A 57,671-nucleotide genomic window follows, 5' to 3' on the forward strand; every position below is an offset into this window, starting at 1 on the left:
CCAAATTAGAAATTTACCTAATTGGAAAGAACTTTCTAGAAGAATTCACTATTCAATAAGACAAGAAAAAATTAATGGCCCTTGGAAAATTCAAAACCCCTCAAATACAAATAGATATTAAATTTTAAAATAGCTAAGAAAACTTTCTTAGCTATTTTTATTTAAAATTCATAATCTACCACAACTCTTGAGTCTGCTACCTTACCTATGAATCCTGCTACTTTTAAATGCTCTGGATTTTTTTGGTATTTATCTAACTCTTCTAAATTATTAAACTCAGAATTTAAAACCACATCATAAGCTTGTTCTCCTTCTTTTATATTAATACCTACTTCAATAAATTTTATTTCAGATATTACACCTCTTAAAGCTTCTAGAGAATCTTTTATTTTATTAGAGTTTATAAATTTATCATTTCCTTCTGCATTATCTTTTAATTTCCACATTACAATATGTTTAATCATAAAACACACCTCACCCTTAAATATAATTTTAATTACATTTTATTACAATCTATTATAACTTTAAAGTCTCTATTTTAATTTTATACTTTGTGGAAAATTAAATACATTTTCTGGATCATATTTGCTTTTTATACACTTTAATTTTGATAAATTTTCCCCGTAATATTCTTTTTCGTAATCATTAAGTTCTACAAAAGGAAAATTAATAAATGTACCTTTTGTAATTGTCTTTATATACTCTACCTTACCCTTAACCCATTCTCTATTTTTAGGTGCATATATCGCTTCTTCCCATACTGATTGTATCCCCATAATAAATTTAGCATCTCTATAATAAAAAGCTGTACTTTTATTGTCTATATCAGCAATTGCTCCACCTAATCCATAAAATGAAACTGCCGTATATATAGAACCATCCTCTCTATTCTCTACTAAGTCTATTAAATTCTTTATTTCATCTCTAGTGTAATCTTTATATACAAATCTACCTGTTGATTTATAACTTTCATATGGTGGATGACTATCTTGAATTTTTCTATTTGCTTCTAATACAGACATATATTCTAAATCAAAGTCCATATTATCTGAAAGATTTTTAAAAGGCTTTAAAATTTCATTTGCTTCATTTTTATCACCATAGAATAATCCTGTAATTTTCACACCTCTTCCTTTTTCTTTAGAGTTATATATAGCCATTTTAAAATTAACTCTTCTATCTAAACTTTTAAATTCATCTTGAAAAATCTCAACTATATTTATATTTTCTTCAATGTTTATATGTTTATAATCAATATTTATTAAAGTTGCCATCTTTATCTTTTTAGGTAGTTTAAATTTCATAGAGGTTACTATACCAAAATTTCCTCCACCTCCACCTAACGATGCCCAAAATAAATCATCATTTTTTTCCTTATTAGCTATTATTTTTTCTCCTTTATAGTTTATAAGTTTTATTTCTTGCAAGCTATCTGCAGCTAGTCCTAGTAATCTAGCAGAATACCCCCATCCTCCACCTAGAGTTAATCCAATAATACCAACAGTTGGACATCCTCCTCCTGGAAAAGGAATTAATCGCTTTCCTAAAAATTCATATAACTCTCTATTTCTAACCCCACCTTGTATTTTGACTGTATTATTTTCCTCATCTATTTCAATATAATTCATATTACTTACATCAATTACTACTACATCATTACCAGTTGAATATCCTTCATAATTATGAGCGCCTGATCTTATTCTTATTGGTAAAGAATTATTTCTTGCCCAATTAATTGAGTTAATAACATCTTCTTCTGTGTAGCAATATATAATCACTAAAGGGTATTTTTCAATAGCTCTGTTCCAACTCTTTCTATCTTCTTCATAACTAAAATCCTCTCTAGTAACTACTTTACCTGTTAAATCATAATAATTTAAGTCTTTCATTTATCTCACCTTCTCATTGTATTAGTTTTTACTTGTTACACTAATATAATACCATTAATAACTGAAAAGACAAAAAGTAGTAGGTAATAAAATCTATCTATTACCTACTACTTCTCTATTCTATTTACTCTGATATATTTTCTTGTGCTTTTTTTCTTGTATATCTAATAAATATTACAAATAAAACTAATGCAAATAATATTCCAATTGTATTTGATATACCAGCTGCTAGTCTAAATCCTTCAGGAGCTTGAAGTATATATGCACTAGTTACAGCAGACATAAATACTGCTGGTATTGTACAAATCCAATAATTCTTCTTAGCTTGTACCATATATGCTGATGCTGCCCATAACATAATCATTGCTAAGGTTTGATTAGCCCAAGAGAAATATCTCCATATTATTGCAAAATCAATAAATGTTAATGCAATTCCTACTATAAATAGAGGTATTGCTATTTTAAATCTATTTGCAAACTTGTCTTGCTTCATTCCTATAGTATCTGCAATAGTTAATCTAGCACTTCTAAATGCTGTATCTCCAGAAGTTATAGGACAAGCAACAACCCCTAATACGGCTAGTACAGCTCCAACTTTTCCCATCAAAGTGTTTGATATTGTATTTACTATAGTTGAAGGTCCACCATTTGCTAAAGCTTCACTTAAACCAGGTGTTCCACCAAAGAAACTCATGGCTGCAGCTGCCCAGATTAGTGCAATTACACCTTCTGCAATCATTGCTCCATAAAATACTTTTCTAGCCTCTGACTCTTTTCTAACACATCTTGCCATTATTGGTGATTGAGTTGCATGGAATCCTGAAATAGCTCCACATGCTATTGTTATAAATAAATATGGGAATATTGGTGTTCCCTTTGGATGGAAATTAATAAATTGAATTTCTGGAATTGTGTATCCTTCTATTAAAATTCCAGCCCCTATTCCCACTGCCATAATTAAAAGACAAGCTCCAAAAAGAGGATAAATTTTACCTATTATTTTATCAACAGGTAATACTGTAGCTGCAATATAGTAAATTATGATTATTACAATAAATATATTTCTATCTATTCCTGTTAAAGTTTTTAATAAATCTGCAGGTCCTGTTAAGAATACAACACCTACTAATACTAATAAAACTACTGAAAATACAACCATTACCTTTCTTGGTATATCTCCTAGATATTTACCAACCAAATCTGCTACAGATGCGCCTTTATTTCTCATAGATAGTACTCCAGTAAAGAAATCATGAACTGCACCTGCAAATATACATCCAAATACTATCCATAAAAATGCGGCTGGTCCCCATAAAGCCCCTGCTATAGCACCAAAGATTGGTCCTAATCCTGCAATATTTAAAAATTGAATAAGAAATATCCTTGGCCAACTCATTGGCACAAAATCAACTCCATCTTGCATAGTTTCTGATGGTGCCTTGTTTAAATCGTTAGTTCCAAAGGTCTTCTCCACAAATTTACCATAAGTGAAGTATCCAACTACTAATAATACTAATGAAATTAAAAATGATATCATAACTCTCATCTCCTTAATTAGGATTTATTTGTTAATACCAGTATATATCTTAAATTTTTGAAAAGGTATTCATTAGGTATGAAATACATTATTTATACATGAGATGCAATATACTGTTATGAAATTCAATTTTTACTTAACATTATAAAGTTAATATTTTCTTAAAGTCCTTTACTTTATTCCTACTAACAGGTATTTCTTTTTCTATATTCTTTATCTTTAAAACATATGTGCCGTTAAACCATGGTTTTATCTCTTCTACTTTGTCTAAATTTACTATATATGATCTATGAGACTTATAAAATTCTTTACTTGAAAGTTTATTTTCTAATTCTGAAATCTTATGTTTAGATAAATATTCTTCCCCATTAATAAAGACTTTAACAGTTCTTCCTGCTGCCTCTAAATAATATATATCCTTAGTATTAACTACATATATTTTCCCATTTTTAATAACAGATAGTTTATCACTTTTAGAATCTATTTCTTTACATTCTATATTTAATTTTTCTAATCTTTCTAAAGATGAAATAATTCTTTCCTCTGAAAACGGCTTTAATAAATAATCGAAGGCATGAATATCAAAGGCATCTAAAGCATAGTCCTTATACGCTGTTATAAATACTATCTTCCCTATAAAATTAAGTTTATTTAATATTTTAGCTAAATTAATACCGTCTATTCCTGGTATATTTATATCTAAAAATAATACATCAACATTATTATCTTGTAAAAACTTTAATGCATCTGCTCCATCTTCAAACTCTCCTAAAATATCTATATCACTAAAATTTTTAACAAAATACTTAAGCTCTTCTCTTGCTGGTAATTCATCATCTACTATAATACAATTCATTTAATTCACTCCCTATTATATTTCAAAGGAAATTCTTGTTCCTTTATCTAGCCTTTCTATTTTCAATCCTCTTCCATATATAAGCTTCATCCTGCAATGAACATTATATAGTCCTATTCTATTTTCCTCAGCTTGTCCATTATAAACTTTATCTATTATGTTTTTATCTATTCCGCATCCATCATCTTCTATGACTATTATATGACCGTTTTTGTATTTCTCACATCTTATCCATATATTTTCACCAGTTCTCTTTTTTAAAATTCCATGCTTTATTGCATTTTCTATGAGTGGCTCTATTGTTAATGGAGGAATTTTAATATCCATATCTTCCTCAGATATTTCATAATGTGCTTTAATTTTATCTCCAAATCTAGCTTCTACTATAGAAACATATGCTTTAACTTGTTCAATTTCTTTTTTTAAGGAAATCATATCACCATTTACTTCTAAATTATATCTTAAATAATCCGATAAATTTACAATTAACTCTCTAGCTCTATCTGGATTTATTCTTACAAAAGAAGTAATAGTATGAAGAGAGTTAAATAAAAAATGAGGATTTATTTGAGTTTGCAATGCTTTAATTTCTGCTTTATCTGCCATCTCTTTGTATTTTTTAATTTTTCCAATCTGTATTTGATAAGAAATTAATTTAGCTAATCCTATAACTAAATGCTTATTTTTTCTGTAATATGGTTTTCTTTATTAAAATATACTTTTAAAGTTCCTATAACTTGACTATCATAAATTAAAGGAGTTATTATAGCTGCTTTAGATTCCTTTCCTTCTATACAACTAAATAATTGTATTCCTTCACCTTTTTTTAATATAGCTGTCTCTCCATTTTTCAAAACTTTCTTAGTATAATCACTAACTATTTTTCTATTATTAAGCTTTAACTGACTATTTTGTGATGAATAAGCTAAAATATCTTCTTTGTCAGTTAATATAACTATTTGAGCATCTATACTAGATCTAATTATTTCACAAACCTTTTTCAAAGATTCTTCTGTAACTTCTTTAAAATAAGGTAAGGTCTTATTTGTTATCTCTAAGGTTTTTCTTGCCTGCTCCCCCTCTAACCTTTCCTTTTCATCAAATATACTTTTTATAATAGTCATAACTAATAAAATTCCTAATGAATTAATTATAACCATAGGTACATATATACCATTAATTATTTCTCTTCCATTCTCAACCATGATAGCTATTAAAAACATACTAATACTTTCTACAAAAATTGTACTAAAAATTCCATAAGCATATTCCTTTTTTATATCGTATTTTTATATAATAAACCTGGTAAAATCCCTGCTAATAGTGTTCCAATAGCGCAGGGAATTGTTGTGCCAATTAATGGTCCATAGCATAATCTATGCAAGCTAGCAATAGCTCCTGCTATCCCTCCAACTATTGGCCCACAGGTTATTGATGCTGCTACAATACTTACATTTCTTATATTAACTATTGCTCCATTATAGTTTATTCCTAAGTATGTTCCTATCATTCCTAATAAAGAAAATAATATAGAAACTATTAATATATCCTTTTTAGTCTGTATTTTATGTTGTATTGCTCTTTGAATTATTTTGCTTCTAGACATTGTAAATGCAATAAGTACTACATATCCTAAATTACTTGCTAATTGACTTAATAATCTCCACATCTCTATCACATCCTAAGCTGATTTTCTCAACTTAATTATACTATATAAGGGATAATTTGTTATAAATTAAAGGTTAGCTAAAACAAAAAATCTTTATAAACTTAAGTCTATAAAGATTTTTTATTTTAATTTATTCAATACCACTATATTGTTTATATAATTTCCAATCTCCACTATTAACTAATATAGCTTCTTTATCGAAATTTATATCTTTTTCTTTGTTATATATATAAGAATAACATAATTCCTTAGTTCCATCTTCATATAATACTTCTACTAAATCCTTATTATATTCATTACTTGGATTTCCTTTAGAAATAAAACCTTCCATTTCATCTACTGCACTCATGACTTCATTATAATCTGATAATGTCATAACTTCTCCATAAACTTCACCATGACCTTTTAGTACTGCTGGATATCCTTTATATGGCATATGATATAGAATAAAATCCTTTACTTTAGCTGGTCTATTTTTAATTACTTTACCCTTTAAATACTTATTATAATTAAAGAAGCCTTCTCTTAAACTACCATATGTAAATACTTTAATTTGGTCTTTTTCTAGCAAATAGTTCCACCTACAGCCTTTACATCTTTATCATTTTCAACGGCTGCTTTAATACATAATTCTAAACCTTTAGTTATATCCTCTAATGACATATATGGAGTATTAGCTTTTGAAAGTACTTGTGATGAAATATAAGGTACATGGATAAAGCCACCTTTTTTATTTGGATATTTTTTATTTATCAAATATAATATTCCATACATAACATGATTACAGACAAAAGTTCCTGCTGTATTAGATAAACTAGCTGGTAAACCACCTTCTATAACTTCTTTAACCATAGCTTTAACTGGCAAATTAGAAAAATATGCATTTTCCCCATCTTCAAATATATTTATATCTAAAGGTTGATTTCCTTCATTATCTTTTATTCTTGCATCATCTATATTAATAGCAACTCTTTCTGGTGTTATTCCAAATCTTCCTCCTGCTTGACCAACAGAAATTATAATATCAGGATTTTCTTTTATTATTGTTTCTTCAATCTTTTCAAGAGATTTTTTAAAGACTGTTGGAATTTCTAATTTTATTATTTCTGCTCCTGCTATTATCTCTGGAAGCTTCTTAACAGCTTCTAAAGCTGGATTTATTGCTTCTCCTCCAAAAGGATCAAACCCTGTTATTAATACTTTCATTCTCTCATCTCTCCTATTCATATATTAATTTTTAAAAAGCTAAAAAATACATTAATGGTATATGTATTAGTAATAAAACTATTGCATAAACAGCTTGTGCCTTTATTACTCCATTATTATCTTCAATATCTAATAAAACTACAGGAAGTATATTGAAATTAGCCGCCATAGGTGTTAATAATGTTCCACAGAATCCTGCTGTCATAGCTATAGCTGATGCTACTATAGGATCTCCTCCTTGTGCAAAAACAAACGGTACTCCTATACCAGCTGTAATAACAGTAAAAGCTGCAAAGGCATTTCCCATTATTGCCGTAAATAAAGCCATTCCTATACAATAAGCAGTTATTCCAATCCATACATTTCCTTCTGGTATTACACCTGAAATCATATTTGAAATAACATCGCCAACTCCTGCTGCTGTAAATAAAGCTCCTAAAGATGCTAACAATTGTGGTAATATTGCTGTTGATCCTATTGCTTGTAACATTCTATCACTGTCTACTATAGCTTCCTGTGGCTTTGCTCCTGTAATAATAAACGTTATAACTATAGCTACTATTGCTGATATTCCTATAGCTGTAACACCTGATAATTGAGTAAATTGTGCTATTGCAAGTGCTACAAAAGCTATTATTAAAGAAGGAAAAAATATCTTAATTCCAATTTTTTCGGCTTTTATTCTCGCAAAAGATTCATCTAATTGCTTTATTGTTCCTACATTTATTTGATTAAATGCGCCTAAAATTCCGATAACTACTATTAATCCTCCAACAATAACTGAAGGAATAAATTCTCCAAATATAAATATTGCTGCTAATATACCCCAAAATGAAGCTGTACCTAATCTTGTTTTATGATTTTTATCTTTCAATGTATATATCATTGTGATAAGCATCATAATTCCAACCATAATATAAAATGTATTTAACAAAATGTTTGAAAGTTGCTCTATATTCATTTATTTATCTCCCTCTTTATTATTTTTAATTCCATATTTTTTAGATAATTTTACATCTAAATAAATATTTTGAATTACACCTAATAAAAATGCGATTATAGCTACTGGTATAGAAGCCTTTGCTACTGCTAAAGTATCAACATTTTGTCCTATTCCTGGTAAGTTTAAAGTTGCAAGAGTACTTGCGATTAAAAGAACTCCTGAATTAGCCATAAAAACATTTTGTCCAAAGAAATTACCATAATTATCTGTTGCTGCTGCATAAGCTTTTATCATATCTTCATCTTTTTTATCGATTTCACCATACTTTGCAATAGCTGCTCCTTGAGCCATAGGATTAATTAATGGTCGAACAAATTGAGGATGTCCTCCAAGTTTTACTGATAAAGTACTTGCTAATTCTCTAATAAATAAATAACCTGAAAGTAATTTTCCTGTAGAAAGACCCTTTACTTTTTCTATAAGTATAATGGCCATTTGCTTTAATCCATACCTCTCACATAAACCTATAACAGGTAAAGTTAATAAAAATAAACACATTTCTCTTTTTGCAACAAAAGTTTCTCCTAAAGTACTTAGAATTTCTACAAAACTCATATCTGCAATAAGCCCAGTTACAATTCCTGCTGATATAATAACTGCAATGGTATTTAACTTTAATGCAAATCCAATTATTATAATCAAAATCCCTATTAATGCCATACTCATTTCCCTTTCCTTTTATATATTTTATTTTTTGTATATTTATAAATTATATAGGTTTATTCTGAAAATTTCTACAGAAAAATTTACCATTATACATTTTTCTTCCGTATTTACAGTTAAATTATTAAAAATCTAATTTTATTTTTAATAATTATGTATTTTTTAAAAACAATATGTTCTTACTATCATAATCAAATATCTTAGTTTTAAGCTTTAATAATACTATTTAGAACCATTCCAATTACCACCAAAGTTATTCCAACTATCCCAATAGTTGTTGGAATTTTATCATTTAATATAAAAATCCCTCCTAAAAGTGTAAATATTACTTCACCAGCTTGAGTTGATTCTATTATTGCTAGTTTATGTACATTATTACTTACCATTTCCGTAGCTTTGAAAAATAATATAGTTGCAATAACCCCAGAAAATATAGCAACTATAAAAGATTGAACTACTTGTCCCTTGCTTGGAAGCCCTACAGTTATTGTGCCCCAAATTGATATAAATAACCAAAAAGGTATACTACATAAAGTCATTCCAAATACTCTTTGAAATGTAGTAAATTCATTTTTACAAATTTCCATCATCTTACGATTACCAAGTGGATAAGCAAATGCCGCTATAATTACAGGTATAATTACTAAAAATGTTTTGCTTCCTGAAATATCTTTTGCTTCTTCAAACATCATAAGAAATATTCCTAATAATATTATTGATGACATCATTAAGGATTTTTTAGGAATACTATTTCTTACATATACTGTACTTTCTCCAACTTTTACTTTTTCCATAAACAATGGTGACATAAGAGCTCCTGCTACTATAGTTATTTGCCAAGTTCCTGCAACTAACCATGAAGCACCATATTCTGATGCAAAACTAAGTGGTGCATAAAATAATCCAAATCCTACTGTACTCCAGATAATCCATTGAATAGGTCTTTTTAAAATATCCCTTATCACTACTTTTAATTGATTGTTTAAAATCATAATAATAAATAAAATTGGTAACATGAAAATATATCTAAGAGATGAACTCCATAGCCAACTTCCTCCATCAATATTCATTTGCCTATTTAATATAAATGTTAATGAAAAAAATAAAGATGACCCAATTCCAAATATAACTGCTTTCTTCAAATTTATTCCCCCCTTGTTTTATATACAATATTCCGTATGTCATATTATATTATATATGTTATATTGTACAACCTATGTTTTACAATATCAATCTAATATTATAAAATAATATATGTTAAAACATACAAATTCTAATAGGAGATTAAAATGAAAAATTTAAATTTAATTATAGGCAATAAACTTAAAAATATAAGAAACAATCGTAATTTAAGCTTAGATGAGTTATCCAAAATAACAGGCGTAAGTAAGGCTATGCTTGGTCAAATAGAGCGTGGTCAATCAAATCCTACAGTTTCTACTCTATGGAAGATTGCAAATGGTTTAAAAGTATCTTTTTCTTTGTTTATTGAAGAGAGTCAAAATGACCTTCAAATTATACATCAAAATGAAATAACTCCAATAATCGAAGATAATGAAAAAATGAGTTTATACCCAATATTTCCTTTTGATGTTAATAAAGGCTTTGAAATTTTTACAATAGAACTAAACCCTGGCTGTAATCATATATCTCCACCTCACAATGATGGTGTAGAAGAATATATAATAGTTACTGAAGGTGAAGTTATTATTGATATAGATTCAGAATCCTTTGAACTTAAAAAAGGATCTTCAATTAGATTTAAAGCTAATAAAACTCATACATATAAAAATATAAAAGAAAATAAAGCAGTATTTCAAAATATAATAAACTATTCTAAAATATAACTTTTTATTTTAGGGTTACTTAAAATAAATAGCACCTAGTAAAATTAAAATTTCTTACTAAGTGCTATTGCTATATCCTCTTTGTAAAGTAATATATTATTCCTTAAATACCTTTTCATAAAATTTATTTAATAATTCATCTTCACTTAAAATTTCATTCCAATCATTAATCTCAATAATTTTATTATCTGAAATCATTAAATAAGTATTTCTATTTTCTTGTTTATAAACTTGTATTTCTGATGGAAGATTTGTTTCCTTTTTTATATATTTTATATTAATTTCTTTTAACCACTTCATTTTCTTATTAATAGCGTATTCTACAGTCCATTTATAATTACTTTCAAATAAATCATAACTTAAATCAATCTTTTCTCCTTTAACACTATAATATAATCTAGATGCTAAAACCCCATTTTTTTCATCAATATATTTACCCTCATCATTTATACTCTTATCATTAAAATCATTTAAAACTATTGGATAATTTTCTTCTTCAATTTTACTATCCCTTGAATTAATTTTTGAAAAAACTTCACTAAAAATTAATGTGTTAAGCCCAATAAAAATAACTACTGTAAAAATAACATAAACTAATATGTTTAAAGTTTTTTTATCTTTACAATTGCTTCTACTTATAAAATTCATTATTATAGATAATAAACCTGTTGCTAATAAAGTTACTACTAACACTTTTAACATATACGCTTCTCCAATTATACCCATGTATATAATTAACGATAGCATTAATAGTATACTTATATTATTAAGAACTAATCTAATCTTCATTGCTTTAAAGCAGTTATAAGACACAACTTCTCCTTTTTTTAAAGCACTTTTCCCCTTAACACCCCAAATAACAAAGTTAACTACTCCTATTATTCCATGTATTATAAATATAGATAAAATAAATAATAAAAATATTTGCATATCATTTGCTAAGAAGTTTGCTTCATAACTTCCAAATGTGCTTATATATTGAGTAAATCCAACTGATAATATAATAATTAAACTTGATAAAACATACTTTAAAGATGCTTTAAAAATACAATTAAACTTTTCCTCTTCATCAGTATGTATGGGATTATTGCTTAAGTCACTTTCACTACAATAAATTTGTATTTTTTCTCTTTCGCAAACAAATTCCCATCCTGCTGCTTTACAATATTCTCTGTATTCTAATGCACTCTCACTATTTTTCCCATCAAAAAATGATATCTTATCCATTATATCTACTGAATATTTTATTTTCTTAGGCTCTATCCTCTTAAATTTCAATAGATATCCTCTCATATTTTTTAACTTCCATCCCTTTAAAGCCATTTCTTCTAAATAATTTTCTAAAGCTTTATATTCATAAGGTAATAGATTAAATAAAACCCATTTAGTATTTCCTATCGTCATAAACATCTCCCCCTAAAAGCATTTTTCCGTCATCAACTAAAATTAGTAATCTTTTATACTCTTCCCGTAATATCTCTAATCCCTTTTCCGTAATAATATAACTTCTCTTTCTTCCTATCACCTCTGTTTCTCTTATCATATTTTCTTTTTCAAATTTCCCCAACAATGCGTATAAAGTCCCTGGTCCAACCTTCACACGTCCCTTAGATATACTATCTACATCAGCCATAATATCTACGCCACATCTTTCGTTAATCAATGACATTAATATATAATACATAGGCTCTGTTAAATTCTGAAATTGCTCTCTTGCCATTTCTATTGATTCACCTCCAATATCGACCATCGATATTCTTGTTTTTATTCTAATATTGAGTATCGATATTGTCAATATAATTTTATAAATAATATCTATACATTGAAAAATAAAGAAAAAAGAACTTCTTTGCTTTTAATCACTATTACATCTACTTTGTCATAATATACATTATATAAATAAACCTTTTAAAAATAGATTACTACTCACTTTTAAATATAATTTAGGGAGAGTGCATTAAATGACTATAGATAAAAATACAAACTCTGATGTTTGTATAGATTTGATAAAAACTGAAATTAAAGAATCAAATATTACTTTCAATTCAATATCTGTATCAGTCATACCTAGAAATGCAGAATGGTATGATATGGAAGGATTCGTTATGCGAAAGTATGGTCCTTTTTCTTTTAACTTTAAAGATAAATTCTTAATAGTTGCTATTCGTGGTGATTGTCAAGCTTCTATAATTGCTGCTGATGGGTATTAGATTAAAATATAAACACCTAGTAAAAATTATTTAATTTTATTAGGTGTTGTTTATTTATATACTATTTCAAATTCCTCACAAACAACTAACATATCCTCTGAAAAATGCATATCTAATTCTTTTAATAACCTATTGAAAAAGTTAATATGACCTTCTCTCCAATATTCTAGTGACTTATCCCCTTCCCCTTCTTTATATGCAAATTCTGCATTTACTTCTAAGAAAGGTAACACACTTACTTTATTAGTTTTTATTACACATTTTGCATTTCCATCAAAATCTGTTACTATTCCTAAGTCATTCGCCTTCGGTAAATTTTCATTTTCAATTTCATATAAACAATAAAGTGATGTAGTAGCAGTTTTTTCACCCCTTAAAACAATATCAACCAATTCATCTGCTAATTCTTTATTGTCACCAAAACTCCATGAATTATATTTTAACTTAGTAGTACTTTCATTTTCTCCAATTAAATTTAAATAGTTACTCCATACTATTTCTATACTATTTCTCCTACTATTCATAAATTTCCCTCCAACGAATCTATTCTAGAAACATAATCATAATTACATATGTTGCATTCAGGGCTATTAAAATAGCTCCTATAATATTTTTTACTTTATTCATCCCCTATATATATTTAAACTCTCTCATATTCTACCTTAAACCCCAAAATATTACTATATTTTAAAATATTATTTACTTATAACTCTGGTATTAACCTATCAAATCTTATCATTTTCAAATATTTTTGAACCAATCTTCATTAATTATTACTTTTTCAACAACCTTCACTTCTACACCTAATCCTAATTCCTTCAAGTGTTTAGCTAAATCATTTCCATCTATCAGATCAATCGGTGTAGCTCCATCTCTAGTAGCTTCTTTTACTGCTTCTCTTGAGAATACACCTGTTGTAATTATAAGTCCTTTATCAGCTCTCCCCATCATCGCTCCCCTAAAATCTCTTACAACTGATGAGCTTACTGTTCCTTCATATCTTTTGGCTTGAAATGCAACATGGAATGATAATACTCCACCTAACTTTAATATTCCTTTACCATCAATTCCTCCATCATGACTTTTTCCTGTTACTTCTACATTACTAAAACCTAGCTCTCTTAATAATCTTTGACATAAATTTTCAAACTTATCTGGAGAAATTTTTTTTACAACTTCAATAATTCTATTATGCCAGTTATAGTCATCAATACTATGTTCTTCATCATCATAAAACTCATTTATCTCACATTCATTCACCTTGTTTTCTTCAACTATACTATCATCTTGAATTTTTTCTTTAGCTTTAAATTTAACTTCATCTTTATCTACATTATTAACTTTATTACCTTCATCTGTTAATGACCATACTGACCTTGCACTATTAATAATATAACCTGCATTCTTTAAGTAATTTTTAGCCCATCCAGTCCTATAATCTAACTTTGTTGTACTATTTCTATGTATATCATCAATTTCTTCTTCACTTAAATTTAATATTTCAATTAATTTTTCCCTAATCTCTACATTAGTAGCTGAGCCTCCTAATTGCTTAATTACTTTAAAACAAGGCTCTATTAATTCATCATACTTGTACTTAAACATTTATTTATCCTCTTGTATTAATTATTTCTCTACTACCATTTTAACATCTAAATAAAATAAAGGAATAGATTTTCTCTACTCCTTTATTTTCAGATTCATCATTATATTTTATTTATATACAATAAAATCTTTTATACTTCTTAGTTGTCCATTCGTACAATGGATATTTTGAAGTACCATCCTTATTAATTTTTGAACAATGTACTTTTTTCTTTATCTATTAAAACTTCAATTAAGTCTTTTATAGTATTCTTCTTCAGTTAAACCTTGTTCATAGGTAAATTTATTACTGTAATCTTTTCCGTTTATAGTTAAGATAATTTCATAATTAATTGTACTAGCTTCAAATTTAGGAACTTTAGCTATATAGTGAATTATTCTTTTTTCTTGTGGGTTTACTGAAGTAGCTTCATCAAAATTAGAGCCATCGATATTCTCTATAAGAGAAAAACAAGAATATTCTTTATCTTTAATTTTTATTTTTGCGGTTATTGTATCCTTTGACATTTTAGCTTCATTACTCGTATTAAATATATTGAGAACTACATCAATATAATTAATATCATTATTTGCTGAATCATTAAATAATGGGTTTTGAGTAATAATTGAAGGATTTATTTCTGGGGATACAACATATTCACAAAGTCCAGGGACTTTATTAGCTCCTCCCGCCATAATAAACTGCTCAGGAACGTCAGTGGCTTTATTTGTGTTACTATTATTTTTTACATCTGATGAAGTATCCTTATCAGTGTTATTAATTTCTTGTTCTATAGAGTTTTGACCTTGATTATCAGACTTAGATACAGTATCTTTTTGTCCACATGAGACAAGGGACAAAGATAATAATATTAATAATAAAGTTATTTTTTTATTCATTCTATATACTACATCTCCTTTTTAAATATATAAGTGTAGGTAAAAAGGTCCTTATATATGATCATGTATAATTTTAACATATTTTTGTATCTATTCCAAAACTCCCAATGAGATTTATAAAAAATAACCTAAATAATCATGTTTAAGATATTTCTATTAACTGTCAAATTAGGTTGTCTTTAAGTTATCTTTAATGTCCAATACTAATATCTTTAGGAAGTAAAAGGCTAAGTAAAATTAAAACTAAGAGATAATATTTTAAAAGCTTTCAACTATGAGTGGTATAGAACAATAAAAATGACTTTAGAGAGAAGTGATTAGTAAATATATTAATCATCGTTATCAATAAAATTTAAAAAACTGACTCCTGTTGAATACAGAAATCAGCTTATTTATACATAACTATTTTTTAGTGTCCTTGAGATAATTGCTACTTTAAAAGGTTAGTACTCTTTTAAATTATGACCCTACCTTCTCAGTAAAACCTAATAAATCCATCTGTAGCATAAAAATATCATTTGCAGTAAGATTGTTTAGACTGCCTGACATAAACTGAGATTCACCAGCAGAATTAACACTATCTTTTCTAACATCTCCACCAGCAATAATTGTTGGAACTCCATCACCAGTATGGTCTCTTACCTCACAAGGGGTAGAGTGATCAGCTGTAACTGCTATATAACATTTATTAAGGTCAATTTTCTTTAGAATATATCCAATTATGCTGTCCACTTTTTCAATCATATCTTTCTTTGCAATTGGAAGATTATCATGCCCTGCTAAATCTGTAGCTTTAATATGCATTACAACCCAATTGTAGCTCTTCTCATTGATAAGATTAATGGCCATATCAGCTTTACCTATTAGATTGGTGTCAAAACTTCCAGTAAAACTTTCATTAGAGAAATAGTCAATACCTACAAGTTGAGCTATCCCCCCAACAGTTATATCACCTGCTACACATGCAGCTTTTATATTATAAAGCTCCTTTATAGATGGCATATATTTCTTTTGACCTGCACCTCTAGTTATTACAGCGTTAGCTACATATAATTCTTTTGAAAGACGTTGCTTATTTATAGGATGTTCCTTCAAAATTTCATAAGAACGCATTGTGAATTCCCATAAGTTTTTTGCTGTTTTAGCAGCACTGCTTGTATCATCTAACGGACTTGGAATAACAAGCTTCTCCCCTTCTACTGCTGTACCTGGATCAGTACAGGATATTTTATCACTTAAATTATTCCCCCTTAATACAATTGCAACTCTATGTTCCGTAAGCTCTTTAACAATTACTTGTGTACCATCAGATAATATTAAACCATTAATGGCAGCTGCTAATTCTTTTGTGCCTTCACGAATTCTACCAGCACGTCTATCAATAACGGTATAATTCTCATCAATAGTTCCAAAATTACCTCTGAAGGCAACATCTCCTGGCATCAATTCTATTCCCGCACTATAAGCTTCAATAGGTCCTCTTCCAGAGTATACTTTATTGCTGTCGCACCCAAATATATGAAGATGACCAACATCAGTACCTACTCTTAACCCTGGGGCTATTGGATAAACATTCCCACACATTCCCTGTGAAGCAAGAAAATCTAGGTTTGGAGTTTTGGCTATCTCAAGTGGCGTCATTCCATTTAACTCCAGATTAGGACGGTCTCCTAATCCATCTAATATCATAAGTAATCCTTGTTTCTTTCTCAACTGATTCATCTCCTATTTTACAGTATTAGCCTTGTTTTCTTTAGTTAATTCTTTAGCTTGTTTTAGCATTTCTTTATTTTTATACATGAAGAATGCAGAAATTAAAACAACGGCCCCCCAAAGTATGAAAGTAAAAGACTTTCCTGTCTTATATATATTAATTGAAAACTTACTCTCTTTTCCCGCAGATAATTTTCCAAATTCGAAGGCTCCGTACTTACTACCATCTTTTGAAAACATACTATATGGTTTCTCTGGATTGTAGCCTACTATATTATAAAGTTCATAATCTTCAGGAATAGCCATTTCTAAAGCATATTTTTTTATTTCAATAGGTGCATTATTTGTCATCTTATAAGTAACCATTTTAACATTGCCTGGAAATGTATCTTTTTGCTTTGATGCATTAATTTCAAAAGTATTCTTTTGAATTTGAGAAATAACTAGCTCAACTTTATCTTCCTTTTCTTCAAATTTTGCAATATAGTATTCAAGACTTCCGGTTTTTTCTTTTTTCAATGCTTCTATTAATTTACCAGTTTTTACATCAATCTTTTTAATATCAGCATTTTTATAACAAGGCATTCTTAAAACACCTTCACTATCTGTAGTACCCTGGATAGTTGTAGTAATAATACCATTCTGTCCATTAGGTACAACAACATCCTTCACATACTCTAATTCTGCTACACTGCTTGCAAAAGCTACAGTTGAAAATGAAAAACACATCATAAAAATAGATAATATCGTTAATAATTTTTTCATACAATTTGCCTCCTTACACTAATCCGATTACTTTGAACCATGTAAATGATGCAACTAACATGATTCCCCATTTTGCAAGAAGAACCGCTACTCCATAAACAAACTGCTCAAGAACTGTGAAGTTACCTGTACCGTAATATATAAGGTTAACTTTACTATGAGGTGGTAATGTAATGCAATCTGCAATCATAATTGAAGCTGGAAGTGCAAGCGCTACTGGATTAACCCCTGCAGTCTTTGCAATTGCTATAATCGCAGGAATAAGTATTATAGTTCTAACAGTTTTACTCGTAAATACTATATGTGAAAAACTAGCTATAAATATAACTATTGCATACAGAGTGAAAAAGCTCAGCTTTTCAACTCCTAGACTTGAAAACATTTTGTTCAATGCCCAAGATGCAACTCCTGAAGAATCAAGTGCTAAACCACCTGCATAAGCACCACAGCTAAATACCAAAAGGTTCCAAGATATTTTAGCTTCCTTCCATTCCAATATACCTATATGAGGTAAAAAGAACATAATAGCCGAAAGTATAGAAACCATAACAAGACTAAGTTGGAATCCAAATACTTTAAGCTGTGCACTATCCATACACCAAAGTAATATTGTAATACCAAACATAATAAGAGCCTTAATTTCGATAGCATTCATTTTACCTAAATCTTTATATTGTTTTTCAAGAGCAGCTATCTTTTCTTTAGATGCTGATTTATTGTCAGTCTTAAACATTACTTTACCAATTAAAAATGAGGCAATCAGTGTAATTATAGTAATTGGTGCAGCAGCGATAAACCAGTCCATCCATGAAACATTCTTTCCTGTAAGATGTTTAATAAAACTCACGGCAAGTATCTGTGATGAAGTTGCTGTTACAATGGCAGCAGTAGAAAGATTATTAGCTTGAATTCCTTGAAGCGCCAATAATTTTGCAAAGTTTCTATCACTTTTATTCCCATGGTTAATCTCAAATACTTCAGCAATCATCATAACAATTGGTAATAACATAGCTGCCCTTGCAGTGGTAGAAGGAACAACAAAAGAAATTAAAAAGTTAGTAATCATTAATACAATAAGTACTGAGTTAGTACTTTTTCCTAGCTTTGTAATAAGAAATAGTGAAAGTCTTCTAGCAAGTCCACTTTTTTCCATACCGGAAGCGATTACAAAAGCTGCAATCATTAACCATATAACATCATAGCCAAATACCCCCAGCACCTCTCGTTCTGTCCAAGCTCCTGTAACTGGCAAAAGAACTAATACTAAAAGTGATGTTACATAGTTTGGAATTCCATTAGTAACCCAAAGAATTAGTGCGAATGCAAATATCCCCATAGACATTTTTGCATTATACGCTAATCCTTGTGGTGTTTCCATGGTCCAGATAAGAGCCAAAACAATTAATGCAATTGGTAATCCAAAGTAAGCCATCCTTATCTCAAATGGACTTTTCACTTTTTTAACCTTAACACTTTCGGTCATAATTTAAATCTCTCCTTTACTAAATAAAAACTCTATCAAAAGTTAACTATATGATACTTTAATAATACTGAAAAAAATATAAATTAACCAATAACCTTTATTTATAATAATCATAAATAAAATTTATAGCTATTAAAAATAGTTACAATCATAAATTATATTTATAGTTCCTATAAAAAACTGCTCCAATGAAATTTATTTATGTACTTTATATAGAAAATCACCTATAATATAATAAATAATATTTATACATAAGTGAATTAACACTCTACAGAGGAGGATAAGAAATGGATTTAGAAACACTTGAAACATTTCTGCTTATAGCGAAAAATAACAGTTTTACAAAAACAGCAGAAGCAATGTTTTGTACACAAGCTGCAATTTCAATGAGGATTCGTCGCTTAGAGAACTATCTAGATTGTAGTTTATTTAACCGTAAAACAAAAAAAGCTGAATTAACTAAAGATGGTCTACTTTTTTTACCATATGCTCAGCAGATAGCCAATACTTTTATAAATGCAAAAGAACACTTACTGCAAGCAAAATTGATGGAACAATCTGAGATATCTATTACATCCTCTAACACACCTGGAACATATATGTTACCAAATATAATGTTCTTATTCAAACAAAAATATCCTTTTATCACAGTAGTTAATCATGTGCAGTACACTAAAAACGTAATTAATAGTGTGTTAAATAAAAACTATGACCTTGGAATAATTTCACAACCCTATCTCTCTGATACTCAGGACATATTATGCGAACCTCTATTAGAAGATCCTCTTGTTGTAGTTGTGAATAACGACCATCCATGGGCTACACAAAAAAGAATATTTATCAATGATATAAAAAATGAAACTTTCTTAATATCTAACCCAAATACCTCATTAGTATCTTATTTAGAGAAAATAGGCAACTTTAAATTTATTTCAAATAATATATGCGTAGTTGGAAGTATTGAAGCAATAAAACAGAGTATATATGATAACTTAGGAATATCCATAATATCAGAAAACGCTGTAAAACAAGAACTTAAACTTGGATTGCTCAGTAAAGTTGACATAATTGATGACATAAAGTTAACACGCCATATATATTATATAAAACATAAAGATATCAATCTGCCCCTTTCAACTGAACTATTTTTAAAATTTATAAAAGAGCTTATGATTTCCAAAAGTAAAGACCATATAAAATAATAATTCAACCTAAAATACTTGATATGTATATAGAGCACTCATTATCTTCTTAATATGAATGCTCTTTTTTATGCACAATATGGAAGCACTAAAAAAATGGGGCTGTCGCACTAAATAATAGTGCACAGCTCCTTTTTGATGCAAAAAAAATAAATCCTAAACTCAATAGTTTAGGATTTATGGTAAAATGTTTTTTATGCAACTAAAAAATATTTTACAACAAAATTATACTGTAAATCGAAAGTTTTATCAATTAAAACTTCCTTTTGATATAGATTGCATAATTCCAGAAAATGATTCGGTGAGATTACTAAGTCAGTTTGTAGAGGAGATGGATTTAACTGACCTATATTCTACTTATTCTAAAATAAGAGAAAATCAAGTATCGCCAACGAACATGTTAAAGATTGTGCTTTATGGATATATGAATGGTTTCTATTCTTCACGAGATATAGAAACAGCATGTCTTAGAGATATAAATTTTATGTTTTTACTCGAAGGGGCATCTGCTCCGGATCACTCAACATTTGCAAGATTTAGAAGTTTACATTTTGCTCCATGTGCTGAAAAGATATTGGCTGAAATGTCTAATTTTCTTTATGAGATTGGAGAAATATCAGGCAGATCAATATTTATTGATGGTACTAAAATAGAAGCTTATGCAAATAAATATACATTCGTTTGGAAAAAAGCTGTGACAAAAAACATGGCTAAATTATTAACAAAAATAGCCGACCTTGTAAAAGAATGCGAAGAACTTTATGGTATTAAATTGATTTATAAAAATAAAGTTCAAATGAGGCACGTAAAAAAGCTAAAGAAAAGGCTTTATGAATTAAAGAAAATTGAAACTATTGAATTCGTCCACGGATGTGGTAAAAGAAAATCACCACTTCAAAAATCTATAGAGAAGCTTGAAGAGTATCTTTCAAAATTCAAAGAATATAACCAAAAAGTATACACCTGCGGAGAAAGAAATAGTTATTCAAAAACAGATAATGACGCTACTTTTATGAGAATGAAAGAAGATGCTATGAAAAATGGTCAACTTAAACCTGCTTATAATGTACAACACGGTGTTGATGCAGAATATATTTCGTGGCTTACTGTGGGACCACAGCCAACAGATACTACTACATTAATACCCTTTTTAAAAAGTATGGAATGGCATCTAAATTTTAAATATTCAAAAATAGTTGCTGATGCTGGCTATGAAAGTGAAGAGAATTACTCATTTATTGAGGATAATAATCAAATAGCATTTATTAAACCTTCTAATTATGAAATATCAAAGACAAGAAAGTATAAGAATGATATTGGCAGAATAGAAAATATGGATTATGACGCTGAGAATGATTTATTTATTTGCCAGAATGGTAAGACTCTAAAAGTCAATGGTATAAAGTTCAAGAAATCTAAAACAGGATATGAAAGTGAAAAAACAATTTATTCATGTGAGGACTGTAGTAATTGTAGCTTTAAGAGTAAATGTATTAAAGGAAATAATTCTAAAATTCCATTGGGGGAAAGAACTAAGAAACTTGAAACTTCAAAAAAGTTTAATCGTCAAAGAAAAGAAGATTTAGAAAGAATTATTACTGATGAAGGCATCTTACTTAGAATGAATAGAAGTATTCAAGCAGAAGGCTCTTTTGCACAAGTAAAACATGATATGAATTTCAGAAGATTTATGTGTCGTGGTCAAAAGAATGTTTTAGCAGAAAGCATCCTAATTGCTATGGCTCATAATGTTAATAAATTACATAACAAAATACAATCTAACCGAACTGGTAAGCATTTATTTGAGCTAAAAGAAGCTTTATAGTTAAATTTTTTAAGTCTTTTTTATTAGCTTTATTAAAGTGCGTCTATTTTTAAATAGAGTTTATTTATATTATAAAATGTGTAATAAATTTTATAAAAATATAGAAAAGGAGCTATCGCTAGCGGATTTTTTTACCCGCTATGCGACAGCCCCATTTCTATTAACTATCAAATTAGGTTATCCTTAAGTTATCTTAAGTGTCCACTCCTCACAATTCCATATATCTGTTACCACATCTCTATAAAACTCTGGTTCATGGCATACAAGTAATATAGTTCCTTTATATTCTTGTAATGCTCTCTTTAATTCATCTTTTGCATCTACATCTAAGTGGTTTGTAGGCTCATCTAGGATAAGTATATTTGTTTCACTATTTATAAGCTTACATAATCTAACCTTTGCTTGTTCTCCACCACTTAATACACAAACTTTACTTTCTATATGTTTTGTTGTAAGTCCGCATTTAGCTAATGCTGCTCTTACTTCGTATTGTGTAAATGAAGGAAATTGTTCCCAAACTTCTTCTATACATGTCTTGTAGTTTGCTTCTTTTATTTCTTGTTCAAAGTACCCTAGCATTTGGTAATCTCCAAGTTCTACTTCTCCACTTATTGGTTTTATTAATCCCATTAAGCTTTTAAGTAAAGTTGATTTACCTAGTCCATTAGCACCAACTAAAGCTACTTTTTGTCCTCTTTCCATTGATATGTTAAGTGGTTTAGTTAATGGTTCATCATAACCTATTACTAAATCTCTTGTTTCAAATATTAATTTTCCTGAAGTTCTTCCTTGTTTAAATCTAAATTCTGGCTTTGGTTTTTCTGCTTGAAGTTCTATTATATCCATTTTATCAAGCTTCTTTTGTCTTGACTTAGCCATACCTGTAGTTGCAACTCTAGCTTTATTTCTAGCTATAAAATCTTTAAGTCCAGCTATTTCTTGTTGCTGTCTTTCATAAGCTGCTTCTAGTTGTTTCTTATTAGCTTCGTAAATTCTTTGGAAGTTTTCATAATCTCCAACATATCTAGTAAGCTTTCTATTTTCCACATGATAGATTAAATTTATAACAGAATTTAAGAATGGAATATCATGTGATATTAAAATAAATGCATTTTCGTAATTTTGAAGGAATCTCTTAAGCCATTCTATATGTTGCTCATCTAAATAGTTTGTAGGCTCATCTAAAAGTAAGATATCTGGATTTTCAAGTAAAAGCTTTCCAAGTAATACCTTAGTTCTTTGTCCACCACTTAAATCTGTAACATCTCTATCTAATCCTATATCTTTAAGTCCTAGACCTCCTGCAATTTCTTCAACTTTTGCATCTATAAGATAGAATCCATTGTTATCTAACATGTCTTGGATAACTGCAGTCTTTTCTAAAGACTTGTTCATTTCATCCTCGTCCATTTCTCCCATTCTTCCATAGATATCATTCATTTCAGCTTCTAAGTCAAATAAGTATTTAAATGCTCCCTTTAAAGTATCTCTTATTGTCATACCTTTAGTTAGCTCTGCATGTTGATCCATATAACCAACTCTAACTCTGTTGCTCCACTCAATCTTTCCTTCATCAGGCATTAACTTTCCAGTTATTATATTCATAAATGTTGATTTACCTTCACCATTAGCTCCTATTAAACCAACATGCTCCCCCTTTAATAATCTAAAGGATACTTCTTCAAATATTGCTCTGTCGCCAAAACCATGATTCATATTTTTAACGGTTAAAATGCTCATTTTATCCCCTCCGTAAACTTGTTTATATTAAATATTTAAATTTCTATACAAAAATAAGGTGTGATATAATTTCACACCTTATTTATTATATACGATAATCTTATAAAATAAAGAAATTTCTTTTACTAATTTTAATTATCTTTTCTAATATTCATATTCTTTTACATTTTCACATATAGATATCTTCAATTGCTTATTATCTAGTACCTTTTTATATGAACATAAGAATTCATTTAGCTCTAAGTCAGCTAAATCTATTTTATTGAAGCCTTTAAGTATTACATTTTCTTCTTCTAGAATAATATCTAGACTATTTTTTTCATTGCTAATTGTATACGTACTTACAGCTTTCATTTGAATTTTTTCTTTATATTTTTCTTGAAAGCTCATAGTCTTTCTAATTTTTTCTACATCAGTTGAAGTACCTGTTATTTTATCTAAGCCTAAAGCCTTAACTTGCTCTTCTAAACTTGAAGCATCAAAACCGTATCTCTCCATAAGTTTAGTTTGCATTTTTAAAAACTTATCTTGTGATATATTATTTTTCTCCATATATGACATCATTTCTTTGGTAAAATCGGACATTGTTAATTTACCTGCTGACATATCATAATATAGTGAATAAATATATGACTCAAATTTATCTATATCTTTATCATTAACTCTGTTCTTTAATTCATTAAAATCAATTACTCTATCCATCTTAAGCACACTCCTCTAAATCAAAATAGACGTTTATATTATTATACAATACTGATTTATTTTATTCTACAGTAAGGCAAAATAGTTCAAAATTTATTAAATTTATTAAATTTATTCTAATTCTATAATAAAAAAGCATTTAAGATATAACCTAAATGCTTTTTTACCATTTTATAATTATTGTTTATCTACTTTATATGTCATAACTTCTAACCAAATATCGTCATATTGTTTTAATTGCTCTTGAGTAAAGTATTTATAAACTTCACATTTATCCATAACTTCTTTTGGCATATATGCTCCTGGGTTATTTTTAACGTCTTCTGATTGTGCTTCCATAGCTAACTTTTGTGGTGTAGTATATCCTATTTGATTTGCTATTCTTAATGCATTTTCTTTTTCGCTTACGAAATTAATAAATAATTCTGCTGCTCTTTTATCATTTGCATCTTTAGGAATAGCCCATGAATCTAACCAATAATCTGCCCCTTCTTTTGGAACTACATACTCTAGGTTATCATGCTCATCTGATAAGTTTAGACCTTCCCCAGACCAAATCATAGCTACAGCTCTTTCTCCTGATATCATTAAGTCCTGTACTTCATCAGCACCATAGATAGTTCCTAATTCCTTTTGTTCTATAAGCGCTTTCTTAGCTTCTTCTAACTCATTTGGGTTTGTGCTATTTAATGAATATCCTAGCTTCTTTAATGCCATTCCAATAGCATCTCTTGGTGAATCAAGAACGAATATTTGATCTTTATATTTAGAATCCCACATAATATTCCAACTATCTACTGGTTCTTTAACAATGTCCTTATTATATATTATCCCAATTGTTCCATTCATATAAGGAACTGTATAATCATTGTTAGGGTCATAAGCTTTCCCCATATCGCCTTTATTCATATTTTCTAAATTAGGAATATGTTCTTTATTTATTTTTTGAAGTAATCCTTCTTGAATAACTCTATCAGCCATATAATCTGCAACTAATACAGCATCCCATTTTGTTTTACCTGAAGTTAATTCTATATACATTTTTTCCATAGTATCAAAAGTTACTTCATTAACCTTTATATTATATTGTTCTTCAAACTCTTTTAATAAACCATCAGCTATGTTTTCTCCATAGTTTAGGATATTTATAGTCTTTTTAGTTTCTTTAGAACTACATCCTGAAAAAAGTGCTATCATTAAAACAAAACTACATATTAAAGATGTACTTTTTATTATTTTCTTCATCAATATTCTCCTTTTTTTAATTTATAAAATCATTATATATTTAATTAGTATACTTGAAAAGATAAAAATAAAAATCTTGGAGAGGAGACTCCCAAGATTTTTATTTTACAAATATCTTTTAAATTTCAACTAATTTAGCTACAACACCATTAATTTCACTTAATTCTTTACTTAATTTAGATATTTCCTCTTTTTCATCATGAATCAAATTTAATATTATAAGTCCAGAATTGGAACAAATATCTTTACTTGCTTCATGTAATCCAAGTCTTGTTTGAATTATACATCCAAATTTAGTAAGTATCTCTTGAACCTTAGGTGCTGCTGAGTTTCTCGGCTCTATTTTTATAGCCATAATCGTAAACATAAGATACCTCCTAAGTTAGCTTCTTTTGTATACTTGACTATTTTAAAAATTTTATTCATATTAATTTTGTTTTTATTATTCTATAGTTGCAATTGCTTCTATTTCTATTACAGAATCCTTAGGTAATCTTGCTACTTCAACACAACTTCTAGCTGGTTTATTATCCTTAAAGTATTCAGCATAAACTTCATTTACACTTACAAAGTCATTCATATCATTTAAAAATACTGAAACTTTTATTACTTTATCTAAATTGCTTCCTGCTGCTTCTAATATAGCTTTTACATTTTCTAAAGATTGCTTTGTTGCAGCTTTTATTTCAGTTATTAGTTCTCCTGTTGATGGATTTAGTGGAATTTGACCTGATGTGAAAATCATATCTCCCATTTTAATTCCTTGAGAATATGGTCCTATTGCTTGTGGCGCCTTATCTGTGGAAATTATTTCTCTTTTCATTCTTATACTTCCTTTCTAATACATAGTATATTAATTTAATTTTAACCCATACTAACTACAAATAATCTTATTTGGAGGAATTAATATGGGTAAAAAAACTTCTAAAAATAACACTAAAATAAATAATAAATATTATAAAAATAATTCTCCTGAACCTAATGATGGTGTTTTTATAGATAATTCTCCTAATGATAATTATACTACTGAAGGCACAGTTAGATATGGAGAAGAAGCTGATAGCTGCGATCTTTAATAGATTGTAGTCCTCCCATAAGGTACTAGGATTTATCCAAATAAATTATTAAATTATTGGTCCAATGAATTAACACTTTTAAATTAATCCTAGTACCTATATTTAACTATACCTTTTTTCATTCTGTCTTTCAACAATCCTTAAAATATCTCATCTTATAAATAATTCTTAATTTAAAACCTTCTTAATTATCATTTTCATATTTTTTCAAATTAATTGTTTATAGTATATAAAAATAATGATAAAATTAGATGTTATATTATTTATTAGGAGGTATTATTTTGAAAAAAACTGTAGATATTGATTGGAATAACTTAGGCTTTAGTTACATAAAAACCGATTATAGATATGTTTCTATATGGAAAGATGGCAAATGGGATGAAGGTAAACTAACAGAAGATAATATGTTAACTATTAGTGAAGCTTCAACTGCTTTACATTATGGACAACAATGCTTTGAAGGTTTAAAAGCCTATAGAAGAAAAGATGGTAAAATTCAACTGTTTAGAGTTAATAGAAATGCTGAAAGATTAAATGTTAGTAACAGAAGATTATTAATGCCTGAAGTTCCTGTGGAAAAATTCATAGATGCTTGTAAGCAAGTAGTTAAAGCTAATGAACATTTTGTTCCCCCATATGGTACTGGTGCTACGCTTTATTTAAGACCTTTTATGATAGGTGTTGGTAATAACATAGGTGTTAAACCTGCTCCTGAGTACATATTCTCTGTTTTTGCAGTTCCTGTTGGTCCATATTTTAAGGAAGGATTAACTCCTTGTAACTTTATGATAGCTGATTACGATAGAGCTGCTCCTCTTGGAACAGGTGGACAAAAGGTTGGTGGTAACTATGCTGCTTCACTTCATCCACATCAAATTGCATCAGATAGGGGCTTTGCAGATTGTATTTATTTAGATCCTGCAACTCACACAAAAATTGAAGAGGTTGGAGCTGCTAATTTCTTTGGAATAACTAAAAACAATGAATTTATTACACCTAAATCACCTTCAATTCTTCCAAGTATAACAAAATATTCTCTTATGGATATAGCTAAAAATTATTTAAATATGCCTGTATTTGAAAGAGATGTCTTTGTAGATAACTTAGATGAATTTAAAGAAGCTGGTGCTTGTGGTACTGCAGCTGTAATTACTCCTATTGGAGGAATTGAATATAAAGATAATCTTCATGTATTCCATAGTGAAAAAGAAGTTGGTCCTATAACAAAGGAACTTTATAGAATTCTTTGTGGAATACAATTTGGAGATGTAGAAGCTCCAGAAGGTTGGATATTTGAAGTTTAATATTTAAAAGGGTTCTTCTAGAACTCTTTTTTACTTTAATAATAAGCTTATATATATTATTAAACTTTAATAAATTTGTCATTTTTAATTAATGTAAATTTAACTTAATAATGTTATTATTTTAAGATAACTATCAATTTAATGAGGTGAAATTATGTACATAGTAAATTTTATTCGTGGCTTTTGTATGGCTTTAGCTGATAGTGTTCCAGGAGTATCTGGTGGTACTATTGCATTTATATTAGGATTTTATGATGATTTTATAAATTCACTTAACTCTTTAGTTTCTACTAAAAGTAATATTGAAAGCAAAAAAACTGCTCTAACCTTCTTATTTAAATTAGGTATTGGTTGGATAGTTGGATTGGTTTCATCAGTTATGATTTTATCATCTATCTTTGATAAAGAGATTTATAAAATCAGCTCTGTTTTTGTAGGCTTTATATTATTTTCTATTCCTATAATAATACGTGAAGAAAAAGATAGTATACTAAATAACTATAAAAATATAATTTATGGAATACTTGGTGTTTTAATTGTTGTTGCAATTACTTATTTTAATCCAACATCCTCTGGAACATCTTCTATTTCTTTAAGTAGTTTTTCATTCCCAATTGCAATTTATGTTTTCATCGTTGGAATGATTGCTATTTCAGCTATGGTATTACCAGGAATATCAGGTTCTACATTACTTTTAGTATTTGGACTTTATGCTCCTGTTATAGCTGCAGTAAAAGGGTTCCTTACTTTTAACTTTAATTATTTACCTATGTTAATTGTATTTGGTATTGGAGTTCTTGTTGGAATTGTAACTACTATAAGATTAATTAGATATCTATTAGCAAATCATAGATCTAAAATGATATATTTTATAATAGGTTTAATGATCGGATCATTCTATGCAGTATTTATGGGTCCAACTACTCTTGAAATTCCAAAACCTGCTATGAATTTAGAGAGTTTTAGCTTTATATTCTTTGCACTAGGTGGTTTATTAATCTTAGTATTAGAAAAAGGAAAAAATTATTTAGAAAAAAAATCTAGTTAAAATAATAAAGAGTTAGATTCCTAAAAAAGAATCTAACTCTTTATTATTTGTTATTTCTTATTGTTACTAGTTATATAGTAGTATGGTAATGCTAAGAATACAACACCGCCTATAAAGTTTCCTAGAGATACAACAATTATGTTATACATATATCCACCTATTGTTATAGTTCCTGGATCAAGCATAACTCCCATAGCTAATAATCCCATATTAGCTACACTATGTTCAAAACCTGCTGTTATAAAAGTAAATAAACACCAGAATATCATTAATATTTTAGCTGTTTCTTCTTTTAATTTATAACACATCCATACCGCTAAACATACAAGTATATTACATAATATACCTTTTATTAAAAGTGGCATAAATGGAGTATTTATTTTAGCTGCTACATTGCTTACTATAAATTCTCCTATGTAATCGCTCTTTCCTGATGCTAAACCTGCTTGGACAAATAATACAGCACCTACAACGCCACCTAATATATTTCCAAACCAACTTGCAAACCATATTTGAATAGCATCTACCCAAGTTACAGTCTTTTCTAAAGCACCCATAGTCATTATCATACTATTACTAGTAAAAAGATCTCCACCAGCCATTAGTACTAAACTTAATGCAACACCAAAAGATACACCCATTGTTATCTTATAAAAAGGTGAACCTCCATGATGCATAATTCCACCGATTGAATAAATAAGCATAATTCCTAAACTTACAAATAAGCTACCTAACATAGCACTAACTATGTATCTTGACTTGCTTCTTTTTAATAAGTTGATTTTTACTTCAGCTGAGTGAGCTAAGTTATGAATTTCCTTACTATACATAAAACACCTACCTATTTTTTATTATTTTTTTAACAATATATTACCCTAGTGAGCTATTTTTTACTCACATCTATATATAATACAATCTTATTTTAAATTTTTCAATAAAAATTTAAAAATTTAATCATTTTTTGGCAAATTGTCCATTATTCCATAAAAAAAGTACGCTCAACGCGTACTTTCTATAAAAAATTTTCTATTTGCTTAATATATATATCTCTTATTTTTTCATAATCTACTAATGGTTTAAGACTGATTTCTACAGCTATTCCCTCATCAATAAATTTGCTTTTCCAAGATCTTTCATCTGCAGCAATATCTCTCTTAACATGATTCCCTGCTACAATAAGCAATGGTAACATAAATACCTCTTGAATATTTTTTTCTTTTAAAGCTTTAATAATAAAATCCTTGGTTCTTTCACCTTCTAAAGTCCCTATAAAAATATTTTTATATCCTTTATTTTTAAACTTACTTTCTAATATATAGTATGCCTCAGTAGTAATTGTCTTAGAACCATGACCTACTAATACTATATTTTTATCCTTAGATAAATCCTCTTCCATTGCTTCTATTAAACTATCACAAGCCTCTTCTAATTCTCTCCCATAATAGCCTAAAAGAGTTTTCCCTAATTTTATACTTTTAAATGCATACTCATAACTATACATTATCTTCTTAATATGTTCACATTCTATACATTCCATAACATAAACAGGCTGTATTATAACATCTTCAATCCCCTCATTACTTAGTTTAAATAATGCTTCATCTAATGTTAATACTGATATGCCATAATTTGATTTTAATAGGTTTATTATTATTTTAGAATTAAATACCCTAACTATAGGATATTTATTATTTGTTCTTTCTTTAACTTCATTTTCTATTTTTTCTAAATTCTTTAGTGCTTCCAAGTCTGATGTTCCAAAAGAAGCAATAATAATTGCTTTTGACATAAATTCACCCTTTACTAACCTTCTAAAAATTACTAAAAGCTTGTAAAAACTTATCTATATCTTCTTCTGTATGTTCTGTACATAAGAATAAAGCTTCATATTGTGATGGTGGTATATTGAATCCACTATTTATCATATGTAAAAAATATTTTTTAAACATTTCACTATCACATTGCTTTACATCATCATAAGTTTTTATTTCTTTTAGTTTATTGAAAAATATTGTTAGCATTCCACCTTCTCTATTTATTACCATAGGAATACCTTTTTCTTTGGCTATCTTTAGCATACCCTTTTCTAACTTTTCACCTAGTTTATTTATATGATTATAATACTTATCTTTATTATCTTTTATTTTATTTAATGTAGCAAGACCAGCACCCATTACTACTGGATTCCCTGACATTGTTCCTGCTTGATATACTCCACCCATAGGAGATAAGCATTCCATTATTTCTCTTTTTCCACCATAAGCTCCACATGGTAAGCCTCCACCTATTATTTTAGCGTAAGTTACTAAATCAGGTTTTACATTAAATAAGCTTTGTGCTCCTTCAAATGCTACTCTAAATCCACTCATTACTTCATCAAAAATAAGTAATGTTCCATATTTATCACATAACTGTCTTAAAGCTATCATAAAATTATCTTCAGCCTTTATTACTCCCATGTTTCCTGCTACTGGTTCTATTATTACAGCTGCTATATCATCTCCATATTGTTCGAATAGAATTTTAACTTGATTAATATCGTTATATACACCTATAAGAGTATTTTTAACACTATCTTGTGGCACTCCTAAACATCCTGGTATTCCTTCTGTTAATACTCCTGACCCTGCTTCAACTAAAAACCCATCAAAATGTCCATGATAACAGCCTGCAAATTTTACTATTTTGTTTCTTTTAGTATATCCTCTAGCTAGTTTAATAGCACTCATAGTAGCTTCTGTACCTGAGTTAACCATTCTTACCATATCTATATTTTCTAAGTTATCACATAAAAACTTAGCCATTATTAACTCTAATTCTGTTGGTGCCCCAAATGCAATAGCACTTTGTGAAATCTCTTTTATACAAGTAACAACATCTTTATCACAATGTCCTAAAAACATTGGCCCCCAAGCTAAAACAAAATCAATATATTCCTTACCTTCTTCGTCCTTTATTGTAGCACCTTTACCACTTCTAATTATTGGTGGATCAATCCCCATATCTCTATATGCTCTAACAGGTGAATTAACTCCTCCTGGCATAAATTTCTTAGATTCATGAAATATAATTTGATTTCTCATTTTATTACTCCTTTAACCATTTAGCTGCTTCTATTGCATAATATGTTATTATCATATCTGCTCCTGCTCTTTTCATAGAAACTAACATTTCTAAAACAACAGCTTTTTCATTAATAAGTCCTGCATTAGCCGCTGCCTTTACCATTGCAAATTCACCACTTACATTATAAACACAAATTGGTAAATCTATTCTATCTTTAGTTGCTCTAACTATATCTAAATAAGGCATAGCAGGCTTAACCATTATTATATCAGCACCTTCTTCTATATCCATTTCTATCTCTCTAAGTGCTTCTCTACCATTAGCAGGGTCCATTTGATAAGTCTTTCTATCTCCAAAGTTTGGAGCTGAATGTGCAGCCTCTCTAAAAGGTCCATAAAAAGCTGAACAATATTTAGCTGCATAACTCATTATAGCAACATTTTCATACTCATATTTATCTAAAATATCTCTTATATAAGCAACTCTACCATCCATCATATCAGAAGGCGCAACCATATGTGCTCCAGCTTTTGCATGGGATAATGCTATTCTTCCTAACTTTTCTAATGTTGAATCATTATCAACATTTTCCCCATCTAAAATTCCACAATGCCCATGACTTGTATATTGACACATACATACATCTGTTATCACATATAACTTTTTAGAAATCTCTCTTATTTTTCTTACAGCCTTTTGAACTATTCCTTCATCGCTATATGCTTCTGAACCACATTCATCTTTATGTTCTGGTAATCCAAATACTATAACACCTTTAATTCCTAAATCTTCAACTTCTTTTATTACTTCATCTAATCTATCTATAGACCAATGATAATTGCCTTGTAATGATGATATTTCTTCTTTTATGTTTTCTCCTTCTACTACAAATATTGGGAAAATCAAATCATTAGCTGTTAATGTATTTTCCCTTACTAAATCTCTTATTGCAGAATTTGCTCTTAATCTTCTACCCCTTTTGATCACTAAATTCACCTTAACTTTCTTTTAAACTTTTATATATATTCACTATTTCTTCTAAGAAACCATCTTCTGAATGTTTTTTACACATATAATTATCTATATTTCTTTCATTTAATGCTTTAGATGTTTGTGGTCCTATAGATATGTTTCTTTTTTCTTTTATTTTATCTTCACCAAACATGCTAATCATATTTTTTACTGTACTTGGACTAGTATATAACACAAAGTCTACTTCTTCAAAAGCCCTAGTATTTTTAACATCACCACATTTAGTATCGTATGTATTTACTCTATGAACTTCTAAGCCTAGTTTTTCTATTTCATCTTTTAAATATTCTCTACTAGCTGAAGAACATGGTATAAGAACCTTCTCTCCCTTTTGTAAATAAGGACTTAATGCTTTAAATAATCCTTCTCCTACAAACTCTCTAGCCATAATAAATTCTACTATACCACGCTTTTGTAAAGCCTTTCTAGTTGCTTTTCCTACTACTGAGAATTTTGCTTTTATGTTTCTTATATCATACTTCTTTTCTATCAAATAATCAAAAAACATATTTACTCCATTAACAGAAGTTAAAATAATATGATGGTATTTATCTAAATTATCTACGTATGGTGCTAAATTTTCTTTAGTTCCTTCAATTTTTATAGAATTTATTTCTGTAACTTCTGCTCCAAGCTCTCTTAATTTATTTTTAAGATTAGATGCTTGCTTTCTAGATCTTGTTACACATATATTTACTCCAAATAAAGGTTTCTCTTCATACCAAGATAATTTTTCATTTAATTCTACAACTTCTCCAACCACTATAATACATGGTGATTTAAGCTTTGCTTTTTTAACTTTTTCTTCTATGTCTTCTAAAGTTCCTATAACTTTTTTTTGCTTAGAAGAAGTTCCTCTCATTACCACAGCAGTTTTAGTTGTTTTATCTTTTCCATTTAAAATTAAATTTTCAACTATTTTATCTAAATTACTAAGTCCCATCATAAAAACTAAAGTACCTTTTTCTTTTGCTAAAGCTTCCCAATTAATATTTAAAACTCCAGCAGTCATTCCAGTTACTATATGGAAACTTTGAGCCATACCTCTTTGAGTTATAGGTATCCCTGCATAATTTAATACTGAAATAGGTGATGTTACTCCTGGTACAACTTCAAACTCTATATTTTCTTCTACTAATGCAAGGACTTCTTCCCCACCTCTTCCAAAAACATAGGGGTCTCCACCTTTAATTCTACCTACTATATGGCCTTTCTTAGCCAAGGAAACTAACATTTCATTAATCTCTTCTTGTGTTTTATAATGACATCCTGGCTCTTTTCCACAATAATAAATCTCACAATCCTCTGAAAGATAATTCAATATATTATTTGATACCAATCTATCATATAATACTGCAGTACATTTTTTTAACACTTCTACTGCTTTTAACGTTAAAAGTTCTTCATTTCCAGGACCAGTCCCGATTATATATGCTTTACTCATTGATATCCTCCTAAATTGATAAAATCTTTTCAGCTAATTTTATTCCAAGTTCAATATTATCTTCTTTATTTCCAATGATATCTTTTTTAATTATTTTCCCATTAACACTAAAGGTACCTATCATATATAAATCATTACCTTTTATTTCTGTATAGGCTCCTATTAAAGTATGGCATCCTCCATTTAAAGCTTTCATAAAACTTCTTTCAGCATCTACTGTTATTCTAACCTCTTTATTATCTAAAGCCTTAAAATATTCATTATAGGAACCATCTTTTACACATTCTATTCCTAATGCACCTTGACCTATAGCTGGTAAAAATATTTTAGGATCAAAATAATCAGTTATAATATTTTCCATACCTAACCTTTTTAGGCCTGCACCTGCTAATATTATCCCATCTAGCTTTTCTTGCTCCATCTTTAAAAGTCTTGTTTGAACATTTCCTCTTATTGAAACTATCTCTAAATCAGGTCTTATTTCTTTAAGCTGTGCTGCCCTTCTAATGCTACTTGTTCCAACTTTTGCACCTAGTTTTAAATCATTAAATTTAACTTCATTAGGAGCTATAAATGCATCTCTTATATCTTCTCTTTCTGGCATTGCAATTAATTCAAATTCTTCTGGAAGTTCAAATGGAACATCTTTCATACTATGCACTGCTGCATGTGCTTCTTTATTTAGCATTGCTAATTCTATTTCTTTTACAAATAGTCCTTTGCCACCTATCTTATTTAAAGAAACATCTAATCTTCTATCGCCTTCTGTTACAACTAATAACTTTTTAGAAGCTATACCTTCCTTTTCTTTTATTAAATCTATAACTCTATCTGCTTGCACTTGTGCTAATTTACTCTTTCTAGTTGCAATAATTAATTCCATTACTTCACCTCTATTTTTATTTGTATAGTTCTTTTACTAACTCTCCATCAAAAAACATTTTTAATACTAATTTATCCTTTTTTTATTATATATATACTTAAAATCTTCTGTACATACAAAATCTATAATATCTTTTTTATATTCTTCTATTTTCTTTGCATTATTTCTTATCTTAGAAGAGTATTCTATAAAATCATCATATCTTTTTAATATATTTAAAGCTTCCTTAGCAACTAACAAAGAGCCTTTAGGATTACCCATTTTTGTGCTTATAGCAATATTTAAACTCTTGCTTTCTCTTTGTACAGGAATAATAGCTATTCCTTTTTTAAAATTAGTGGCATTAACATATATTTTAGTTTCATCATTACAATGCTTCTCTATTCTCTCTATTAATTTATCGTCATTAATAGCGATTACTATAATATGTTTATCTTTTATAAATTCTTTTTTATAGTCACCATAAACTAACTTTAAATTTTTATCTTGTATATTAATTAAATTCTCATTAAAGCTTTTTGATATAACTTCAACATAGCATCCCTTATCAACGAAGCTTTTAGCTTTAATTACAGCAGCTCTTCCACCACCAATGATACCAACCTTTAATTTTTTAGACATTAATGATATATATGTATAATTTAGATCTAGATTTGAAATATCTTGTTTAATATTCTCAGACATTCTTCTTCACTACCTTTTAGCTTTTCTTCTTTCAATACTTCTATTGCTCTATTTACATAAGCATCAGAAGTACTTTTTATAAGTACATTAGCAAGCTTAATATCATTTGGGTTTTTACATTTATGAGAAAATGTCTTACATCTTTCCTCTACAACTTTACTTCCTGATATTTTTAATTCTTTAATGTTATTAGCTATACCCCTTAGAGTTTTCCACTCTAAATATTCTTTTATATATTGATGAGGTATATATTTAAAATACTGCATACGTTCATCTCTTAACTTTTTATTTTCATCATCTATAGAACTAATATCATCTATATCCAAAAGTTCGATTCTTTCATAATCTTTTACTTTTTCATCTACATCTCTTGGTACCGCTAAATCAAAAATTATAATCTTATTTCCTTGCTCTTTTATATGTTTCTTTTCAATTATTAAATGTGGTGCTGAAGTACATGAAATAACACAATCCATTTCATTTACTATTTCTCTACCGTCTGTATAATTCATTACTCTTACTCTTGGATCATCTATACTTTCTATCTTCTCTACATTTCTAACTACTAAATTTAATGAATATATATTATGAGATAATGCATATTTAACTACTAATTTCCCTACTTCTCCATAACCTATCACCATAAACTTTTTAGCATTTCTATCCATAGCATCATTTACTGCTATGGATGAAGATGATACTGGTATCTCGTATAATCGACCTTCTGTTCTAAATTTTTTCCCACATGTAATTGCATCTTGAAATAACCTTTGTAACTCTAATTTAACAGCGCCCATTTCTAATGAATTTTGATATGCTGTTTTTATTTGTCCCAAAATTTGATCTTCTCCAAGTATTCTTGAATGGAATCCACATACTACTTCCATTAAGTGTTTTACCGTCTCTTCTTCATCTAAATAGAAACAATATTCTATTAGATTTATATCCCAATTAAATATCTCAAAAACCTTTTTTAATCCTTCTTCACCTGATAAAGAACCATTAAAATAAATTTCTGTTCTATTACAAGTACTTATTATTACTACTTCATCAAAGTAATTTAAAAGCTCTTTTGTATAAATTTCTTGTTTCTTTGCATGTAATGCTAACTTTTCTCTAATTTTTATATCTATATTTTTTTTAATTCCTACTAGTTGTATCATAAATTTCGCTCCTAAACTTTGACTTAATAATATATTTTCTTATATTTACCTCTTACTTAGAGTATCTATAATAAATATTATTATACTCTTTTTTACCTTAATTTTCATAACAGTTTTTTATATATTTTAATTAAGACCGCTATTTTTTTAATAGCGGTCTTAATTAAGGAATTGTATGTAATTTTATGGGTGAAATTGTATATTAAAATATTAAAACATTTTTTATAATTAATCCAATATTTATTTCTTATAATTATCATAACTATAACACTATATAAAAGTTATAATTTCTAATATTTTATTCCACTCCAATATACATTCTCATTTACTTTGGCTTTATCTGAAAGTTTTATTCCTTCTAAAGCCCATTTCTTAAACTCCATAAATCCTGTTCTGTCAATTATATATCCTATATGCTCTTTTCCACCTGGAGCTGTTCTGTCTATATATTGCTCTACATATTTATAAGTATTTAATATTATTTTTATAATACTTTCTTCATCAATCCATATTATAAAATCTTCTCCAAGTCTTGGGTTTTTCTTTCCCGTTCTACCCATTATTGCTAATCTATAATATTTCTCTTTGCTTCTTGTCCAAGCCCCAGTAGGACAATTTATAACACATTCTCCACAACCTATACATTTACTATGATTTCTAACTGGTCTATAGTTTTCTGCATGTAATGCTTCAGTTGATTTTTTCTTACAAGCTCTAACACAAGCTCCACATGATATACACTTATCTTTATCAAATTGAGGTTCTGTCATTCCTATAATACCAAAATCATGCATTCTTGCTTTAATACAATCATTAGGACATCCTGTTAATGCAATTTTAAAATGTAAATCATTTGGGAATATTTCTTTTTCTATCTTCTTTGCAAAGTTAGTTGTATTGTAATTTGCAAAAGGACAAACATTATTTCCTATACAAGCTGATACATTTCTAGTTCCAGCTGAAGTGTACCCCTTACCTGGAATTTCTTGATTTATTTCTAAACCTTCTATTATAGGTTGAATTAATTCATTTACTTTTTCCATATCGTTCATATCTATTCCTGGTATTTCAAAACCCTGTCTAGTTGTAAGATGAACTGATCCATTACCATACTTTTCTGCAATTTCTTGAATAAGTCCTAGATATTCTGCTTTTAAGAATCCACCTGGAACTCTTATTCTTGAAGCTGTTAGACCTCTTTTCTTTGTAACTCTAAAAGCATTCTTTTTTAGCTTTTTAGTATTGATATCCATAGTAAATCCTCCTAGTCTATTAATTCTTTTCCTTTTGAATAATTAAATACTGGACCATCTAAACATATATAAGTATCATCTATTCTACAGTGACCACACTTACCTAGTCCACAGCACATTTTTCTTTCTTGAGATATCCAAATGCTGCTTTCCTTTATTCCAAGTTTTAAAAATTCTAAAACAGTAAACTTCATCATCATAGGAGGTCCTACAACTATAACTTGAACATTTTCAATATCCTTTATTTCTATTTCTGGAACATACTTTGTTACAAGCCCAACATTTCCTTCATAACCTTCTTCTGCTGAATCTACAGTTAATATAAAGTTCATGTTCTTTTTCCAAACTTCCATATCATCTTTAAATAATATATCTTCTGGTGACTTAAATCCTGATATTAAAGTAAAATTCTTTGCATCTTTTTGATTCTCAGAAAAATAGTCAACTATTCCTTTAACTGGTGAAAGTCCTGTTCCACCTGCAACTACTATAAGCTCTTTGTTCTTATAATTTTCTATATCGAATCCATTTCCATATGGTCCTCTTAAAAATAACTTATCTCCAACATAGTTGTTAAATATTTCACCAGTTACCTTACCAACTCTTCTAATTGTTAAATCTACATAATCCTTACCTATTCCACTAACTGATATAGGAGCTTCTCCAAACTTAGGAATTGAAACTTCAAAGAATTGTCCTGGCTTAACTTCACCTTCAAAAGCCATTCTAAATGTATATTCTATTTCTGTATGCTTAATTACATCTAATATTTCTGATATAAATGGAATATAATCGTTCTTACTCATTTACTTCACCTCATCCATAGCACTTTCTAGTTTATTTATACAATTTGAGAATGATATATATTCTGGACATATATCGTCACATCTTCCACAACCAACGCACATATGATATCCCCATCTCTTTTTATAATCATAAACCTTGTGAAGCACCTTATATCTCATTCTTTGACCTTTATCTTTTCTGAAGCTATGACCTCCTGCCATATCTGTATATCCATCTACTTGACATGAAGCCCAAACTCTTCTTCTTTCTCCTGCTTTTCCATTATCTTTGTAGAAAATATCTTGCATTGTAAAACATGTACAAGTTGGACAAACAAAATTACATCTACCACAAGCTATACATCTTTCTGAATATTCATTCCAAATTTTTGAATCCATAACTTTAAGTTCTAAATTATTTGGAATATTAATTTCTACTTCATTTTTTAAAACAAAATCTGGTTTTACTTCTAAATTTTCATCTATTAAAGGTAAAAATACTTTTTCTAGACTTTCATCCTTTAAATCTAAATAAATGTTTTCTTCAGCTAATTTTACATATGCATTATATTCATCTGTTTTGTTAGTTCCCATATTAACACAGAAACAATTATCAAAGCTTTCAGGACAACCTATTAAAATAAATTTAGCTTTTTCTCTTACTTTTTCATAATATGGATCTACAAATCCATTTCTTAAGTAAATATCATCTATTCTTTTTAATGAATGCATATCACAACTTCTTAAAAATATAAGTAATGATTTTTCTTCTACCTTAGCCTCTTTAACTTCATCTTCTGTAAAGAAAAATAATGTTTGAGTAATTGGTAAAAGTACTTCTTTATAAGAGAATTGAGATTTCTTTTCAAATTCTATCTCTTCTATTTTTGAAATTTCACCATATCTTACTATGTCTGTATCTGAAAATGTGCCTTTTCCTTCAAGAACCTTTGGAGCATATATTTTATATTCCTTTGAAAGTTCTTTTAAAGCAATATTAAAGTTTTCTAAGTTAAGCTTATATCCCATTTTAAACACCTCTTAGTTTGCTTTTTATCTCTTGATGATTGTTATTTAAATAACAACTTATAGTAGTTATTATAATTTCAGCACAAAAAAAAGACTGTGATAATTATCACAATCCTTTAAAAAAGTTTGAAAGTCTATCTCTATCCTTTACTAGAATCTTTTTATTTTTATGTATTATTAAATCTTCTTTTTGTAATATCTTTAAAGCTCTAGATATAGTTTCTCTTGGCATTCCAAACATATCTGCTAAATAAGTAACACTTATATTTAAATCAATTAAAACTCCATCTTCACTTTCTATTCCATAATCTTTAGCTAGTTTCCAAAGTTTTGCTGCAACCCTTTTTTCTACTTTAATTGGTGTAGAATTTTTCATTTGTCTATAAAGCCTTCTAACCTTTATTGCTAATGACCTTATAACTACTTTTGATAGTTGAAAATCAGTTTCCATTACTTCTATAAACTTATTTCTATCAAAAGCTAATACTTCTGCATTTTCAAAGACTTCACAATTAATAGAAGCAGGTAAATCATCTATAACTACTGCATTTATGATTTTATCTTTTCCCAATATAAATACTATCTTTTTTTGTGCAGATTCATTCATCTTATAAAGTGCTACTTTACCTGAATAAACAATATAAACTTTTTTAACTAAGTCTTTATCCCTAAAGATATGACTTCCTTTTAAATAACAATTAACATCTCCAATTGAACATAAATTCTCTATAGTGCTATCTGATACATTCTTAAAGATTTCCATACCACGTAGTTGTTCTTCTTTTATAGTTTTCATAATATCACCTTAATTTTTATCTTATTACTTTAACTATATATCAGGTATCTAGATTTGTATAGATTATTAATTAAAATATAGAAAATCAATTTATAATTATTGTATTGTTACATCTTAGAAATTAAATTATTATTGTGGTAATATATAGATATATTTTCACACTTTAATCTAGGAGGTTTATTATGGCTTTTTTATATAAACATGATTTATCAATTTCAAATACTCAATCTATGGTTGATATTACAAATATTCTTAATAAAGATTTACTAAATAGTTCTATATCAGATGGAATTATGGTAATTTATTGTCCTCATACAACTGCTGGCATAACTATCAATGAAAATGCCGATCCAGATGTTACTCGTGATATGATTTATGGGTTTGAAAAAGTTTATCCAACTATAGATTCAAAATATCGCCATTTTGAAGGAAATTCTCATGCTCACTTAAAATCATCTACTGTTGGTGCCTCTCAAACTTTAATTATTAGCAATGGTAAGTTAATTCTAGGTACTTGGCAAGATATTTATTTTTGTGAATTTGATGGTCCTAGAAATAGAACATTTTATGTAAAAATAATAGAAGGTTAGATTCACTTAGGGACTAGATAATTATTTCTAGTCCCTTTACATTTTAATTTTAATGTATTTCTTAAATACTTATTGGGAATAATTTAATTATCAATTTATTAAGGAGTTGGATTTATGAGAGTACCTAAACATATAGGAATTATTCCAGATGGTAATAGACGTTTTGCTGTATCAAAAGGATTAACTAAAGATAAGGGGTATTCCCTTGGTATTGATCCTGGATTGCTTCTATTTAAGCTTTGCCAAAAAGAAGGCATTAAAGAAATTACTTATTATGGATTTACTACTGACAATGCAAAAAGACCATCTGAGCAAAAAAAAGCCTTTATAGATGCATGTATAAAAGCTGTAAAACTCTTAACTCATGAAGATTGTGAAATACTAGTAATAGGCAATAATGAATCACCTGTATTTCCAAAAGAATTATCGGCATTTACCACAAGAAAAATCTTTGGCAGAGGTGGAATAAAAGTAAATTTTTTAATTAACTACGGATGGGAGTGGGATTTAAACTCATTAAAAGCTGCTGATATCAAAAGAAAAAATATAACAAATAATTTAAAATCTAATGACATCTCTAGAATAGATTTAATTATAAGATGGGGTGGCAGAAGAAGACTTAGCGGATTTCTTCCTGTTCAATCAGTTTACTCAGATTTTTATGTAGTTGATGACTTATGGCCAGACTTTAAGCCTAATCAATTTTATGATGCTTTAAATTGGTATGATAAACAAGATATTACTTTAGGAGGCTAGTTTTATGGTCTTTATAAGTACTGCTTCAATAAAAGTAATTCATCTAAACTTAACGTAAAAAAGTGGCTAATGCCTCTCTTTTACGTTAAATTTAAAATGTTTTCTATATCAACCTTAGGATCTCCACATTTTTCTATATCTATTATATTTAATCCACACTTTTTAATATAATATTTACGTATTAGATCCATAGATTTTAATATAGCTGAATGTATATCTATAGGCATATTATTTTCGTCTAATTCATACTTTTCTCTTAAATTTATAAATCTAGTTTTTTTAGAAACTTTAAGTCCTTCTAGGATATCTGTTATAAATGTATAATTTTTATCTATAAAATCCTTTATATTTTCTCTATCTTCACAAAAATAAGAAAGATTATAAACTATATCTGCATCAATTGATTTAAAGAATAACTTTAGATGCTCTGTATTGCCATCATATCTAATCACACTTACATTATTGCCTAATTCATCTAAAACTTTTTTAGTTTGCTCTTTTCTTATAACTATATATAACTCCGTATTATTTAAAATAAGGTATTTGCTGAAATATACCATAAACTCATCTATAGCACCTATCAAAACTATCCTCTTTCTCATTATATTCTCCTTAATTTAAATGCTATACTTTATTATATTAATTTACATAGAAAATGCCATTATTAATTTTATATCTCTTATGTCTCTTAAACTAAATTTCAAGTTCTTTTTTCTAGTCAAAAATAGTTATTGTTCTATCTAGAATTCCAGTTAAATAAGCCATTACTACTCCATAATTGGTTATAGAAACTTTTTTCTCTTTACATAAATTTATTCTATTCATTACAGTTTTTCTATTTATCATACAAGCTCCACAATGAATTATTAAGTCAAAATCCTCTATATTTTCCGGGAAATCATAACCTACTCTATATTCATAGTTAAGTTCTGCACCTACATACTTATTAATCATCTTTGGTACTTTAACCCTACCTATATCTTCATGAGATACATTATGAGAACAACTTTCTGAAATTAATATTCTAGAATCTTTATTTAAGCTACGAATTTTACTTGCTCCATCTATAAAAGAATCAATATCTCCTTTATGCCTTGCAAATAAAATTGAAAAACTTGTTAATTTTATTTCTTTTGGTACAATCTTATCTACCTTTTTAAATATTTGTGAGTCTGTTATAACTAAATCAACATCTTTAATATCTTCTAAGGCAGATTCTAATTCTGTATCTCTTACAACATAACTCTTTATTCCATGATCTAAACAATCTCTTATACATTGGACTTGTGGTAATATAATTCTTCCTTTTGGCGCTTCTGAATCTATAGGTACAACCAATATAACATTACCATTATAAGGAACTAAATCTCCTATTATAGGTAATTCTTCTTCATCTTCTTTTATTTTATTTACTATTTCTTCTTTTAGTTTTTCTACCCCTTCACCTGTATAAGTTGAAATTAAAATTGCATTACCAAACCTTCTTTTTATCTTTTCTATATTTTCAATACTTAACTTATCTATCTTATTTACAACAGTTATATACGGAATATTATATTTCTTAAATTGTAATTTCATTTTTTTGTATGCATCAATTTCTAAATCATCACTGTCTATTATATATAATGCTAAATCCGTTCTCTTTACTATATCTAAAGTCCTTTTCTCTCTCGTTTCCCCAAGAATAGTATTATCCATAAGTCCTGCTGTATCTATAAATAATACTGGCCCTACTGGAATTAACTCCATTGCCTTTGATACTGGGTCAGTAGTTGTTCCTTGAAGGTCTGAAACTAATGACACCTCTTGATTTAGTATCTTATTCATTAAAGATGACTTTCCTGAGTTAGTTTTTCCATATATAGCTATATGTTTTCTATTTGAATTTGGGGTATTATTCATAAGTAACCTCCTAAATTATAAATAAAAATCTCTTTCTCCTTTTTTTAACTTTTCTATATTATTTTTTACAAGCTCTCTAACATCATCTCTTTTAATATTTTCTATTTCTTTTTTAATAAGCTTTTCTGATTTTTCTAGTATATCCTTATCACCATAATCTAAAGCAAATTCCATTAGAGTCATCATTGCATTTGGCTCACATACATATTGAATATTTCCTGATTTGGCTAGTTTCATAAATCTTTCACCAGTTCTACCTTTTCTATAGCAGGCTGTACAATAGCTTGGAATATATCCATCATCTAAAAGTGCTTTTAAAACTTCTAGTGGAGTTCTTTCATCTGAGGTTTTAAATTGTGGAGTTTCTTTTCCTTCTTCTCTCTCTTTATATCCACCTACTCCAGTACTTGAGCCAGCACTTACTTGTGATACTCCATATTTTAATAATTCTTTTCTCATTTCCTTAGTTTCTCTTGTTGACATAATTATTCCTGTAAATGGTATTGCTATTCTTGTAATGGCAACTATTTTTTTAAACATGTCATCATCTAATAAATTAGGGAAACTTTCTAAATCCATTCCCTTTGCTTTTTTAAGTCTTGGGAATGAAACTGTATGGAAACCTACTCCATATTTTTCTTCTAAATGCTCATTATGAATCATTAAGGATAAAACTTCAAACTTAGGATCTGAAAGTCCGAACAATACTCCTCCACCAACATCATCTATACCTGCTTCCATAGCTCTATCAAAAGCAGTTAAATGATAATTATAATCTCCTTTTATTGATTTTGGATGCATTTTTTCATAAGTTGGTTTATGATATGTTTCTTGGAATAATATATATGTTCCTATATTAGCTTTTTTAAGCTTTTTATAATTCTCAACTGTTGTAGCTGCTATATTTACATTAACTCTTCTTATTTCTCCATTAACATTTTGAGTTTTATAAATAGTATCTAAACATTCTAAAACATATTCTATAGGTGCATTAACAGGGTCTTCTCCTAGTTCTAATGCAAGTCTTTTGTGTCCCATTTTTTCTAATATTTTAACTTCTTCTATTACTTCATCTTGTGTTAATTTTCTTCTCTTAAATTCATTACAATGTTGATACCCACAATAAACACAATTGTTTACACAATAATTACTAACATATAGTGGTGCAAAAATAACGACTCTCTTACCATATATTGAATTTTTGATATCACCTGCTATTTTAAATATCTCTTCTAATTGTTCTTTATCCTCTACTTGAAGTAATACCGCAATTTCTTTATGTGATAACCCTTTTCTTTCCTTTGCTTTTTCTAATATTTTTTCTACTTCACTTTTACTAACTTGCTTTGATTCCTCTAAAACTCTCTCTATATATTCACAATCAATAAACATTATTTAATCCTCCTACTCTCTTTAACCCAACTTATATTATCGCCCCTTGATACTTCAACTCTAAATCCAGCTTTTCTAATCCTTCCTTCTATACATATTCTACATTCAGCAGCTTCATCTCCTGTACATATCTTTCCATCATATAAAGAATATTTTTCTCTTACACTTGTTGGAGATAAATTAGGCATTACTACATTTCCTCCAGCTTTTAATCCTTTCTCTCTCCCCATAGGATCAATGCTACCTAAGGCTGTAGTTGAAGGTAGTAGTACATCAGGAAGAAGTAATCTTACTAATGCTAACATTGTAGTAGTTTTTTCTACTGTTCCAGCCTTTTCATCTTTAAGAGGTGTATCTTTATGTGGAATAAATGGTCCAATCCCACACATATGTGGTTCTAAATTTTTAATAAATAATAAATCACAAACTAAATCCTCATTAGTTTGATTTGGTATGCCAACCATAAATCCAGCACCTATTTGATATCCTATTTCTTTTAAGTCTTTTAGACATTTTCTCCTATTTTCAAAACTAGCTCCTGGATGTAACTCTTCATAAAGTTTTTTTGTTGCTGTTTCATGTCTTAAAAGATATCTATCTGCTCCTGCATCATACATCTTTTTATAAGACTCGTAACTTCTTTCTCCTAAAGATAATGTTATTGCATTATTAGGATATTTATTCTTTATTCCCTTTATAATCTCTATCATTTTTTCATCTGTAAAATATTCATCTTCTCCACCTTGAAGTACATATGTCTTGTATCCTAATCTATCACCTATATCTGCACATTCCATTATCTCATCATAAGTTAACCTATATCTATCTGCATTATTGTTACTTCTTCTAATACCACAATAAACACAATTTCTTTTACAAAAGTTAGTAAATTCAATTAGACCTCTCATATATACTTTATCACCATAAGTTTGCATTCTAATTTCATTCGCTTTTTGTATAAGATATTTCTTATCTTCACTTTTTAAATTATCTAGCAAAAATAATAGTTCTTCTTTACTGGCATTATTTTCTTTATAAAGTTTATCAATAATTCTTCTTATATTAATATTAATCACTCCTATATTTAAATTTCTATTTTAGATATAGCTGTCTTTACTGTTACACCGTTTATATTACCAAGCTTTCCTGTAAGACTATTAATATCATTTAGTTCTCCGACTACAGTTATTGAAATAACAGCTACCCCTTCTTCAAAAGGTATCCCCATTCTACCTCTTATGCTTCCTCTAAAAGTTGCTACTACTTCATTAAATTCCTGTTGGCATTTTGCCGGTTCTTCTAATATTGCACTTATTACTGCTATTTTTTTCATATACACTACACCTCACTTTTTATAAAAAAAAGCCTAGTTTTTCTCTCTCTAAAAGAAAACTAGACTTATTAATCTTAATTATATGAAAAATAAAGCTATTACACCTTAAATAAGGTTAGCTACTTTAATATCATATTCTTGAAATTATAAATCAACTTCAAATATAATTGAAGCTTCTTATCATTTTCTTTCAGATTAGATTACTCTTTTCCGTTAGATTTATTACATTAAAATTTAAGTCGCTATAAACAAATATAAAAAGATTTCTCTCTTTATATTTGAATATAATTTACTATCATATCCATTATATATTATTTATATTAAATAAGAAACTACGTTAATATAGGTTAACGTAGTTTCTATGGGCTATATTTCTAGATTTTAAAAATATTCTTACTTTCTCTTCTTATAAATACTTATTCCTAGTACTGAAGCTATTAATCCTAATATTGAAACTGCACTTGATGGAACTCCTCCTGTCTGTGGTAATTTTCCTCCACTTGTATTGTTATTTCCTGATGAATTACCGTTATTTGAGGAGCCTCCATTTCCTGTTGAACCTCCATTTCCTGTGTTTCCATCATTTTTAACTATAAGATTATCTAATGCAGATTTTAAATCTTTTTGAGCCCTTTTTACTTCATCTACTGTAGCCTCTTCATTATCAAAAACATTTTTAGCAGCATCTAATGCTATCATCATATTTTCCCATGTATTTTCAGTATATTTATTTTTGTCAAGACTATTAGCATCTTTTATTAATGCATCTAAAGCATCCTTATTTGGTTTTAATCTTATTTCCGTATAAGCTTTAACTAAACCTTCAAATGTTTTTTCAATTTCTGGCTGCATAGCATTTTCATCTACTAACACCTTATTAGAGTTTTCAAGAGCTTTTTCTAAATTAACCCAAGTTGATGGAATATATAAATTCTTATCTAAAGATTCTATTTTATCAACCATATTTTTAAGTTCAGTTTTATCACCTTGTTTAAATTCAAGCATATGAATAATATTCATTAATTTATCAAATACAGAGTCTACTTCTTCTGCTGTAGCACTTGTATTTTCATAAACTTTCTTAGCTTCATCCAATACTTCATTGAATTTTTCAATAACTGCTGGAACTACACCCTCAAGAGATCCATTTCCTTTTAACTCTTCAGCATAATCTATAGCTATTTTTAAATGTTTCTTAATTGCTTCTTGTTCTTGTTTATTAACTAAATTATCCATTGCATTTCTTAATGCTACTTTTGCATTGTTTATTTCTTCTTGAGTTGCATCAGCTTTATTTAATATAGCTTTTGCATTCTCAAGTGCTACTAACATTAAATTATAGCTCTCTTCTGTATAGTCATCTTTAGATAAAGCATTAGCCTTATCTACATCTCCTTGCAATTCCACCTTATCAACTTCTGGAGCTACTACATCTCCTCCATCGACTCTTATTAATACTTTATTAGAGGAAACTTTTTTTCCATCTACAGTAACTTCAACCCATATATCTGCAGCACCTTTAGAAACCCCAGTAATTTGTCCATTCTCTATTGTAACTACCCCTGGATTTGAAGTTTTATATTCTACAGTTGCAGCTGATAGATCAACATTGTCTCCATTATTCTTTAAAGCATTAGTATAAACTTCTATGGTTTGACCTGATGCTATTTCATTTACCATAGTATTTAAATTAACATACTCTATTGCTGCATTTTCTATAGATTTATCTATTTCTTTTACATAGATGTTATCTACTATTAACTCTTTATATCCTGCTCCTTTATCAATTGAAATATAATAATCATTAATATCTCCAGTTGTAAATTCTTTCTTTACTTCTTTATTATTAGCAGCATCTAATGGAATGCTTACTAATGTTCCTTGAGATTTAGATTTAATATTCATAGTATATCCAGGCTCAGCATTTTCTAAATCATATATAAAGCCTAATTCATAATTTTTATTTGGTTCTAACTTAAAGGTTGATTCTTCTGTAATTAACATTTGTCCAGTTTCGTTTGGTTGTTGGTTAGTTTTAAGTGAGAATCTTCCATCTAATACCCAAGTCATTTGTTGTCTACCTAAAAGATCTCTTTCTGCTAAGTGTGATCTATTTGAATGTCCTCTTCCTGGTGCTAAATAGAATGGACTTATTCCTTCATCAACATTTTCAAAATCTTCATAGAATACATATCCATCTCTATTAGTATGTCCTGGATTATCCCATATTCTAAAATCATCAACATAAACAGCAGTATCTCCTTCTCCAGTAGTTAAGTATATTTCTGCTCCTGTTGATCCCTTTGGAACAGTAAATTCAACTTCTACTCTACTAAAAGTATCATCTATCCACTTAACTCCTTCACCTTGTCTTGGTTGTGCTGTTGTTGTTATTTTATTTGTTATTTCTTGACTTCCATCTTTCACACCTAAAGTAACATCTCTATTTCCTTCATTTTTTACCCAAGCAGATACTGAATAAGTTACACCTTCTTTTAAGTCTTTAATTTGTTGTCTTATTGTAGTTTCTTTTCCTCCAGCTATTTTAACTAAATCATTTCCTTTTCTTTTGCCATTTGTTTCATTTTCTATTGTTACATGTTTTGTATTTCTAGCCTTTGTTTCAACATTCCAATAATCAAATGTTTGTGAATCGAAACCAGGATCTTGTATTTGACCCCCTTGTCCCCAATCAGTTATTCTTTTCTCTTCTACTTCATCCTTCATAACTAAATATGGTGTATTTTGTTCTACATCTAATTGTACTTTACCATTCTTAACCTTTATATCTTTTACAAAGGTTCTTCCTAAATCACTAAGTTCATATAACTTAACAGTTGAAAGGTTATTCCAATTTTCTGGTAATTGCCATTCTGAACTTGTTCCTAATGGATTCCAATGATAAATCTTTTCATCTTCTTCTACTGGATTCCATGGTAAGAATAAGTTTGTTTTTCCTATACCAGTAGATCCAATTGAACTTTCAGGAGTTGTTGCTACTAATCTACCATCTCTATAGTAATTAATATTTTCTCCTTCTCTTGCTGCCTTAACATTATTTTCAAATATAATCTCATTATCATTCATCTTCATTATTGGGAAATGTTGAAGGTATTTAGTAGGTAACACCTGATTATAGAATACATCCATACCAAATTCACCTTCGATACTATGCCTAGTTCCCCATCCCCCTGATAAAAGATGTTTATTTCCTTTTAATAATGGGTCTGCTAAGAATGAATCTTGAGTATCATTTTTCATAAATCTCATTATCTTGCTTGCATTACCTTTGTTAGGGTATGCAGGGTCTCCACCCCAATGAGTCCATGGAACTTGTTGTTCAAGTGGTCCATTCATTTCAGTAGCTAACATATATCCTAATCCATTTATTTTACTTGCTAATTGATGAGCATTCCATCCATTACCTGTATAAACATCAACATAAACCCAGTTTAGATTTGGCGCATCTTCTTTTAACATATCTAATCTTCTGAATAGCTCACCAGTCATTATATCTTGTCTTTGATCTACATAGTATGCCTGATCTAACCATCCCCATCCTGGTGCATTTTCATTTACTATAGCTCCTGGATATTCAAAGGCATCTTTAATATATTCTGTTGCATTAATATGAACTCCTATTTTAGCATTATACTTAGCACCTTCATTTATTAAAGTATTAAAATCTTCTTTTCCACCTTGTCTTATCCCTATATGTCCACCATAATCTGGATGTGAATCATCATGTCCTTCTGCTTGATAACCTTTGTGTAATACTAATTGTCCAAAATTATCTGTAAAGTTTGATATTTTCTTTACTGTATCTAATGATCTTAAGAATGGATTTTGTGTATATCCAATGTTGAATGCAATATAAGATAAATTATTTTTAATATCTTCTCCACCCATTGGTACTTTCATATTTTGTCTATATAATATAGCAGCGTCTTGCCAATCTACAATAGAATCTTTATTATTATCTTTTGCAATCATCACTTCTGACCAAGGAAGTTCACCTTGATATAAATTACTACCTAAGACTGTTGCTTCATCTAATACTTCTCTGTAGGTCCAAGTACCATTAGATATACCTGTTTTTTTGTAAGCGCCTTCTTCATCCCCTCTATTTTCAGTAGTTAAAACTACTCTGTTACCACCTTCTATAGTATTATTATTTATTGTTACCGCAAAATCATTATTATTTATGAATGCATATGTCTTTCCTTTAGCTCCTGTTGCTAAATCACTTACATTTGCAAAATCTTCTATTATATTATTCCAATCTCCTGTTGTAAGAACCGATGCTGTTTTCCCATTGTCTCTATCAGTTATTGATGCTAAACTTTGCCCTGGAATGTTTAGATATTGAAGTTTAGTCTCCCCATCTTCAATTACTTCTGTAATATCCATTCTTAATTTATTTTCTTTAACTGCCATTTTCAACTTAATCTTCATATTAAGTTCTTCAAAGTTTAATGTGTATTCTAAAGACTCTTTATCTATTTCTTTGGATTTAACTTTTGGAATATATTTATCTCCATTTATTTCAACAATATATAATTGTTCATTTTCCCCTGCTAATACAGATCCATCTTCTTTCCATTCATATTGTTTTACTCTTGGAAAATTAGAATCCAAAGTTACTTTCATAATATCTGATTGTATTGTTTTATAGGCTTCATTTACTTCTGGTGGAGCTAAAGGAGTTAACTCTTCTACTCTTACGTTATCTAAAGTAACAACCTTTGAGCTATGCCAAGCTGATAATCCAACCTTTCCTGCTTCACTTGGGAAATTAGATACTGAAGTCTTTCCTATTAATTTCCCATCTATCCAAAGTGAAACATTATTATCCTCTAATTTTAATTTCATTCTATAAGTTGTATTTTGTTTAAGTTTAAATGAACCTGGGAATCCACCATAAGTTTCTTGTCCATTATTTTTTGCCTTCCAAACCCAAGAACCAGCATCATAACAAATTGCACCCCAGTTATTTGCATCTTTTATTCTAAAACCAAGTCCAACTCTTCCTAAATCAGTGCTTGTTGAAAAATCAGTTTCATAAATAAAATTCTTAACTGATGGTGAGTTCATATCAACAGCTGTTGAAACGCCATTCATTGGAACTTTAACAACTCCATTTTCTAATGTTGCAGTTCCTCCACCTTGGATAACTTTCCAATTTCCACTTGTTTCTGGTGTTTCAAAATTTGTTTCATAAACAGATGCTTCTGATTTAACTGTTACATTAGCTACAGCTTTAATATCACTTCCCACAACTGATCCATTAACTACAAAATTTCCTGGTTTTGAGTAGCTTTTATCTGGAATATAGTCCCATTGAACACTTCTAGTAGTTTGAGATCCATCATTAAATGTTACATTAACCTCATCTGGTAATGTCGGTTTAAGTCTAGGATATGTTTCAACTGAAATTTCCTCTATACTTTCTATAGCTAATTCCGGTAAAACTTCACTTTGTAATGAGCCAAGTTCTCCAGCTTTTAAATAATCAACTTTTATATCTTTATTATCATACCAAGTTCTATATCCAAACTTTCCTGCTCCTGTAGGCCAACCTCCTAAATTAACTACATCATTAAATATTTGTTCTCCATTAACAATTAAAGTAACTTTATTTCCTACAACTCTAACGGTCATAGTTACAGCTTCACCTGGTACAACTTGAGGTCCTACTATATCATCTTTCCATGCATTAGCAGTTTCTATCAACCACTTTCCACTGTTATTATATCCTATAAAAGCATAACTGCTGGAGCTTGTCCCTCTAAGTACTATTCCAAATCTTCCAGTAGCAGTTTCCCCTTCAGTTGGATTTAATATAAATCTTACTTCTGCTTCACCATCTACTAATGATGGTGATTGTTCTTCAATAAACACTAAGTTATTATCTGTATTATCTCTTTTTATATTTAATACACCTTCATCTTTATTTTTTGAGATTGTACCATTACCTTTTAATCTAGTCCATGTAAGTCCTGAATCATCATCATAATTTTGTTCATATAATCCAGTTGCTTTAGCTTCTTTTTCTTGGTGTTCTATAACTGGATTTACCTCAACATTAGCTAATGTATTAACTGGTAATTGTCCAATAATGATAGCTCCAGCAATTATATATGCTATATTTCTATTCATACATGATTTCTTTTTCATCAATCTCATCCCCCTTATATATAGTTATGTAAACATATTCATAACTATATGATATACATATTTTGTAATATATTCTATAATTATCTTGCTTTATACTATAACTATATTGATTTTTAATATATATGCTTATTTCTATAATAAAAAAGTTGTATCGAATTAATCCAATACAACTTAACTTCTAATCTATTCTTTTACTATTTATATATAACACATATAAATATGTTGCTTCTTTAAAATTTCTTATATCATACCCTGTTTCTTTTTTTATTTTTTCAACCCTATATATAAGTGTATTTCTATGTATATAAAGGTTTTTTGATGCTTGAGTTAATGAAAAATTACATCTTAAAATTTCTTCTATAGTCAATATCAACTCATTATTTAAGCTTTTGCAGATTTCTTCATACTCATCTTTTAATTGCTTTGAGTATTCATTCTTTAAATTATGAATTATATTTTCTATTTCCATTTCTGATGATATATAAGTTTCTGGAACTATTTTTAATGCTTTTCCTGTATCAATAGCTTGTTTTGCTTTTCTATAGCCTTTTAAAAGTCCATTGTATGTTCCATCTAAATTAGAAACTGAAATATATACTTTTTCTCCTGTATTTTGTATTATACTCTCTCTAAGAGAAAGTCCATGTTCCTTTTCCTCGTCTAAATCACCAATTAAAATTATTTGATTAAATACTTCTTCAATTAAAACATCTTCATCAGCATAACTATTTCTTAAAATCTTAAAAACTTCTTCTTTATTATTACAATCTATTATAAATAACTTCCCTCTTTTTTCTAATATCGTATTTTTAAAGTTATTCCATGATTTTTCACCTTGCAATAACAATTGAATAGTATTGCTTTTCTCCATGAATTTATTTAATGTAAATTCTATAAAATCTTTTAAATTCTCATTTTCTTCAGTAATATATAATCTATATATTATGTTATTTATTCTTATTTTTTTAATAATAGTTTTTGAATCAACTTTTAAATTGTTAAATATAGCATCACCTTTATTATTCGTTAACTTACAATAAAGATTTGTCTTTTCACACATCTCTTTCAATAAAATTTTAAAATTGTCCATATAAGTTCCTCTCCTTTAAAAGTAACTATATATATATATATATTATTCCCCTAATTTCCCAAACAATATTATTAAGAAAGCTACTAATCTATACCTGACTAGTAGCTAAATTTTCTATTTATTTAAATATGCTAATATTTTTTCTTTCTCATTTTCTGCAAAATCGTATGAATCTACACTTTCTTTGTTTATCCATTTATATTGCACTATATCTTTTCCTATATTTATACTTTCTTTCACGTTGCCAGTATAAATTATAAAATTTTCATCTTCACTTATTTTATACTCATCAACAATTTTCAAATCAAAAATATTTACTTTTAGATCATCTTTAACAGCTCTATTTATGCATTTTTCTGTTGTTTCTTTTCCTCTTAAATTCCTTCCAACTAAATACCATAAATTAGGTTGACTTTTCTTAACCTTTTTTGTAACTATCAACATATTATTAAAATCATCCTTAATAATAATTGAACAACCTATTGTTTTTCCCATAAAAATCCCCCTTTAATAATCATTAGTGTTAATAATACTACACATTCTTAATAATTCTACCTAAAAGCTTTATTTCCTTTGTAATTTTTTACCTTAAAGGCCTTTTATAATAAATTCTTTTATTTTTTATTAATCAAAAATATATGATTTAATTAGTGCAAAAAATTCTCTAGTGTACATTATTGGCATTAAAGTTATAACAGTAGTATTCGTATAAAAACTAATATCCTCATATCCATTTTTTTTAGCTAACATATTACTTCTTAATGCATGAAAATCAGAAGTTACTACTTTAATTTTAATGTTATCTATCTTTTCTCCTGTTGATTGTTCTATTTTAGCTTTAGAATAAATTAGATTTTCACTAGTACTTGTAGATTTATTTTCCATTATAATTTTATTTTCATTAATCCCATTACTAATTAAATATCTTTTCATAGCTTCTGCTTCTGTTATATCTTCTCCAGGCCCCTGTCCTCCTGATACTACTACATTGATATCTTCATCATAATTATTTATATATTCTATAGCTTTTTCAAGCCTTTGCTCTAAAGTTATACTTAACTTTTCCCCTCTTATACCTGCCCCTAAAATTATCATATAGTCCGCCTCTGATTTATCCCTTTTAGGATACAAAATAATAGCTCCTTCTATAATAATAAATATAACTAAACATATACTGCCCACTATCTTTCCTATATTAAAAATTTTATTTAAATTTTTATTTCTTTTTATTTTATCTTTTATAAAATGGTATATTATTAAAGCAACTCCTACTATAAGAAATATAAAGCTAAAACTAACTTTTCTTACAAATAAATTTATTACTATAAAATATATACACAATATAATTCCTAATATAATATCAATCATATACTTTTTCCTCCTTATTTAACTAGTAAATTTAGTAACATAACAAGCAAAACTATTATTAAAAATATTGTAGTTATTAAAAAAGTAGCAAATTTCTTATCTGAATTATAATCTTTATTTCCCATACAAATTCTCCTTATAGTTTATTCCTTATAATTGCTTGGAACGTCACCTGTATATTTTTTAAAGTTAGTTGAAAATTGTCTATAATCACTATATCCAACTTCTTTTGCTACACTTGAAACTGAAAATCCTTTTTTTAATAACTCCATAGCTTTTTCTATTCTAAGTTTTCTTATGTATTCTGAAAATCCCATTCCTAAAGTTTGCTTTAACTCTCTAGATAAATAGCTTTCATTTAAATATACACTACTTGCTACAACCTTCAATGATATATTTTTATTAAAGTTATTATTTATAAATTTAATGGCTCTTTTTATACTACTATCTTCTAAAGTTCCTCTATACTCTCTTATGTTTTCTACTGCCACCACTATAAATGTTTCTAAATCCTTTTTTAAGTCAATCATCTGATTGTAATCATTTTCTAATTCTATAGCTTCTAAAGCTTCACTTGATATACCAAGTTCTATAAACCCTTGCTTTACTCTAAGCACCAATTCAAGTACTACCTTAATTATTTTACTCTTCTTAATCATCTTATAACTAAATATCTTAAATAAATAATTAATACTCTTTTCTGCCTTTTTTATATCTGCATTTAAAATATTATCTACTATTTCATTTACTAATTCATCAAATTTTAAATGATCAATTGTCAGTTCTTTCTTCTCTTGTTCTTTTAAAACTTTCCCATATCCTTCATAAAAACACTTTTCATATAAGTTTTTTGCTCTTTTATAAAGTTCTCTTAATTCTAAAGGTGATTCCTCTTGAGTTATTGATATTGTAATTACTCCATCTAATTCCTCTATTATTCTTTTTATCAATTCTTTAAAGTCCACATTCTCACTTGTAGTAATAATTATACCTATCCTATTTGCATGTGGTTCAAAAATATAGTAACTACTTATATTATTTCTTATCCACTCTTTTACTATATAACTAATCCTAGTATTTAAGTAATCCTTATTATTGTTATTAAAGTATTCATAACTATCATTATTTATAAGAACTATTCTTATACTATCTAAAAGATTAAAATAATTATCTATTATTTCTATAGGACTTTGTCCTCTCACAATCCTTAATATTTGTTTTTCTATTGATAAACTATTGTTTATTCTTTCTTTTTCTATTAAGCTTACTGCATTATTAATAGCCTCTGTAAACTCTGATACTTGAATTGGTTTTAAAATAAAATCTAAAGCATTTATTTTAACTGCTCCCCTTGCATATTGAAAATCATCATACCCAGTAATTACTATAAATTTAGTATTAGGTAAAATTTCTTTTATATTCTTTGCCATCTCTATACCATTTATTTCTGGCATATTTATA

Annotated in this window: 57 protein-coding genes (2 of these 57 only partly in view); 10 read left to right on the plus strand and 47 right to left on the minus strand. The window is 28.2% G+C overall.

The genetic code is table 11. The features are described from left to right. A protein-coding gene (locus tag BTM21_RS08425) for a hypothetical protein (RefSeq protein WP_021875138.1) crosses the window boundary here: on the plus strand, positions 1-121 show its 3' end. It extends 905 nt beyond the left edge of the window; the window shows 121 of its 1,026 coding nt (coding positions 906-1,026); the start codon falls outside the window, past its left edge; its stop codon occupies positions 119-121. Between the two features lie 40 nt (positions 122-161). Here BTM21_RS08425 and BTM21_RS08430 read toward each other — a convergent pair whose 3' ends face one another. The 12 genes from BTM21_RS08430 to BTM21_RS08475 all read right to left on the minus strand — a co-directional run bounded on the left by BTM21_RS08430 (position 162) and on the right by BTM21_RS08475 (position 9,965). Beyond that, positions 162-464 (minus strand): Dabb family protein, encoded by a 303-nt coding sequence (locus BTM21_RS08430; protein ID WP_079481205.1) that lies wholly within the window; start codon positions 462-464, stop codon positions 162-164. A gap of 69 nt (positions 465-533) precedes the next feature. Then, entirely contained in the window at positions 534-1,889 is a 1,356-nt protein-coding gene (locus BTM21_RS08435; protein ID WP_021875136.1) for an FAD-dependent oxidoreductase, read from the minus strand. A 124-nt stretch (positions 1,890-2,013) separates the two neighbouring features. Then, the gene (locus BTM21_RS08440; RefSeq protein WP_079481204.1) at positions 2,014-3,426 is read right to left on the minus strand and encodes a carbon starvation CstA family protein; all 1,413 of its coding nucleotides are present in this window, start codon (positions 3,424-3,426) and stop codon (positions 2,014-2,016) included. A 142-nt stretch (positions 3,427-3,568) separates the two neighbouring features. Continuing rightward, a complete protein-coding gene (locus tag BTM21_RS08445) occupies positions 3,569-4,282 on the minus strand; it encodes a LytR/AlgR family response regulator transcription factor (RefSeq protein ID WP_021875134.1) in 714 nt (237 codons plus the stop codon). A gap of 15 nt (positions 4,283-4,297) precedes the next feature. Continuing rightward, the gene (locus BTM21_RS13845; RefSeq protein WP_197983192.1) at positions 4,298-4,888 is read right to left on the minus strand and encodes a sensor histidine kinase; all 591 of its coding nucleotides are present in this window, start codon (positions 4,886-4,888) and stop codon (positions 4,298-4,300) included. A gap of 65 nt (positions 4,889-4,953) precedes the next feature. Next, positions 4,954-5,505 carry a LytS family sensor histidine kinase gene (locus BTM21_RS13850; RefSeq protein WP_197983193.1) on the minus strand — a complete coding sequence of 184 codons (552 nt, stop codon included), beginning with the start codon at positions 5,503-5,505 and terminating at the stop codon, positions 4,954-4,956. A gap of 53 nt (positions 5,506-5,558) precedes the next feature. Continuing rightward, entirely contained in the window at positions 5,559-5,951 is a 393-nt protein-coding gene (locus BTM21_RS13855; protein WP_197983194.1) for a LytS/YhcK type 5TM receptor domain-containing protein, read from the minus strand. Between the two features lie 130 nt (positions 5,952-6,081). Next, positions 6,082-6,522: a gamma-glutamylcyclotransferase family protein gene (locus BTM21_RS08455; RefSeq protein ID WP_079481203.1), complete on the minus strand. Its 441-nt coding sequence runs from the start codon at positions 6,520-6,522 to the stop codon at positions 6,082-6,084. Further along, positions 6,516-7,157: a pyroglutamyl-peptidase I gene (gene pcp, locus BTM21_RS08460; RefSeq protein WP_079481202.1), complete on the minus strand. Its 642-nt coding sequence runs from the start codon at positions 7,155-7,157 to the stop codon at positions 6,516-6,518. The genes BTM21_RS08455 and pcp overlap by 7 nt, the downstream gene beginning before the upstream one ends. Before the next feature lie 31 nt (positions 7,158-7,188). Next, positions 7,189-8,118, minus strand: coding sequence for a DUF979 domain-containing protein (locus BTM21_RS08465; RefSeq protein WP_079481201.1), 930 nt, complete (start codon positions 8,116-8,118; stop codon positions 7,189-7,191). Further along, positions 8,119-8,820 carry a DUF969 domain-containing protein gene (locus BTM21_RS08470; protein ID WP_079481200.1) on the minus strand — a complete coding sequence of 234 codons (702 nt, stop codon included), beginning with the start codon at positions 8,818-8,820 and terminating at the stop codon, positions 8,119-8,121. Positions 8,821-9,029: 209 nt separating this feature from the next. Then, complete coding sequence (locus tag BTM21_RS08475) at positions 9,030-9,965, minus strand: DMT family transporter (protein ID WP_079481199.1); 936 nt, start codon at positions 9,963-9,965, stop codon at positions 9,030-9,032. A gap of 147 nt (positions 9,966-10,112) precedes the next feature. Between BTM21_RS08475 and BTM21_RS08480 the strand changes: the two genes are divergently transcribed. Next, the gene (locus tag BTM21_RS08480) at positions 10,113-10,670 is read left to right on the plus strand and encodes a helix-turn-helix domain-containing protein (RefSeq protein ID WP_021875127.1); all 558 of its coding nucleotides are present in this window, start codon (positions 10,113-10,115) and stop codon (positions 10,668-10,670) included. A 96-nt stretch (positions 10,671-10,766) separates the two neighbouring features. Here BTM21_RS08480 and BTM21_RS08485 read toward each other — a convergent pair whose 3' ends face one another. Continuing rightward, complete coding sequence (locus BTM21_RS08485; protein ID WP_161493085.1) at positions 10,767-12,074, minus strand: DUF2812 domain-containing protein; 1,308 nt, start codon at positions 12,072-12,074, stop codon at positions 10,767-10,769. Then, positions 12,055-12,390 (minus strand): PadR family transcriptional regulator, encoded by a 336-nt coding sequence (locus BTM21_RS08490; RefSeq protein ID WP_079481197.1) that lies wholly within the window; start codon positions 12,388-12,390, stop codon positions 12,055-12,057. Before BTM21_RS08490 ends, BTM21_RS08485 begins: the two co-directional genes overlap by 20 nt. 241 nt (positions 12,391-12,631) lie before the next feature. Between BTM21_RS08490 and BTM21_RS08495 the strand changes: the two genes are divergently transcribed. After that, complete coding sequence (locus BTM21_RS08495) at positions 12,632-12,880, plus strand: hypothetical protein (protein ID WP_021875124.1); 249 nt, start codon at positions 12,632-12,634, stop codon at positions 12,878-12,880. A gap of 50 nt (positions 12,881-12,930) precedes the next feature. Here the strand turns inward: BTM21_RS08495 and BTM21_RS08500 are convergent, their stop codons facing one another. The 6 genes from BTM21_RS08500 to BTM21_RS08525 form a co-directional block, all read right to left on the minus strand. Continuing rightward, a complete protein-coding gene (locus BTM21_RS08500; protein WP_021875123.1) occupies positions 12,931-13,404 on the minus strand; it encodes an ASCH domain-containing protein in 474 nt (157 codons plus the stop codon). A gap of 217 nt (positions 13,405-13,621) precedes the next feature. After that, positions 13,622-14,485: a restriction endonuclease gene (locus tag BTM21_RS08505; RefSeq protein WP_021875122.1), complete on the minus strand. Its 864-nt coding sequence runs from the start codon at positions 14,483-14,485 to the stop codon at positions 13,622-13,624. 228 nt (positions 14,486-14,713) lie between these two features. After that, entirely contained in the window at positions 14,714-15,364 is a 651-nt protein-coding gene (locus tag BTM21_RS08510) for a hypothetical protein (protein WP_021875121.1), read from the minus strand. A gap of 459 nt (positions 15,365-15,823) precedes the next feature. Further along, positions 15,824-17,077, minus strand: a complete 1,254-nt coding sequence (gene apgM / locus BTM21_RS08515; protein ID WP_021875120.1) for a 2,3-bisphosphoglycerate-independent phosphoglycerate mutase — start codon at positions 17,075-17,077, stop codon at positions 15,824-15,826. Between the two features lie 12 nt (positions 17,078-17,089). Continuing rightward, entirely contained in the window at positions 17,090-17,842 is a 753-nt protein-coding gene (locus BTM21_RS08520) for a hypothetical protein (protein ID WP_079481196.1), read from the minus strand. A gap of 13 nt (positions 17,843-17,855) precedes the next feature. Further along, on the minus strand, positions 17,856-19,325 hold the full coding sequence (locus BTM21_RS08525; RefSeq protein WP_021875118.1) for an SLC13 family permease: 1,470 nt from the start codon (positions 19,323-19,325) through the stop codon (positions 17,856-17,858). A 287-nt stretch (positions 19,326-19,612) separates the two neighbouring features. Here BTM21_RS08525 and BTM21_RS08530 point away from each other — a divergent pair, with 287 nt between their 5' ends. Together BTM21_RS08530 and BTM21_RS08535 are read left to right on the plus strand one after the other, a co-directional pair. Next, positions 19,613-20,527 (plus strand): LysR family transcriptional regulator, encoded by a 915-nt coding sequence (locus BTM21_RS08530; RefSeq protein WP_021875117.1) that lies wholly within the window; start codon positions 19,613-19,615, stop codon positions 20,525-20,527. A gap of 196 nt (positions 20,528-20,723) precedes the next feature. After that, positions 20,724-22,352 carry an IS1182 family transposase gene (locus BTM21_RS08535; protein ID WP_079481794.1) on the plus strand — a complete coding sequence of 543 codons (1,629 nt, stop codon included), beginning with the start codon at positions 20,724-20,726 and terminating at the stop codon, positions 22,350-22,352. Between the two features lie 183 nt (positions 22,353-22,535). Here the strand turns inward: BTM21_RS08535 and BTM21_RS08540 are convergent, their stop codons facing one another. From BTM21_RS08540 to BTM21_RS08560, 5 genes are all read right to left on the minus strand, one after another. Continuing rightward, on the minus strand, positions 22,536-24,092 hold the full coding sequence (locus BTM21_RS08540; protein WP_079481195.1) for an ABC-F family ATP-binding cassette domain-containing protein: 1,557 nt from the start codon (positions 24,090-24,092) through the stop codon (positions 22,536-22,538). Between the two features lie 144 nt (positions 24,093-24,236). Continuing rightward, a complete protein-coding gene (locus tag BTM21_RS08545; RefSeq protein WP_021875115.1) occupies positions 24,237-24,794 on the minus strand; it encodes a DUF3867 domain-containing protein in 558 nt (185 codons plus the stop codon). A 177-nt stretch (positions 24,795-24,971) separates the two neighbouring features. After that, positions 24,972-26,039 (minus strand): ABC transporter substrate-binding protein, encoded by a 1,068-nt coding sequence (locus BTM21_RS08550; RefSeq protein ID WP_021875114.1) that lies wholly within the window; start codon positions 26,037-26,039, stop codon positions 24,972-24,974. Between the two features lie 118 nt (positions 26,040-26,157). Next, positions 26,158-26,406 carry a CPF_0552 family protein gene (locus BTM21_RS08555; protein WP_079481194.1) on the minus strand — a complete coding sequence of 83 codons (249 nt, stop codon included), beginning with the start codon at positions 26,404-26,406 and terminating at the stop codon, positions 26,158-26,160. Between the two features lie 75 nt (positions 26,407-26,481). Beyond that, a complete protein-coding gene (locus BTM21_RS08560; protein WP_021875112.1) occupies positions 26,482-26,862 on the minus strand; it encodes a RidA family protein in 381 nt (126 codons plus the stop codon). A gap of 85 nt (positions 26,863-26,947) precedes the next feature. Between BTM21_RS08560 and BTM21_RS13695 the strand changes: the two genes are divergently transcribed. The 3 genes from BTM21_RS13695 (at position 26,948) to BTM21_RS08570 (ending at position 29,467) form a co-directional block, all read left to right on the plus strand. Beyond that, positions 26,948-27,115, plus strand: coding sequence for a hypothetical protein (locus BTM21_RS13695; protein ID WP_021875111.1), 168 nt, complete (start codon positions 26,948-26,950; stop codon positions 27,113-27,115). Positions 27,116-27,396: 281 nt separating this feature from the next. Continuing rightward, complete coding sequence (locus BTM21_RS08565; protein ID WP_172000983.1) at positions 27,397-28,419, plus strand: branched-chain amino acid aminotransferase; 1,023 nt, start codon at positions 27,397-27,399, stop codon at positions 28,417-28,419. 154 nt (positions 28,420-28,573) lie between these two features. After that, a complete protein-coding gene (locus BTM21_RS08570; protein WP_079481193.1) occupies positions 28,574-29,467 on the plus strand; it encodes a DUF368 domain-containing protein in 894 nt (297 codons plus the stop codon). A 50-nt stretch (positions 29,468-29,517) separates the two neighbouring features. Here the strand turns inward: BTM21_RS08570 and BTM21_RS08575 are convergent, their stop codons facing one another. The 12 genes from BTM21_RS08575 to BTM21_RS08630 all read right to left on the minus strand — a co-directional run bounded on the left by BTM21_RS08575 (position 29,518) and on the right by BTM21_RS08630 (position 41,602). Further along, positions 29,518-30,297 carry a formate/nitrite transporter family protein gene (locus tag BTM21_RS08575; protein ID WP_021875108.1) on the minus strand — a complete coding sequence of 260 codons (780 nt, stop codon included), beginning with the start codon at positions 30,295-30,297 and terminating at the stop codon, positions 29,518-29,520. Between the two features lie 182 nt (positions 30,298-30,479). After that, positions 30,480-31,256 (minus strand): sirohydrochlorin cobaltochelatase, encoded by a 777-nt coding sequence (locus BTM21_RS08580; RefSeq protein WP_021875107.1) that lies wholly within the window; start codon positions 31,254-31,256, stop codon positions 30,480-30,482. 22 nt (positions 31,257-31,278) lie between these two features. Then, positions 31,279-32,550: a glutamate-1-semialdehyde 2,1-aminomutase gene (gene hemL / locus BTM21_RS08585; protein WP_021875106.1), complete on the minus strand. Its 1,272-nt coding sequence runs from the start codon at positions 32,548-32,550 to the stop codon at positions 31,279-31,281. A 4-nt stretch (positions 32,551-32,554) separates the two neighbouring features. Next, positions 32,555-33,520, minus strand: coding sequence for a porphobilinogen synthase (hemB, locus tag BTM21_RS08590; RefSeq protein WP_021875105.1), 966 nt, complete (start codon positions 33,518-33,520; stop codon positions 32,555-32,557). Positions 33,521-33,530: 10 nt separating this feature from the next. After that, complete coding sequence (cobA, locus tag BTM21_RS08595) at positions 33,531-35,009, minus strand: uroporphyrinogen-III C-methyltransferase (protein ID WP_021875104.1); 1,479 nt, start codon at positions 35,007-35,009, stop codon at positions 33,531-33,533. Positions 35,010-35,019: 10 nt separating this feature from the next. Beyond that, positions 35,020-35,892 carry a hydroxymethylbilane synthase gene (gene hemC / locus BTM21_RS08600; protein WP_021875103.1) on the minus strand — a complete coding sequence of 291 codons (873 nt, stop codon included), beginning with the start codon at positions 35,890-35,892 and terminating at the stop codon, positions 35,020-35,022. Positions 35,893-35,958: 66 nt separating this feature from the next. Next, complete coding sequence (locus BTM21_RS08605; RefSeq protein ID WP_096145412.1) at positions 35,959-36,576, minus strand: NAD(P)-dependent oxidoreductase; 618 nt, start codon at positions 36,574-36,576, stop codon at positions 35,959-35,961. Continuing rightward, positions 36,540-37,739 (minus strand): glutamyl-tRNA reductase, encoded by a 1,200-nt coding sequence (gene hemA, locus BTM21_RS08610; RefSeq protein ID WP_021875101.1) that lies wholly within the window; start codon positions 37,737-37,739, stop codon positions 36,540-36,542. Before hemA ends, BTM21_RS08605 begins: the two co-directional genes overlap by 37 nt. Before the next feature lie 290 nt (positions 37,740-38,029). Beyond that, complete coding sequence (asrC, locus tag BTM21_RS08615; protein ID WP_021875100.1) at positions 38,030-38,992, minus strand: sulfite reductase subunit C; 963 nt, start codon at positions 38,990-38,992, stop codon at positions 38,030-38,032. 11 nt (positions 38,993-39,003) lie between these two features. Further along, positions 39,004-39,798 (minus strand): anaerobic sulfite reductase subunit AsrB, encoded by a 795-nt coding sequence (asrB, locus tag BTM21_RS08620; protein ID WP_021875099.1) that lies wholly within the window; start codon positions 39,796-39,798, stop codon positions 39,004-39,006. Next, positions 39,799-40,806 (minus strand): anaerobic sulfite reductase subunit AsrA, encoded by a 1,008-nt coding sequence (gene asrA / locus BTM21_RS08625; protein WP_021875098.1) that lies wholly within the window; start codon positions 40,804-40,806, stop codon positions 39,799-39,801. A gap of 106 nt (positions 40,807-40,912) precedes the next feature. After that, complete coding sequence (locus BTM21_RS08630) at positions 40,913-41,602, minus strand: Crp/Fnr family transcriptional regulator (RefSeq protein WP_021875097.1); 690 nt, start codon at positions 41,600-41,602, stop codon at positions 40,913-40,915. 182 nt (positions 41,603-41,784) lie between these two features. Between BTM21_RS08630 and BTM21_RS08635 the strand changes: the two genes are divergently transcribed. Together BTM21_RS08635 and BTM21_RS08640 are read left to right on the plus strand one after the other, a co-directional pair. Next, entirely contained in the window at positions 41,785-42,192 is a 408-nt protein-coding gene (locus tag BTM21_RS08635) for a secondary thiamine-phosphate synthase enzyme YjbQ (RefSeq protein WP_021875096.1), read from the plus strand. Between the two features lie 114 nt (positions 42,193-42,306). Then, a complete protein-coding gene (locus BTM21_RS08640; protein WP_021875095.1) occupies positions 42,307-42,948 on the plus strand; it encodes an undecaprenyl diphosphate synthase family protein in 642 nt (213 codons plus the stop codon). Between the two features lie 80 nt (positions 42,949-43,028). On the opposite strand, the gene BTM21_RS08645 is transcribed toward BTM21_RS08640, so the two are convergent. From BTM21_RS08645 to BTM21_RS08690, 10 genes are all read right to left on the minus strand, one after another. Then, positions 43,029-43,550: a hypothetical protein gene (locus BTM21_RS08645; protein WP_021875094.1), complete on the minus strand. Its 522-nt coding sequence runs from the start codon at positions 43,548-43,550 to the stop codon at positions 43,029-43,031. A gap of 112 nt (positions 43,551-43,662) precedes the next feature. Then, entirely contained in the window at positions 43,663-44,850 is a 1,188-nt protein-coding gene (gene hydF, locus BTM21_RS08650; RefSeq protein ID WP_021875093.1) for a [FeFe] hydrogenase H-cluster maturation GTPase HydF, read from the minus strand. Between the two features lie 15 nt (positions 44,851-44,865). Next, positions 44,866-46,242, minus strand: coding sequence for a [FeFe] hydrogenase H-cluster radical SAM maturase HydG (hydG, locus tag BTM21_RS08655; RefSeq protein WP_021875092.1), 1,377 nt, complete (start codon positions 46,240-46,242; stop codon positions 44,866-44,868). Further along, entirely contained in the window at positions 46,242-47,303 is a 1,062-nt protein-coding gene (gene hydE, locus BTM21_RS08660) for a [FeFe] hydrogenase H-cluster radical SAM maturase HydE (protein ID WP_096145474.1), read from the minus strand. Before hydE ends, hydG begins: the two co-directional genes overlap by 1 nt. Before the next feature lie 23 nt (positions 47,304-47,326). Further along, positions 47,327-47,575: a TM1266 family iron-only hydrogenase system putative regulator gene (locus tag BTM21_RS08665; RefSeq protein ID WP_079481191.1), complete on the minus strand. Its 249-nt coding sequence runs from the start codon at positions 47,573-47,575 to the stop codon at positions 47,327-47,329. A 393-nt stretch (positions 47,576-47,968) separates the two neighbouring features. Beyond that, the gene (locus tag BTM21_RS08670) at positions 47,969-53,752 is read right to left on the minus strand and encodes an endo-alpha-N-acetylgalactosaminidase family protein (RefSeq protein WP_079481190.1); all 5,784 of its coding nucleotides are present in this window, start codon (positions 53,750-53,752) and stop codon (positions 47,969-47,971) included. Positions 53,753-53,930: 178 nt separating this feature from the next. Further along, positions 53,931-54,842 (minus strand): PucR family transcriptional regulator, encoded by a 912-nt coding sequence (locus tag BTM21_RS08675; RefSeq protein ID WP_079481189.1) that lies wholly within the window; start codon positions 54,840-54,842, stop codon positions 53,931-53,933. A 114-nt stretch (positions 54,843-54,956) separates the two neighbouring features. Beyond that, on the minus strand, positions 54,957-55,337 hold the full coding sequence (locus tag BTM21_RS08680) for an NUDIX domain-containing protein (RefSeq protein ID WP_021875087.1): 381 nt from the start codon (positions 55,335-55,337) through the stop codon (positions 54,957-54,959). A 129-nt stretch (positions 55,338-55,466) separates the two neighbouring features. Next, the gene (locus BTM21_RS08685; protein WP_021875086.1) at positions 55,467-56,210 is read right to left on the minus strand and encodes a YdcF family protein; all 744 of its coding nucleotides are present in this window, start codon (positions 56,208-56,210) and stop codon (positions 55,467-55,469) included. A 143-nt stretch (positions 56,211-56,353) separates the two neighbouring features. After that, positions 56,354-57,671, minus strand: the 3' portion of a protein-coding gene (locus BTM21_RS08690) for a response regulator transcription factor (protein WP_079481188.1). It continues 164 nt past the right edge of the window; the window shows 1,318 of its 1,482 coding nt (coding positions 165-1,482); its start codon lies beyond the right edge, outside the window; it ends in the stop codon at positions 56,354-56,356.

Origin of the sequence: Clostridium chauvoei, assembly GCF_002327185.1 — a bacterium.
GTDB classification, from domain to species: domain Bacteria; phylum Bacillota; class Clostridia; order Clostridiales; family Clostridiaceae; genus Clostridium; species Clostridium chauvoei.

Excerpts from the sequence above, each read along its gene's own strand:
- BTM21_RS08430 (WP_079481205.1), bottom strand. The coding sequence starts at position 464 with ATGATTAAACATATTGTAATGTGGAAATTAAAAGATAATGCAGAAGGA.
- BTM21_RS08435 (WP_021875136.1), bottom strand. The coding sequence starts at position 1,889 with ATGAAAGACTTAAATTATTATGATTTAACAGGTAAAGTAGTTACTAGA.
- BTM21_RS08440 (WP_079481204.1), bottom strand. The coding sequence starts at position 3,426 with ATGATATCATTTTTAATTTCATTAGTATTATTAGTAGTTGGATACTTC.
- BTM21_RS08445 (WP_021875134.1), bottom strand. The coding sequence starts at position 4,282 with ATGAATTGTATTATAGTAGATGATGAATTACCAGCAAGAGAAGAGCTT.
- BTM21_RS13845 (WP_197983192.1), bottom strand. The coding sequence starts at position 4,888 with ATGGCAGATAAAGCAGAAATTAAAGCATTGCAAACTCAAATAAATCCT.
- BTM21_RS13850 (WP_197983193.1), bottom strand. The coding sequence starts at position 5,505 with ATGTTTTTAATAGCTATCATGGTTGAGAATGGAAGAGAAATAATTAAT.
- BTM21_RS13855 (WP_197983194.1), bottom strand. The coding sequence starts at position 5,951 with ATGTGGAGATTATTAAGTCAATTAGCAAGTAATTTAGGATATGTAGTA.
- pcp (WP_079481202.1), bottom strand. The coding sequence starts at position 7,157 with ATGAAAGTATTAATAACAGGGTTTGATCCTTTTGGAGGAGAAGCAATA.
- BTM21_RS08465 (WP_079481201.1), bottom strand. The coding sequence starts at position 8,118 with ATGAATATAGAGCAACTTTCAAACATTTTGTTAAATACATTTTATATT.
- BTM21_RS08470 (WP_079481200.1), bottom strand. The coding sequence starts at position 8,820 with ATGGCATTAATAGGGATTTTGATTATAATAATTGGATTTGCATTAAAG.
- BTM21_RS08480 (WP_021875127.1), top strand. The coding sequence starts at position 10,113 with ATGAAAAATTTAAATTTAATTATAGGCAATAAACTTAAAAATATAAGA.
- BTM21_RS08485 (WP_161493085.1), bottom strand. The coding sequence starts at position 12,074 with ATGACGATAGGAAATACTAAATGGGTTTTATTTAATCTATTACCTTAT.
- BTM21_RS08490 (WP_079481197.1), bottom strand. The coding sequence starts at position 12,390 with ATGGCAAGAGAGCAATTTCAGAATTTAACAGAGCCTATGTATTATATA.
- BTM21_RS08495 (WP_021875124.1), top strand. The coding sequence starts at position 12,632 with ATGACTATAGATAAAAATACAAACTCTGATGTTTGTATAGATTTGATA.
- BTM21_RS08500 (WP_021875123.1), bottom strand. The coding sequence starts at position 13,404 with ATGAATAGTAGGAGAAATAGTATAGAAATAGTATGGAGTAACTATTTA.
- BTM21_RS08505 (WP_021875122.1), bottom strand. The coding sequence starts at position 14,485 with ATGTTTAAGTACAAGTATGATGAATTAATAGAGCCTTGTTTTAAAGTA.
- BTM21_RS08510 (WP_021875121.1), bottom strand. The coding sequence starts at position 15,364 with ATGAATAAAAAAATAACTTTATTATTAATATTATTATCTTTGTCCCTT.
- BTM21_RS08520 (WP_079481196.1), bottom strand. The coding sequence starts at position 17,842 with ATGAAAAAATTATTAACGATATTATCTATTTTTATGATGTGTTTTTCA.
- BTM21_RS08525 (WP_021875118.1), bottom strand. The coding sequence starts at position 19,325 with ATGACCGAAAGTGTTAAGGTTAAAAAAGTGAAAAGTCCATTTGAGATA.
- BTM21_RS08530 (WP_021875117.1), top strand. The coding sequence starts at position 19,613 with ATGGATTTAGAAACACTTGAAACATTTCTGCTTATAGCGAAAAATAAC.
- BTM21_RS08535 (WP_079481794.1), top strand. The coding sequence starts at position 20,724 with ATGCAACTAAAAAATATTTTACAACAAAATTATACTGTAAATCGAAAG.
- BTM21_RS08540 (WP_079481195.1), bottom strand. The coding sequence starts at position 24,092 with ATGAGCATTTTAACCGTTAAAAATATGAATCATGGTTTTGGCGACAGA.
- BTM21_RS08545 (WP_021875115.1), bottom strand. The coding sequence starts at position 24,794 with ATGGATAGAGTAATTGATTTTAATGAATTAAAGAACAGAGTTAATGAT.
- BTM21_RS08550 (WP_021875114.1), bottom strand. The coding sequence starts at position 26,039 with ATGAAGAAAATAATAAAAAGTACATCTTTAATATGTAGTTTTGTTTTA.
- BTM21_RS08555 (WP_079481194.1), bottom strand. The coding sequence starts at position 26,406 with ATGTTTACGATTATGGCTATAAAAATAGAGCCGAGAAACTCAGCAGCA.
- BTM21_RS08560 (WP_021875112.1), bottom strand. The coding sequence starts at position 26,862 with ATGAAAAGAGAAATAATTTCCACAGATAAGGCGCCACAAGCAATAGGA.
- BTM21_RS13695 (WP_021875111.1), top strand. The coding sequence starts at position 26,948 with ATGGGTAAAAAAACTTCTAAAAATAACACTAAAATAAATAATAAATAT.
- BTM21_RS08570 (WP_079481193.1), top strand. The coding sequence starts at position 28,574 with ATGTACATAGTAAATTTTATTCGTGGCTTTTGTATGGCTTTAGCTGAT.
- BTM21_RS08575 (WP_021875108.1), bottom strand. The coding sequence starts at position 30,297 with ATGTATAGTAAGGAAATTCATAACTTAGCTCACTCAGCTGAAGTAAAA.
- BTM21_RS08580 (WP_021875107.1), bottom strand. The coding sequence starts at position 31,256 with ATGTCAAAAGCAATTATTATTGCTTCTTTTGGAACATCAGACTTGGAA.
- hemL (WP_021875106.1), bottom strand. The coding sequence starts at position 32,550 with ATGAGAAATCAAATTATATTTCATGAATCTAAGAAATTTATGCCAGGA.
- cobA (WP_021875104.1), bottom strand. The coding sequence starts at position 35,009 with ATGAGTAAAGCATATATAATCGGGACTGGTCCTGGAAATGAAGAACTT.
- hemC (WP_021875103.1), bottom strand. The coding sequence starts at position 35,892 with ATGGAATTAATTATTGCAACTAGAAAGAGTAAATTAGCACAAGTGCAA.
- BTM21_RS08605 (WP_096145412.1), bottom strand. The coding sequence starts at position 36,576 with ATGTCTGAGAATATTAAACAAGATATTTCAAATCTAGATCTAAATTAT.
- hemA (WP_021875101.1), bottom strand. The coding sequence starts at position 37,739 with ATGATACAACTAGTAGGAATTAAAAAAAATATAGATATAAAAATTAGA.
- asrC (WP_021875100.1), bottom strand. The coding sequence starts at position 38,992 with ATGGATATCAATACTAAAAAGCTAAAAAAGAATGCTTTTAGAGTTACA.
- asrB (WP_021875099.1), bottom strand. The coding sequence starts at position 39,798 with ATGAGTAAGAACGATTATATTCCATTTATATCAGAAATATTAGATGTA.
- asrA (WP_021875098.1), bottom strand. The coding sequence starts at position 40,806 with ATGGGATATAAGCTTAACTTAGAAAACTTTAATATTGCTTTAAAAGAA.
- BTM21_RS08630 (WP_021875097.1), bottom strand. The coding sequence starts at position 41,602 with ATGAAAACTATAAAAGAAGAACAACTACGTGGTATGGAAATCTTTAAG.
- BTM21_RS08635 (WP_021875096.1), top strand. The coding sequence starts at position 41,785 with ATGGCTTTTTTATATAAACATGATTTATCAATTTCAAATACTCAATCT.
- BTM21_RS08640 (WP_021875095.1), top strand. The coding sequence starts at position 42,307 with ATGAGAGTACCTAAACATATAGGAATTATTCCAGATGGTAATAGACGT.
- BTM21_RS08645 (WP_021875094.1), bottom strand. The coding sequence starts at position 43,550 with ATGAGAAAGAGGATAGTTTTGATAGGTGCTATAGATGAGTTTATGGTA.
- hydF (WP_021875093.1), bottom strand. The coding sequence starts at position 44,850 with ATGAATAATACCCCAAATTCAAATAGAAAACATATAGCTATATATGGA.
- hydG (WP_021875092.1), bottom strand. The coding sequence starts at position 46,242 with ATGTTTATTGATTGTGAATATATAGAGAGAGTTTTAGAGGAATCAAAG.
- BTM21_RS08665 (WP_079481191.1), bottom strand. The coding sequence starts at position 47,575 with ATGAAAAAAATAGCAGTAATAAGTGCAATATTAGAAGAACCGGCAAAA.
- BTM21_RS08670 (WP_079481190.1), bottom strand. The coding sequence starts at position 53,752 with ATGAAAAAGAAATCATGTATGAATAGAAATATAGCATATATAATTGCT.
- BTM21_RS08675 (WP_079481189.1), bottom strand. The coding sequence starts at position 54,842 with ATGGACAATTTTAAAATTTTATTGAAAGAGATGTGTGAAAAGACAAAT.
- BTM21_RS08680 (WP_021875087.1), bottom strand. The coding sequence starts at position 55,337 with ATGGGAAAAACAATAGGTTGTTCAATTATTATTAAGGATGATTTTAAT.
- BTM21_RS08685 (WP_021875086.1), bottom strand. The coding sequence starts at position 56,210 with ATGATTGATATTATATTAGGAATTATATTGTGTATATATTTTATAGTA.